Source organism: Saccharopolyspora dendranthemae (assembly GCF_007829955.1).
Taxonomy (GTDB): domain Bacteria; phylum Actinomycetota; class Actinomycetes; order Mycobacteriales; family Pseudonocardiaceae; genus Saccharopolyspora; species Saccharopolyspora dendranthemae.
Window position 1 is genome coordinate 515,209 of record NZ_VIWX01000002.1, and the last position, 57,671, is coordinate 572,879.

General features: G+C 72.3%; 17 protein-coding genes and 1 pseudogene (2 of these 18 only partly in view). 16 read left to right on the forward strand and 2 right to left on the reverse strand.

Going from position 1 to position 57,671, the window contains the following annotated elements:
* Together FHU35_RS11290 and FHU35_RS11295 are read right to left on the reverse strand one after the other, a co-directional pair.
* Positions 1–27, reverse strand: partial view of a sulfotransferase domain-containing protein gene (locus FHU35_RS11290; RefSeq protein WP_145738452.1) — the 5' portion only. 885 nt of this gene lie to the left of the window's left edge; the window shows 27 of its 912 coding nt (coding positions 1–27); its start codon is at positions 25–27; its stop codon lies beyond the left edge, outside the window.
* 108 nt (positions 28–135) lie between these two features.
* A complete protein-coding gene (locus tag FHU35_RS11295) occupies positions 136–1,167 on the reverse strand; it encodes a methyltransferase (RefSeq protein ID WP_145738454.1) in 1,032 nt (343 codons plus the stop codon).
* Positions 1,168–1,372: 205 nt separating this feature from the next.
* Between FHU35_RS11295 and FHU35_RS11300 the strand changes: the two genes are divergently transcribed.
* The 16 genes and pseudogenes from FHU35_RS11300 to FHU35_RS11475 all read left to right on the forward strand — a co-directional run.
* Complete coding sequence (locus FHU35_RS11300; RefSeq protein WP_246110244.1) at positions 1,373–2,506, forward strand: glycine amidinotransferase; 1,134 nt, start codon at positions 1,373–1,375, stop codon at positions 2,504–2,506.
* A gap of 29 nt (positions 2,507–2,535) precedes the next feature.
* On the forward strand, positions 2,536–3,354 hold the full coding sequence (locus FHU35_RS11305; protein WP_145738459.1) for a thioesterase II family protein: 819 nt from the start codon (positions 2,536–2,538) through the stop codon (positions 3,352–3,354).
* Positions 3,326–4,915 carry a condensation domain-containing protein gene (locus FHU35_RS11310; protein WP_186459381.1) on the forward strand — a complete coding sequence of 530 codons (1,590 nt, stop codon included), beginning with the start codon at positions 3,326–3,328 and terminating at the stop codon, positions 4,913–4,915. Before FHU35_RS11305 ends, FHU35_RS11310 begins: the two co-directional genes overlap by 29 nt.
* Positions 4,912–6,369, forward strand: coding sequence for a lyase family protein (locus FHU35_RS11315; protein WP_145738464.1), 1,458 nt, complete (start codon positions 4,912–4,914; stop codon positions 6,367–6,369). The genes FHU35_RS11310 and FHU35_RS11315 overlap by 4 nt, the downstream gene beginning before the upstream one ends.
* Entirely contained in the window at positions 6,366–7,286 is a 921-nt protein-coding gene (locus tag FHU35_RS11320; protein WP_145738466.1) for a GHMP family kinase ATP-binding protein, read from the forward strand. The genes FHU35_RS11315 and FHU35_RS11320 overlap by 4 nt, the downstream gene beginning before the upstream one ends.
* Positions 7,276–9,507 (forward strand): pyridoxal-phosphate dependent enzyme, encoded by a 2,232-nt coding sequence (locus tag FHU35_RS11325; protein WP_145738468.1) that lies wholly within the window; start codon positions 7,276–7,278, stop codon positions 9,505–9,507. The genes FHU35_RS11320 and FHU35_RS11325 overlap by 11 nt, the downstream gene beginning before the upstream one ends.
* An 18-nt stretch (positions 9,508–9,525) precedes the next feature.
* On the forward strand, positions 9,526–10,734 hold the full coding sequence (locus tag FHU35_RS11330) for a cytochrome P450 (protein WP_145738471.1): 1,209 nt from the start codon (positions 9,526–9,528) through the stop codon (positions 10,732–10,734).
* 152 nt (positions 10,735–10,886) lie between these two features.
* A pseudogene (locus tag FHU35_RS30420) lies at positions 10,887–12,329 on the forward strand (beta-ketoacyl synthase N-terminal-like domain-containing protein); the annotation flags it as partial.
* A 738-nt stretch (positions 12,330–13,067) separates the two neighbouring features.
* Positions 13,068–29,282 carry a type I polyketide synthase gene (locus FHU35_RS29880; RefSeq protein WP_425474137.1) on the forward strand — a complete coding sequence of 5,405 codons (16,215 nt, stop codon included), beginning with the start codon at positions 13,068–13,070 and terminating at the stop codon, positions 29,280–29,282.
* A 39-nt stretch (positions 29,283–29,321) separates the two neighbouring features.
* The gene (locus FHU35_RS29885) at positions 29,322–40,046 is read left to right on the forward strand and encodes a type I polyketide synthase (RefSeq protein WP_246110246.1); all 10,725 of its coding nucleotides are present in this window, start codon (positions 29,322–29,324) and stop codon (positions 40,044–40,046) included.
* 93 nt (positions 40,047–40,139) lie between these two features.
* A complete protein-coding gene (dpgA, locus tag FHU35_RS11450; protein WP_246110247.1) occupies positions 40,140–41,219 on the forward strand; it encodes a 3,5-dihydroxyphenylacetyl-CoA synthase DpgA in 1,080 nt (359 codons plus the stop codon).
* Positions 41,216–41,962 carry an enoyl-CoA-hydratase DpgB gene (gene dpgB / locus FHU35_RS11455; protein WP_222429344.1) on the forward strand — a complete coding sequence of 249 codons (747 nt, stop codon included), beginning with the start codon at positions 41,216–41,218 and terminating at the stop codon, positions 41,960–41,962. Before dpgA ends, dpgB begins: the two co-directional genes overlap by 4 nt.
* Complete coding sequence (gene dpgC / locus FHU35_RS11460) at positions 41,959–43,281, forward strand: (3,5-dihydroxyphenyl)acetyl-CoA 1,2-dioxygenase DpgC (RefSeq protein ID WP_145738475.1); 1,323 nt, start codon at positions 41,959–41,961, stop codon at positions 43,279–43,281. The genes dpgB and dpgC overlap by 4 nt, the downstream gene beginning before the upstream one ends.
* Complete coding sequence (locus FHU35_RS11465; protein ID WP_145738476.1) at positions 43,278–44,585, forward strand: aminotransferase-like domain-containing protein; 1,308 nt, start codon at positions 43,278–43,280, stop codon at positions 44,583–44,585. The genes dpgC and FHU35_RS11465 overlap by 4 nt, the downstream gene beginning before the upstream one ends.
* Positions 44,586–44,628: 43 nt before the next feature.
* Positions 44,629–45,777, forward strand: a complete 1,149-nt coding sequence (locus tag FHU35_RS11470; protein ID WP_145738478.1) for a glycine amidinotransferase — start codon at positions 44,629–44,631, stop codon at positions 45,775–45,777.
* A 43-nt stretch (positions 45,778–45,820) separates the two neighbouring features.
* Positions 45,821–57,671 carry the 5' portion of a non-ribosomal peptide synthase/polyketide synthase gene (locus FHU35_RS11475; RefSeq protein WP_186459382.1) on the forward strand. The gene runs 6,737 nt beyond the window's last position, so only the first 11,851 of its 18,588 coding nucleotides appear in the window; its start codon is at positions 45,821–45,823; the stop codon falls past the right edge of the window.

Here is a 57,671-nt window from a genome sequence, read left to right on the forward strand (position 1 = left end):
GTTCACGGGCGAGCCTGGAAGAGTCATGGTGGGCATCCTCAGCGGACGAAGGGCGGCAGACGGCCTCCAGCCTTCCGCCGCCGTCGTGCGCGCACATCCGAGATGGCCACCGTTACGGTCGCGCGAGCTCGGGCGTCACGGTTTCACGCCGGTGGTCAGCCCGTGTTCGTAGGAGAGGCCGCCGGTCGTGCCGACCTGCTCGAAACCGGCCAGGCCGAGCCAGCGTTCGTAGTCCCGTGCCGGGTAGGCCATGCCCCGGCCGCTGACGAGAACGTTGAAGTACAGGCCCAGCCGGGCGCCGAAGATCCCGTCCGTCTCGTCGTCGGACACGTTGTAGCCGTAGAGCAGAACCTTCCCGCCGGAGGGCAACGACTCGTACGCCTTGCGGAGCAGCCGCAGGATGTCGTCGCCGTCGAAGATCTCCAGGACGTGGCTGAACAGAACCGCGTCGTGCCCCTCGGGGAACGGATCGGTGAAGATGTCGCCCGCGAGCAGGTCGACCCGATCCGCCTGCACGTCCTCCGCGAGCCGCGAGACGCTCGGCATGTCGAACACCGTCGACTGCAAGCCCGGGTAGCGCGCGACCAGCCGCGCCGACGTGCTGCCGTCGCCGCCGCCCACGTCGAGGACGTGCCGGATGCCGGCGAACACGGGTTGGTCGACCAGCGCGTCCACCGAACGAAGCGTGAACGCGGTCATCGCGCGGTGGAAGACCTCCTCCAGCTGCGGATCGTGCGCCAGCCGCTGGTAGAGGGTCGGTTCGTCGCCGGGGTGCGTGTCGAGCGCGGTGTTGGTCCCGGCCCGCAGCGCTCCCGTCATGTGGACGAACGCCGGGTAGTACACCTCCTTCCACCCGGTCAGGATGTGCCGCCAGCTGTCCGGTCCGTCCGAGGCCAGCAACTCCTCGGCGACGGTGGAGTTGTGGTAGCCGCCGTCCCTGCGTTCCAGCAGTCCGGTGGAGCACACCGCCTGCAGCAGGACGCGCAGCTGGTGCGCGGGCAGGTCGCTGAAGGCGCGGAGCTCGTCGGCTTCGGCACCCGGTTTCTCGGACAGGAAGGCGAAGATCCCGATTTCGGCGGCGGTGGTGACGGCGTTGAACAACGCCGGTGCGTTGACGAGGAAATGGAACCGGTCGAGAACCGGGTCGTCCTGCTCGAACTTCTGCATGAGTCTCCGCACTCCCCGCGCGATCGTGACGTTGAAAGAAGACCTCCGATTTCATATCAGGAAAAATCGGTGCGGTGGCGCTTCGCGGACCGTAACGGCGGTGAACGCGGGTGCGGTGGCCAGGGGGTTCCCGGAGTATCGGGGTACCCCCGATGTGTAGGCGGTGTCCTGCGTGCATTTGAACAGCTTTGACGAGTGGTCACCCTTGCGGGAAGTCGTCGTCGGATCCGCGGAGAACTACGTTTCTCATGAGAGAGAACTCTCCTTCGATCTCTTCTTCCACGACAACCTCGTGCACGACAACGCCGAACAGGGGGGAGCCGGCCGTTCCGAGTGGTACTACCCCCGGTTGACCGCTCGTGGTGACGAAGCGAGCAGGCAGCGCACACCGGTGGCCCGGCGCTACGTCGACGAGCTGAACGAAGACCTGGAGGGGCTCGCCGAGACCCTGCGCTCCCTCGGTGTCACCGTGCACCGGCCGCTCCCGCTGTCCGCCGAGACCGGGGAGGTCGCGACACCGGCCTGGTCGGCTTCCGTCGTCCCGCCGCTGAACCTCCGCGACAACACCCTGATCCTCGGCGACGAGATCATCGAGACCTCCCCGATGATCCGCTCCCGCTACTTCGAAACGCAGTTCCTCAAACCGCTTTTCCAGGACTACTTCCGCGACGGGGCGCGCTGGAGCGTCATGCCGCGTCCGATGATGACCGACGCGTCGTTCGACCTGTCCTACGCGCGCACCGCGACCGTCGGCGGGCCCACCGAACCCATCGAGGATCCGCGGTCGTCACCGTGGGACGTGGGGCTGGAGATGATGTTCGACGCCGCGCAGTGCCTGCGGCTCGGCAACGACATCGTCGCCAACATCTCCACCGAGAACCACGCGCTCGGCGTCACCTGGCTCGAACGCCATCTCGAAGGGCGTTTCCGCGTCCACCGGGTGCACGAGCTCAGCGACAGCCACATCGACAGCATGGTGCTGGCGCTGCGCCCCGGCCTGCTGCTGGTCCGCTCGGACGCGGTGGCCGACAAGCTGCCCGACCCGCTGCGCCGCTGGGACCGGATCGTCGCGCCCACACCGCAGGAGAACAACTTCCCCCGCTACGACTCCGACGCGCTCATCCTGACGAGCCCCTTCATCGACCTCAACGTGCTGTCCGTCGACGAGGAGACCGTGCTGGTCAACGAGGCCAGCCCGGAACTGGTCCGGGTCCTGGAGGACGCGAAGTTCACCGTCGTCCCGGTGCGCCACCGGCACCGGCGGTTGTTCGGCGGTGGTTTCCACTGCTTCACCCTCGACACCGTCCGCGACGGCGGACCCGAGGACTACCTCAGCTGACCCGAGGACGAAGGGACACCGACCCCGACATGGCATCACCCAGCACCCCCGCCGGTTCGTGGTTCCGACGCTTCCACCCGCGTCCGGACGCCGAGGTCGCGCTGGTCTGCCTGCCGCACGCGGGAGGGGCCGCGGGGACGTACTTCTCCTTGTCGCAGCGGCTTTCCGAGGACGCCGACGTCATCTCCGCGCAGTACCCGGGCAGACAGGACCGGCTGCGCGAGCCGTGCCTGGAGAGCGTGCGGGAGCTCGCGAGCGGGGCTGCGCCGGAGCTGGACCAGCTGATCGCGGGACGCCCCTTCGTCCTGTTCGGACACAGCATGGGCGCCGCCATCGCCTTCGAACTGGCCCTGTCGCGCCGGCGCGACAGGGCCCGCGCGCCGCACGCCCTGTTCCTCTCCGGACGCGGTGCCCCCGGGCGGGGCATCGACCGCGGGATCCGCCTGCTCGACGACGACGGCCTGATCGCCGAGGTGCGGCGGCTGGCGGGCACCGACAGCCTCGTGCTCGACGAACCCGAACTGGTCCGGCTGGCACTGCCCTCGCTGCGCGCGGACTACGCGGCCGCCGAGACCTACGACCCCGGCCCCGGCGCGGTCGTGGACTCCGACGTCGTGGCGCTCACCGGTGATGCCGACGACAACGTCGGGATCGACGATGCCGAGCACTGGCGCGAGCACACCACGGGCGCCTTCGACCTCCAGGTCTTCGAGGGCGGCCACTTCTTCCTCAACGACCACGAGCCGCGAATCGCGGAGCTCCTCGGCACCGCGCTTCGCGGCGCGCGGGGAGTCGGCGCACCGGGAGGAGAGGAGGATCGTGCGGGACCGATCCGCCCTGGGCGGTGACTGGCCGCCACGGGCCTCCTTCGCGCAGGAGCGAGCCTGGTTCGCCGCTCGGCTCACCCACGATCCGCCGACCTACTGCGTGGTGGACGAGTTCCCCGTGCACGCCGATCTCGCCGCAGACGATCTCGTCGCGGCACTGGCGCTGCTGGCCGCGCGTCATGAGTCGTTGCGGACCGGGCTTCGCGTCGTCGACGGGCGGTTGACCCGTGACGTGCGCGCACAGGTGGAACCGCCGGTCGAACACCTCGACCTGAGCGGATTCGGTCACGGCGACCAGGGCGAGCGGATCCGCGCGTTGCGGGAGGCGATGGCGCGCAGGCCGTTCGACCTGGAGCGTCCGCCGCTGTGGCGTGCGGCGGTCCTGGAACTGGGGGAGGGGGCCTGGTCGGTGCTCTTCGCCGCTCACCACGCCGTCTACGACACCGCGTCCAGCTTCAACGTGCGCGCCGAGCTCACCGAGATCTGCGCTGCCGAGGAGGAGGGGCGCGACCCCAGGCTTCCGGACCTGCCGTGCACCTACGGCGAACACGCCCGGCGCGAGCGCGCCCGCCTCACGCCCGCGCGGCGCGCGGAACTCGCGGCCCATTGGCGCGAGCGCCTCGCGGGCCTCCCACCGGTCCACGCCGTTCCCCTGGACCGGCCCCGGCCATCGACGCGCACGTTTCGCGGTGCCGAGGTGCGCGCCGCGCTGCCCGACGACGTGCGTGCTGCCCTGGTCGACTCCGCCCGGCACCACGGCACCCGCCCGGTGGTGCTGCTGCTCGCCGGGTACGTCGCTCTGCTGCACCACGTCTCCGGTTCCGATGACATCGTGCTCGGCCTACCGGTGGCGGGGCGCGCCGAGGCCGCGACGCTGCCGATGGTCGGCGCCCTGGTCAACATGCGGGTGCTGCGCGTCGACGTCGGGGGCGATCCCGGCGTGACCGCGCTCGTGGGCCGCGTGGCCGCCGCGGTCGAGGCGGACGAGTCCTACGACATCCCGTTCCAGACCCTGGTCGAGCTGGTGGCCGCACCGCGACCGCCCGGCGTGCCACCGCTGTACCAGCTCGCCTTCAACCACGATCCCGGCGGCGTTCTCGGCGCTCCCGCGTCCTCGTGCGAGGAGGACCTGCTGCTGGACGTCACCGACGAGAAGGTCCGGGTCGTCTACGACGTCGCCCTGTTCGACCGCGCCACAGCAGAGGCACTGCTGTCGGACTACCTCCGCCTGCTCGCCACGGCGCTCGACGCCCCGGACACCCGCCTGTCGCAGCTCGGCCCGCGCCGTGCCGTCACCGGCGTCGGTCCCAGCCGTCCCGATCCCGCCGCCGGGGGCGCCCCGTCGACCGCGTGCGAACGGGACGTGGCCGGGGTCTGGCAGGACCTCCTCGGCACCGAAGTCACCGATGTGCACCAGGATTTCTTCAGCCTCGGGGGACATTCGTTGCAGGCCTTGAAGATGCTCGCGACGCTCACGGCCGCCTACCGCGCCGAGGTGTCGCTGCGGACCTTCTTCGCCGACCCGACGGTGGCCGGACTCGCCGTCGCACTACGCCGCGAACACCGAGGGGGAACGGCATGAAGGTGACCGGCCGGATCGACGGCGTCCCCAGCGAGGTCTGGCACGAGGAGGTGCTCGCTCCGCAGTTCGCCTACGAAGCGGAGCACCTGCTCGGCCACTACATCGCGATCGAGAAGGTCCTGCTGCTGGAGTACGTCCGGATGGACCTCGTCGACGCCGACGGGGCCGCCGCTCTCGCCGCCCGGCTCGACGAGCTGAACCCCGACGCGGTGCGAGCCGACCCCGAGCAGAACATGTCCGACATCTCCTTCGCCGTGGAACGCCACGTGCAAGACGGCCCCGTGACGCCCTTCCCGGCCTGGCACGTCGACCGCAGCCGCAACGATCTCCAAGCGTGCGCCCAGCTGATGGCCGCTCGCGAGACCCTCGCCGCCGTCGCCGACGACCTGCTCGCGTTCGCACGGACCGTGATCGCGCTCGCCGGTCGCTACACCGACGCGCCCATGCCGGGATGCACCCACGGCCAGGCCGCGCAGATCGTCAGCCCCGGCTTCCACCTGGCGGCGCTCTCCGCTGAGACGATCGCCGCGCTGCGCCGCATGCTGCGCACCTACGACGAGTGCGACGCCTGCCCGCTCGGTTCCGGCACGATGGCCGGGCAGGAACTGCCGTGGGACCGCGACCGCATGGCGGGCCTGCTGGGGTTCGCGCGCGCTCAGCCGCACGCGCTGGTGGCCGTCGCCTCCCGTTCCTGGACCACGTCGATCGCGGCGGATCTCGCGCAGCACGCGGTCGCGCTCAGCCGATTCACCACCGACCTCATGGACTGGTGCGGCGGCCACCGCGGTTTCCTCGACCTGCCCGACGAGTTGGCCGGCATCTCCGCGGCGATGCCGCAGAAGCGCAACTTCCCCGTCCTGGAACGAATCCGGGGCCGCTGTGCTCAGATCGCGGGTCGTGCGGCCGACATCGTCGCCGGGCAGCGCAACACGCCCTACAGCAACACCGTTGAGGTCTCGAAGGAAGTTGGCGGCCAGCTGCGGGTCCAGGCCGACGCCATGCGCTCGGCGCTGCGCCTCGCCCACGCGGTCATCGCCGGGGCGAGCTTCCGGACCGATCGCATGCGCGCCGCGTGCGCTGACGATCACCTCGGCGGGTTCACGCTCGCCAACCGGCTCACCCTCACCTGCGGCGTGCCGTGGCGCACCGCCCAGATCATCGCCGGCCGCTACGTGAAGACCTCAGTGGAGCGGGGACTGCGCCCCGGAGAGCCGGACGCCGCCCTGCTGTGCGCTGCCGCCGCCGAGTCCGGACACGTGCTCGACGACGGCGAGAACATCACAGCCCTGCTGGCGGAAGCGTTCGACGTCGACCTCGGGCTGCGCGCGAAGCAGTCGGCGGGCTCCGCGCATCCCCAACGGGTTCGGGAGCTGCTCGACGAGCAGAGCGAGGAGCTCGACGCCCTCGACGCGGCGTGGGCGGACAACGCGGCGCGCCGGAGGAGGGCCGCATGACCGAACCGGCACTCGCCGCCCGCCGCGCCGGCGTCGACCTGAACGAGGGCGGCGCCTCCGCCTGCGGCACGTTCGGAGAGCTCCTGCAAGGCGTCCTGCCCGACGGCACCGATTTCCTGGCCACGTTCCCGATTACCCACGGCACCCGCGCGTGGTTCCGCTACGACCGGAGCGGCCCGCTGCGCGTGTACCCCGCGAACCGGACGAAGTCGCTGCGGTTGGCCCGCGCCATGCTCGCCACCGGCGGAGCGGACGGTGGCGGCTCCTTGATCCTCGACACCGACCTGCTCGTCGGCAAGGGCCTCGCCAGCTCCTCCGCCGATCTTGTCGCCACGGCGCGGGCCGTCGGCGGCGTCCTCGGACTGGACGTCTCGCCCTCGGGCGTCGAGGACTGGCTGCGTCCCATCGAGCCCACCGACGGTGTCATGCACACCGGTGTCGTCCTGTTCGAGCATCGGAAGGTCCGGCTCCGCACCCGGCTCGGCACCGTGCCACCCGCCACCGTCGTCGCCGTGGACGAGGGCGGACTGGTGGACACCGTCACCCACAACCGGCGTGCTCGGCGGGTCCCACCGGCGCTGGCCGCCGAATACGCGCGCCTCGCCGACGATCTCACCGCCGCCGTCGGTGGTCAGGACCTGGCCGCCGTCGGCGCCGTCGCCACCCGCAGCGCCGTGCTCAACCAGCGGTGGCTGCCCAAGCGCAACCTCGACGCCCTGATCCGGATCGCGGGCGATCTCGGCGCCGCCGGTGTCGTGTGCACCCACAGCGGCACCATGACCGGGCTCCTGCTGGACGCCGGCGACCCCGGCCACGCCGAGGTGCTCAGCGCGGCGCGCGCCGCCTGCGCACGCCTGCCCGGAACCACGTCCGTCTACCGGTCCGCCGCCGTCCCCGGGAGCACGCATGCGTTATGACACCCTCGTCGACGCCATCGGCGACACACCGGTGGTCCGGCTGCGCGCGGGCGCACCGGAGGGCGTCGAGGTCTACGCCAAGCTGGAGCTGCAGAACCCGTACGCCATGAAGGACCGAGTCGCCCGCCGCATGATCCTGGAGGCGCGCCGAACGGGAGCGCTGGCCGAAGGCGCTCCCGTGGTGGAGAGCTCGTCCGGAACCATGGCGCTGGGCCTCGCGCTGGTCGGGGCCCAGCTCGGGCATCCCGTGCACATCGTCACCGATCCGCGCATCGACCCCGTCACCCGCGCCAAGCTGGCGGCGATGGGCTGCGCGGTCCACGTCGTCGAGGCGATGACGTCCGAGGGGTGGCAGGGCGCCCGGCTGGAACGCCTCGCGGACCTCCTGCGCGAGCTGCCAGGTGCGTACTGGCCGCGCCAGTACGGGAATCCGGAGAACCCCGCCGCCTACCGGGACCTGGCCGACGAGCTGGTCGCCGACCTGGGGACGCTGGACGTCCTGGTCGGCTCGGTCGGCAGCGGCGGCTCGCTGTGCGGCACGTCCGCGGCGCTGCTGGAGCGCTTCCCGGAGCTCAAGGTCGTCGGGGTGGACTGCGTCGGCAGCGTCCTGTTCGGCCAGCCCGATCTGGCGACGCGCAAGCAGAGCGGCCTCGGCAACAGCCTGTTCCCCGACAACATCGACTACCGGCTCTTCGACGAGGTGCACTGGCTCTCCGACGACGAGGCGTTCGACGCCACCCGGAGCTTGGCGCGGGAGCAGCAGATCTTCGCGGGCAACACGTCCGGCTCGGTCTACCGCGTGCTGACCCACCTGGCCGCCCACGCCGAGCCCGGCACGCGACTGGTCGGCATCATGCCGGACCGCGGTGACCGCTACGCCGACACCGTCTACCGGCACGAGCCCGCCGGACCGATCGCGGCGGAGCCCGCGCGGGTTCCGTTCGGCACGACCGTGACCGGCTGGTCGTACGCGTCGATCCCGCGCGGCGGGCGCCGAACGATGGTGTTCGTGGAGTCCAACACCACCGGCACGGGCATGCTCGCGCTGCGCACCGCGACCCGGCTCGGCTTCGCGCCCCTCCTGGTGACCCGCGACCCCGGCCGCTACAGCGGGCTGGAGGCGACCGGCTGCGAGGTCATCACCTGCGACACCGAGGACGACGCGGCCGTGCTGGCCGCGATCGGCTCGCGCGCGGTCGGCGGGGTCACCACGACCAGCGACTTCTACCTGGAACACGCGGCGCGCCTCGCGGAGGCGCTGGGCGTGCCCGGCCAGGCGGCTGAGACGGCCGCCGCGTGCCGGAACAAGGAGCTCACCAGGACGGCCCTGCGGGACGCGGGCGTGCCTCAGCCCGCGTTCGTCGTCGCCGAGGACTCCTCGGGCGTCGGTGAGGCGGTGGCTGCGGTCGGCGTTCCCTGCGTAGTCAAACCGGTGGACGGATCCGGCTCGCAGAACGTGCTGTGGTGCGCCGACGAGGCGACCGCCGTCGCGCACGCGGCGCGCGTGCTGGCCGTCACCGAGAACGCGCGAGGACAGCGGAGTCCCGGGCGGGTCCTCGTCGAGGAGTTCGTGGAAGGCCCGGAGTTCAGCGTGGAGATGTTCTGCACCGGCGGCGAAGCCGTGTGCGTGGGCGTCACCCAGCGGACCGCGACCCCGCTGCCCCACTTCGTCGAGACGGGGCACCTGTTCCCGGCGAACCTCGCGCGGGCGCAGCGGGAAGAGCTGGCGGAGGCCGCCCGCCAGGCGCTCAAAGCCGTCGGGTTCGAGCACGGCCCGGCCCACGTCGAGACGCGGCTGTCGGCGGCGGGACCGGTCGTCATCGAGATCAACGGGCGGCTCGCGGGCGGCATGATCCCCGAGCTCATCCGCACCGCGACCGGAATCGACCTCCTGGAGCAGCAGATCCGCGCGACCGCGGGCCTTCCCGTGAACCTCGAGGCGCAGCGCCACCGGCACGCGGGCCTGCGCTTCCTCACGGCGGGCGAGCGAGGCCGGTTGACGGCGGTGAACGGAACCGCCGGTGCCGCACGGGTTCCCGGTGTGGTCACCGTGCACGTCACGGCCGCGTCCGGCCGCGCCGTCCGGCCGCCGAGGGAGTCCTACGACCGGCTCGGCCACGTCATCGCGGTCGGTGACACGGCGCAGGAGGTCGCGACGTCGCTGGCGGGAGCCGCGGAGCTGCTGCGAGTGGAAACCGAACCGGACACCGACGACCGCTGAGAACTGTTGAGGACTTTCATGGATGACTTCACCTACACCGCAGGTACACCCGCGCCGCCTCGCGCAGCCGGCTGCCCGTTCGACCCGGCGGCGGAACTGCTGGAGGCTCGCGAGCAGGGCGGCCCGATCATCCCCTACGAGTTCCCCGGCGGACGGCCCGGCTGGCTGATCACCGGCTACGACCTGGTCAAATCGGTGCTGGCCGACGCGCGGTTCAGCGCCCGCAAGGACCTCATGCGCCATCCGACCCTCGACTACGGGGACGTCGAGATCCCACCGGCGTCGCCGGGCGAGTTCCTCTTCATGGACGGCGCCCAGCACCGTCGTTACCGCAAGGCGCTCATGGGCAAGTTCACGGTGCGCCGGATGCGGCTGCTCACCGAACGGGTGGAGCAGATCACCGCCGACCACCTGGACGCCGTGGAAAAGATCGGGCCCGGAGTGGATCTGGTGCCCGCGTTCGCGAAACCGATTCCTGCCACGGTCATCTCCGAGCTCCTCGGCGTACCGGAAGGGGAGCGGAACACTTTCCAGGAGCAGGTCGACTCGTTCCTCAACGGCGAGGGCGACGAGGAGAGCCTGATCCTGGGCTACGCCGCGACGATGGAGCACATCGGCGAACTGGTGGCCGCCAAGCGCGCGAACCCCACCGACGACGTGCTCGGCGATCTGACCTCCACCGATCTGGACGACGAGGAGCTGAAGGGGATGGCCTTGCTGCTGCTGGCAGCCGGGCTCGACACCACGACGAACATGCTGGGACTCGGTGCTTTCGCGCTCCTGCAGCACCCGGAGCAGCTGGCCGAGCTGCGCGACGATCCCTCGCTCACCGATCGGGCCGTGGAGGAGCTGCTGCGCTACCTCACGGTCGCCATGACGTTCATGCGGACGGCGCTGGAGGACGTCGAGCTGGGCGGGCAGACGATCAAGGCCGGTTCGCCGGTGATCCTGTCGTACAACACCGCCAACCGGGACCCGGAGCGCTTCGCCGACCCGCACGTGCTCGACTTCCACCGCCAGGCCTCGGGGCACGTGGCCTTCGGCTACGGCATCCACCAGTGCCTGGGTTCGCAGCTGGCTCGCGTGGAGATGCGGGTCGCGTTCCGCGCGCTGCTCGACCGCTTCCCCACGCTGCGGCTGGCGGTACCGGCCGAGGAGGTCTCGCTGCGCCCGGAGACCGCGGACATCTACGGCGTGAAGAGCCTGCCCGTGACCTGGGACGCGTGACCGTAACGGCGGAATCGCCGGATGTTCTCCGACGGGTGCACGACCAACGATGAGAGGTGGTGATCACTGGACGCGAGAAATGGGTCGCGATGGATATGGCTGCCGAAGATGCCGGGTTCGTCACGGGGCAGCCTGTCGACCCGGACACGACCATGGCCGTCGTCGGCGTCTCGTGCCGATTCCCCGGCGCCGAGGACCCGCAGCGGTTGTGGCGGTTGCTCGCCGAGGGCGGGAGCAGCGTCTCCGAGGTGTCAGCCGGGCGCTGGTCCGGAGCCGCCGCCGAGGAAGCGCCCCGCTGGGGGGCGTTCCTGGAGCACCCCGAGGAGTTCGACGCCGCGTTCTTCGGCATCTCCCCGAGGGAAGCGCCGTACGTCGATCCGCAGCAGCGTCTCGCGCTGGAACTCGGCTGGGAGGCGTTGGAGAACGCGCGCATCGCACCGGATCGGGTGCGCGGTACGCGACTCGGCACGTTCGTCGGCGTCTCCCACGACGACTACGCCCAGCTGATCTCCTCGCACGCCCACGCGCTCGCCACCGAACACGCCTTCACCGGCGTGCAGCGCGGCGTCATCGCCAACCGGATGGCCGCCTTCCTCGGGGCACGCGGCCCCAGCATCACCGTCGACTCCTCCCAGGCCTCGTCGCTGGTGGCGCTGCACCTGGCCTGCGGGAGCCTGCGCGGCGAGGAGTCCGACATCGCGCTCGTGTGCGGGGTCAACCTGCACCTGCTGCCGCAGAGCGTGCTGCTCGCCTCCCGGCTGGGAGCGCTGTCCCCGCAGGGGCGCTGCTTCACCTTCGACGAGCGGGCCGACGGTTACGCGCCGGGCGAGGGCGGCGGCGCCGTCGTGCTCAAGCGCCTGCGCACCGCGCTGGCCGACGGGGACCGAGTCCTGTGCCTCGTCCGCGGCAGCGCCACCACCAACGACCCGGACGGCGACACCCTCACGGCGCCGACCGTCGCCGCTCAGGCCGAGACCCTCAGCCGCGCCTACCGGCAGGCGGGCATCGCCCCGGACACCGTCGACTACGTCGAACTGCACGGCACCGGCACCCCCACCGGGGACCCGGTCGAGGCCGCCGCCCTCGGCGAGGTCCTCGGCAGCCGCCGTCCGGCCGACCAGCCCTTGGCGGTGGGTTCGGTGAAGACCAACATCGGTCACCTCAGCGGTGCGGCCGGTATCGCGGGGTTCATCAAGACCGTGCTCGCCCTCGCGCATCGGCAACTGCCCGCCAGCCTGAACTTCGACACCCCGCACCCGCGGATTCCCTTGGAGGAGCTCAACCTCCGCGTCCAGCGTCAGCTCGGCCCGTGGCCCGACGGGCCGCTCGTGGCGGGTGTGAGCTCGTTCGGCATGGGCGGCACCAACTGCCACGTCGTGCTGAGCGACTGGCGGCCCGAGCCGGAACCCGACCAGCCTCGATCGGACCTGCCCGTCGTGCCTTGGCTGCTGTCCGCGCGGAGCGAGGAGGCGCTGCGGGACGCGGCGTCGCGGCTCGCGGACACCGGCGCCGCGGACCCTGCGGAGGTCGCGTCGTCGCTGGTGTCCACCCGCACCGCCTTCGACCACCGTGCCGCGATCGTGGCGGGGTCCCGGGACGACCTCGTCGCCGGGGCGCGTGCGCTGGCTGGCGGCGGCACCGCGCCCGAGGTGCTGACCTCCGCCGATGACGTGACCGTGGTGTTCTCGGGTGACCGGCCGGAAGGCGGGGAGGGCCTGGCTCGCTTCCCGGTGTTCGCCGAGGCGCTGGCCGAGGTGTGCGAGCTCTTCGACGACGTGGCGGCGGAGATCGCCGACGACGTGCGTTCCCAGGCGGACATCGGCGCGGAGATCCGGCGAGGGATCGCGGGAGGAACCCCGAGCACCGATCCCGTTCTGGCCGACGCGGAGGCGTTCGCGTTCGGCGTCGCGGCGTGGCGGTTGGCCTCGTCGTGGGGCGTGGTCCCGTCGAGCGTCAGCGGGTACGCGACCGGGGAACTGCTGGCCGCCCACGTGTCCGGTGCGCGGTCGTTGCGGGACTCGGCGCGGTCGCTGCTGGCGGGCGAGCGGGTGATTGCCCCTGCCGAGCTGCCCGTGACGACGCCGGACACCGCTCCGTTCCTGGAGATCGGCGCGTCGACGTCGCTCACCACGCTGATCCGGGCGCTCGCGGCGTTGTGGATCCGGGGAGACGACGTCGACTGGGAGCCCCTGCTGGGCAGCGGGCGGCAGGTGGACCTGCCGACGTACCCGTTCCAGCGCCGGCGCTTCTGGCTCGACGTCGACGCCCCAGCCGACGACGCCCCGTCCTCGCCCGCGCCTTCTGGCGCAGAGATGTCCGACATGCTCGCACTCGTGCGGGAGCAGGTCGGTCTCGTCACGCGCGAGACCGATTCCGTCGACACGGCCTTGACGTTCCGGGAGCTCGGTTTCAGCTCGCTGATGATCGAAGAACTGGCGGCGAAGCTCAGCGCCCGAACCGGGCTCTCACTCGCCGCGGGGACGGTCTTCGGCCACCCGACGCCCTCGGCGCTGGCCGAGTACCTGCGCGCCCTGCTCACCGGCGAGGAGGCAACTCCGGAGACCCGGGACCGGCAGGTGACCGGCGAACCGCTGGCGATCGTCGGCATGGCCTGCCGCTACCCGGGCGGCATCGACTCGCCGGACGCGTTGTGGGACTTCGTGGCCTCCGGCTCGGACGCGATCGGTGAGCCGCCCGCGAACCGCGGCTGGGACCTCACGTCCGGCGCCGCAACGGTCGGCGGGTTCCTCCACGAGGCGGGCGATTTCGACGCGGAGTTCTTCGGCATCGCGCCGCGCGAGGCGGTCGCGATGGATCCGCAGCAGCGGTTGCTGCTGGAGACGTCGTGGGAGGCCCTGGAGCACGCCGGTCTCGATCCCTCGGGCCTGCGCGGTTCGGCCACCGGCGTGTACGTCGGTGCCACCACGCACGACTACGGTCCGCGCGCGCACTGCGCGCCCGACCACCTCACCGGATACCTCCTCACCGGTGGCACCCCGAGCGTGCTGTCGGGCCGGATCGCGTACGCGTTGGGTCTCGAAGGACCGGCGGTCACGGTGGACACGGCGTGCTCGTCCTCGCTGGTGGCGCTGCACCTGGCGGGGCAGGCGCTGCGCTCGGGCGAGTGCGACGTGGCGCTGGCGGGTGGCGTGACCGTCATGGCCACGCCCGGCATGTTCGTCGAGTTCGGTCGGCAAGGTGGTTTGGCGGCCGACGGTCGGTGCAAACCGTTCTCGGCCGACGCCGACGGCACCTCGTGGGCCGAAGGCGTCGGCGTGCTGGCATTGGAACGCTTGTCGGATGCGCAGCGCAACGGACACCGAATCCTCGCCGTCGTGCGGGGAAGCGCGGTCAATCAGGACGGGGCGTCGAACGGCTTGACGGCGCCGAGCGGTCCCTCGCAGCGGCGGGTGATCCGCGCGGCGCTGGCGAGCGCGGGCCTGTCGGCGGAGGACGTGGACGCGGTCGAGGCCCACGGAACCGGCACGCGGCTGGGCGATCCCATCGAGGCCCAGGCGCTGGCGGAGGCCTACGGGCGGGACCGGCGACCGCAGCGGCCGTTGTGGTTGGGGTCGCTGAAGTCCAACATCGGGCACAGCCAGGCCGCCGCCGGTGTCGCCGGGGTCATCAAGATGGTGCAGGCGATGCGCCACGAGACGCTGCCCGCGACGTTGCACTCGCACGAGCCGACGCCGCGCGTGGAGTGGGCGTCGAGCGGCCTGCAGCTGCTCGCGGAATCCCGGGACTGGCTGGATGAGGGTCGTCCACGGCGCGCGGGTGTGTCGTCGTTCGGGATCAGCGGGACGAACGCGCACGTGATCGTGGAGGAACCTCCGATCGTCGTGGAGCAGGCGCGGGGCGAGTCCTCGGCGGTGCCGTGGGTGCTGTCGGGGCGCGACGGCTCGGCGTTGCGCGACCAGGCACGGCGACTCGTGGACTTCGTCGGCGCGCGGCCCGATGAATCCATTGTGGACGTCGGAGCGGCTCTGGCCGGTCGTGCGGCGCACGAGCACCGCGCGGTGGCGGTGGGTGCTGATCAGGGCGAGTTGCTCGAATCCGTGCGAGCGGTCGCTCGCGGCGTTGCGGTGGCGGAGGCCGGAACCGCCGAATCCCGGGCGGTGTTCGTCTTCCCGGGGCAGGGTTCGCAGTGGGCCGGGATGGCGGTGGACTTGCTGGCCGAGTCGCCGGTGTTCGCTGCGCGGATGGAGGAGTGCGCGGTCGCCCTTGAGTCCATTATGGATTTCGGGTTGCTGGATGTGTTGGCGGATGCCGACGCGCTTGAGCGGGTGGATGTTGTTCAGCCCGTGTTGTGGGCTGTGATGGTGTCGTTGGCAGCGGTCTGGCGCTCGTACGGCGTGGAGCCTGCGGCGGTGGTGGGGCACTCGCAGGGTGAGATCGCGGCGGCGGTGGTGGCGGGTTCTCTCTCGCTGGAGGACGGTGCCCGCGTGGTGGTGTTGCGCAGCCGCGCCGTCGCCGCGGAGTTGGCGGGTCGCGGCGGTATGGCTGCCGTTCGCGCTTCTTCCGAGGAGACGGGTCGGCTGCTCGGGGATCTCGCGGACGTGTCGGTCGCGGCGATGAACGGGCCAGCGACGACGGTCGTGTCGGGTGCCCCGGAGGCGCTGACCGCGCTGGAGGAGCGCTGCGGTGCGGAGGGCGTGCGGTTCCGGTGGATCCCGGTTGACTACGCGTCGCACTCGGCGCAGGTGGAGGCGCTGGAAGAACGGCTCCTCGCGGACCTCGCCCCGGTCGAGGCACGGCCTGCGGTGGTGCCGTTCTTCTCGACGGTCACGGGTTCCTGGCTGGGCGAACAGCCTCTGGATGCCGAGTACTGGTACCGGAACCTGCGCCACCCGGTGCGGTTCGAGGAAGCCGTGCGAGCCGTTTCCGCTGAAGGTTTCGGCGTGTTCGTCGAGTGCAGTCCCCACACCGTCCTGACCCAGGACATCGAGCACACCGCGGACTCGGCCGGCCGGGACGCGGTCGTCGTGGGTTCGCTGCAGCGTGACGCCGGTGATCAGCGGCAGTTGCTGACGGCGCTGGGCGAGGCCTTCACCCGCGGCGTTCCCGTGGACTGGAGCGCGGCGTTCGCGGACCTCGGAGCCCGCACCGTCGATCTGCCCACCTACGCCTTCCAGCGACAGCACTACTGGCTCGACGCGGACGCCGGAACCCTCGACGTGTCGGCAGCCGGCCTCACACCCGCTCGGCACCCGCTGCTCGGCGCCGCCGTGCACACCGCCGACGGCGGTTCGCTGCTGCTGACCGGGCGGATCGACGCGCAGACCCACGCATGGCTCCACGACCACACCGTCGGCGACGTCGCTCTGCTGCCCGCGACGGCGCTGCTCGAACTGGCCGTGCAGGCGGGAGACCGCTACGGGACCCCGCACGTCGACGAACTGGTCCTGCACGCACCCCTGGTGCTGGGTGATGCCACGGACCTCCAGATCACCGTTGCCGCAGCCGACGAGCCGGGCCGTGCCACGGCCACGATCCACGCACGTCCCGCGATTGAAGACGAGCCGTGGACATTGCACGCCACCGCGACGCTCGGCGCGGCTCTGGCCACCCCGCCCGCCTCGGACTGGGCCGCCAACTGGCCATTTCCCGGAGCGACTCCGGTCGACACCGGCGCCCACTACGCCGACCTGGCCGACACCGGTTACGCCTACGGGCCTGCGTTCCGCGGACTCGGTCGCCTGTGGACGGACCCCGACGGGACCGTCTACGCCGAAGCGGAACTGCCCCTGCCGGAGCTCGACGGCACCGGCTACGCGATCCACCCGGCCCTCCTCGATGCCGCCCTGCACGCCGTGCTGGGCGACGAGCTGCGCCTGCCCTACGCGTTCGGGGACGTCGCCGTGCACACCACGGGCGCGCGTGCCCTGCGGGCCCGCCTCGCCCGCGCCGGGCGGGGAGACGTCTCCATTGACCTCGCCGACGTGAACGGGCGCCCGGTGGCCGCGATCGGCGCGCTCACCACGCGGCCGGCGGACGCCACCCGGCTCGGCGACGCGACCGGCACGGCCGCCCGGTCGCTGTTCTCCGTGGAGTGGGACGAGCTGCCGGTGAGCGACTCGCCGCCCACCGGCACCTGGGCACTGCTCAGCGGTGACGAGAACCCGCTCGAACTGGGGCTTCCCAGCGGTACCGCCACTCACCGGGACCTCGGCGAGCTGCGCGCCGTCCTCGACGCCGGGACCGCTCCCGACGTGCTCGTGTGGCTCGTGCCGCGCACGGACGGCGACCCCGTGACGTCCGCGCACGCGCACGCGACGACGGCACTGGACACCGCCCGCGCGCTGCTCCTCGACGACCGGATGACCGCTGCGCGCCTCCTCGTCGTCACCGAGGGCGCCACCGGACCGGAGGCCGCGACCGACATCGCCGCGGCAACCGTCTGGGGTCTGCTGCGCACGGCGCAGACCGAAACCCCCGGTCGCTTCGTGCTCGTCGACACCGACCGGCACCCGGAATCGGTGCGGCTGCTGCCTTCCACCACCGCGGGAGCCGAACCTCAGCTCGCGCTCCGCGCCGGTCGCGCGCACGCGCCCCGCCTCGCCCGCGCCACCGCAGGCGAGGCCGCCAGCCCCTTCGGCCCAGAGGGCACGGTCCTGCTCACCGGTGCTTCCGGGCGGATCGGCGGCCTGCTCGCCAGGCGCCTGGTCCACGAACACGGCGTGCGCAGGTTGCTGTGCCTCACCCGGGGCGGCGCCGACGCGACCCGCGAACTCACCGGGGAACTCACCGAAGCGGGCTGCGCGGTGACGACGCTGGCCTGCGACCCGGCCGACCGCGACGCGCTCGCCGCCGCTCTCCAGACCGCCGGGGAACCCATCAGCGCCGTGGTGCACGCGGCGGGCGCGCTCGCCGACGGCGCCGTCACGTCCCTGACGGCCGAACAGCTCGCCACGGTGCTGCGGCCGAAGGTGGACGCCGCCTGGAACCTGCACGAGCTCACCCGCGAGGAGCCGCTGTCCGCGTTCGTCCTGCTGTCCTCGGTCTCCGGGGTGCTCGGCACCTCCGGGCAGGCGAACTACGCCGCGGGCAACGCCTTCCTGGACGCGCTCGCCGCCCACCGCGCCCACCTCGGCCTCCCGGGGCAGGCGCTGGCCTGGGGCGTGTGGGAGCAGGACGACCGGGGTGGTGGCATGGCCTCGGGACTCGACGACACCGACAGGGCGCGGTTGGCGCGGCTCGGCGTGGTGGGGCTGCCGGAGGACGAGGCCCTCGCCCTGTTCGACAGCGCGGTCGCCGACCCGAGGCCGCTGCTGGTCCCCGCGAAGCTGGACGTGCGCTCGGTCCGCGAGCGGGCGGCGCGGGACGGCGTGCCGCCGTTGCTGCGCAGGATGGTTCCGCCGCCCGTGGCGGAAGACTCCTCATTCCCCGACCGACTGGAAGCCCTCGCGCCCGGTGAGCGGCACGGCCTCGCGCTCGCTCTCGTGCGCACGCAGGCCGCCGCCGTGCTCCGGTTCGATTCACCGGAGCGAATCCACCCCACCCGGCCCTTCCAGGACATCGGTCTCGATTCGCTCGGTTCCGTCGAATTGCGCAACCGGCTCAACACCGAGACCGGCGAGCGGCTGCCCGCAGGGCTGCTCTTCGACCACCCCACACCCACCGCGCTCGCCGCGTACCTGGTGGACCGGCTCGTCGAGTCGACGGACGAGCCGGTTCCCGTGGTGGAAGAGACCGTCCAGGCGGCAGCCACCGCCGACGAGCCCGAACCGGACGACGATCCCGTGGCGATCGTCGGCATGGCCTGTCGCTTCCCGGGCGGCGTGACGGACCCGGAATCGTTGTGGGAGCTGGTGTTCACCGGCGGCGTCGGCATCGGCCCGTTCCCCACCGACCGCGGCTGGGATCTCGACGCGCTCTACCACCCGGACCCCGACCACCCCCGCACTTCCTACACCCGCGAGGGTGGGTTCCTCCACGGCGCAGGCGATTTCGACGCCGGGTTCTTCGGGATCTCGCCGCGGGAGGCGCTGGCGATGGATCCGCAGCAGCGGTTGCTGCTGGAGACGTCGTGGGAGGCCTTGGAGCACGCCGGTCTCGATCCGTCGGGGCTGCGCGGTTCGGCCACCGGCGTGTTCGCCGGTCAGGTCTACCACGATTACGCCCTGCCGCTGGACCAGACGCCCGAGAACGTGGAAAGCCTCATGCTGACGGGCAACACCGGCAGCGTGCTGTCCGGCCGGGTGGCGTACGCCTTCGGCTTCGAGGGGCCTGCGGTCACCGTCGACACGGCGTGCTCGTCGTCGTTGGTGGCGCTGCACTTGGCGGGGCAGGCGTTGCGGTCCGGTGAGTGCGATGTGGCGCTGGCGGGTGGCGTGACCGTGATGGCGACCCCGAGCGCCTTCGTCCACTTCGGACGTCAGCGCGGTTTGGCGCCGGACGGCCGGTGCAAACCGTTCTCGGCGGCCGCCGACGGCACGGGCTTCTCCGAAGGCGCGGGCGTCCTGGCGCTGGAGCGGTTGTCGGACGCCCGGCGCAAGGGGCATCGGGTCCTGGCCGTGGTGCGCGGTAGTGCGGTGAACCAGGACGGAGCGTCGAACGGCCTCACCGCGCCGAACGGGCCCTCGCAGCAGCGGGTGATCCGGGCTGCGCTGGCGAACGCGGGATTGGCTCCCGACGAGGTGGACGCGGTTGAGGCGCACGGCACCGGCACCACTCTCGGCGACCCGATCGAGGCGGACGCCCTGCTGTCCACCTACGGCGTGGACCGGAGCTCGCAGCGGCCCTTGTGGTTGGGGTCGGTGAAGTCCAACCTCGGGCACACCCAAGCCGCCGCCGGTGTCGCCGGCGTCATCAAGATGGTGCAGGCGATGCGGCGCGGTGTGCTGCCCGCATCGCTGCACGCCGATGAGCCCACGCCGCACGTCGACTGGTCCTCCGGCGGCGTGCGGCTCCTGGCGGAATCGCGGGAGTGGCTCGGAGATCGCCCGCGCCGGGCGGGTGTGTCGTCGTTCGGCATCAGCGGGACGAACGCGCACGTGATCATCGAGCAGCCTCCCGTCGTCGACGAACCGGCCGGGCGTGGTGCGACCTCGGCGGTGCCGTGGGTGATCTCGGGCCGCAGTGCGGCGGCGTTGCGCGGGCAGGCCGAACGCCTCGCGGAGCGCCTGCGAGCGCGCCCAGACGAGTCCATTGTGGACGTGGGTGCGTCCTTGCTCGGTCGCGCGGTGCACGAGCATCGTGCCGTGGTGGTGGGCTCCGGCCAGGACGAACTCCTCGACGGGGTGCGGGCGCTGGCCGACGGTGCCGGTGTCAGCGGCCAGGTGCGCGGCGAAGACGGCGCGCCGCGGGTGGCGCTGGTGTTCCCGGGACAAGGATCGCAGTGGCCCGGCATGGCGGTGGAACTGCTGACCGAGTCGCCGGTCTTCGCCTCGCGGATGCGGGAGTGCGCTGCGGCGCTGAAGCCCCACGTGGACGTCCCGCTGCTGCGGATCTTGAGCAACGCCGACGCGTTGGAGCGGGCGGAGCTGGTCCAGCCCGCGCTGTGGGCGGTGATGGTGTCGCTGGCCGCGGTGTGGGAGTCCTACGGCGTCCGGCCCGCGGCAGTGGTGGGACATTCCCAGGGTGAGATCGCGGCGGCCGTCGTGGCGGGCTCCCTCTCGCTGGAGGACGGAGCGCGCGCGGTCGCGTTGCGCAGCCGCGCCATCGCCGCCGAACTGGCGGGACGCGGAGGCATGGCCGTCGTGCGCGTGTCGGCGGCACGATCGCATCGGCTCGTCGAGGATCTGGCGGAGGTGTCGCTCGCGGCGATGAACGGGCCCGCGACGACGGTCGTGTCGGGCACGCCGGCGGGACTCGACGCGCTGGAAGCGCGATGCGGTGCGCAGGACGTGCGGTTCCGCCGGGTCGCGGTGGACTACGCGTCGCACTCGGCGCAAGTGGACGCGCTGCGGGACCGGATCCTCGCCGACCTCGGCCCGATCGAGGCGCGTCCCGCCGACGTTCCGTTCTTCTCCACGGTGACCGGCGGCTGGCTGGGGCAGGAGGTGCCGGACGCGGCCTACTGGGCGCGCAACCTCCGTCACCCCGTCCGCTTCGAGGAAGCCGTGCGCGCTCTCGCCGCCGAAGGATTCGATGCGTTCATCGAGTGCAGCCCGCACGCGGTGCTGACCGGCGACATCGAGCACACCCTGGAGGTCGCGGGCCACGAGGCGGCCGTCGTGGGCTCGCTGCTGCGCGACGCCGGTGATCAGCGGCAACTCCTGACATCGCTGGGCGAGGCCTTCGTCCACGGCGTTCCCGTGGACTGGACCCCGGCGTTCGCGGGAACCGAGAACCGCCTCGTCGACCTCCCGACCTACGCCTTCCAGCACGAGCGCTATTGGTGGGACGCTCCCGCAGTTTCCCGGAAGAGCACCGAGGACTCGGGTTTCTGGGCGGCCGTGAACCACGAGGACGCCTCGGTCCTGGCGGAGACCCTGGACGTCGACGCCGCGTCCCTCCTCCCGGTCCTGCCCGCGCTGCGCGCCTGGAACCGCGACCGGGCGTCGACGGACGAGGTGGCGTCCTGGCGCTACCGCACGCGCTGGGTCCCCGCGAGCATGCCCGCAGCCCCGATCCTGACCGGGTCCTGGCTGCTGGTCGTGCCCACCGGGTCCGCCGATCACGCTGTCGCGGACGCGATCCGAGACCACGGCGGAGACGTCATCACGTTCGACGTCGATGTGAACGAGACGCGGGAGGACATCGCCCGTCGCCTGGACCGCCGGTCGTACGCGGGAGTGCTGTCCCTGCTCTCCGCCGCCGACCACCCGGCGACCGAGGGCGGCGTCTCGCGCGTCGGCCTCACCGCGACCGTCGCGTTGGTCCAAGCCCTCGCCGACGCCGGGATCGACGCGCCGCTGTGGTGCCTGACCCGCGAAGCGGTCACGGCCACCGACGAGGACGCCAGGACTCCTCGCGACGACGCGGCGGCGCAGCACATGGTCTGGGGACTCGGCCGGATCATCGCGCTGGAACACCCCGAGCGCTTCGGCGGCCTCGTCGACCTGCCCGCCCGGCCGGACGCCCGCACCGGTGGCTCCCTCGCGGGAGTCCTCTCCGGCACGACCGGTGAGGACCAGGTCGCGCTCCGCCCGACCGGCGCCCACGTGCGGCGCCTGGCCCGCACCTCCGGTTCGTGCCCGGCGTGGCGGCCGCGCGGCACCGTGCTCATCACCGGTGGAACCGGGGGCCTCGGTGCCGCCGTGGCGCGCCACCTGGCCCGCACCGGTGCCGAACACCTCGTGCTGGCCAGCCGCCGCGGCCCCGACGCGCCGGGGTCCGCCGAGTTGCGCGCCGAGCTGGAGGCCGCCGACGTGCAAGTGACCATCGCGTCCTGCGACGTCGGAGACCGCGCCGACCTCGCCCGGCTGCTCGAAGCCTGCTCGCCGACGGCCGTGGTGCACACCGCCGCCGTTCTCGACGACGGCCTCGTCCACGACCTCACCCCGGACCAGCTCGATCGCGTCCTGCGCGTCAAGGCCGACGGCGCGTGGCACCTGCATGAGCTGACCCGCGACCTGGACGCCTTCGTGCTGTTCTCCTCCGTCGCCGGCACTTTCGGCGCGAGCGGGCAGGGCAACTACGCCCCCGGCAACGCGTACCTGGACGCCCTCGCCGAACAGCGGCACGCGCTCGGACTGCCTGCGACCTCGATCGCGTGGGGCATCTGGGACGAGCGCGGCATGGCCACCGAGGACGGCATCGGGGCGATGGCCCGCCGCCACGGCCTGCCCGTCATGGCACCCGAGCTCGCGGCCACCGCGCTGAGAGCGGTGACCGGCGACGGGGACCCGGCCGTCGTCGTCGCGGACGTCGAGTGGGACCGGTTCCACGCCGCCTACACCGCCACGCGGCCCAGCCCGTTCCTCGCGGACCTGCCCGACCTGCGGCGGCTCGCCGAGGTTGACGCACCGGCTGCCCATGCCACCACACCGGCCGGACGGCTGGCCGCGATGGGCGGCCGAGCCGAACAGCAGGCCGCCCTCCTGAGGATCGTCCGCGAGCAGGTGGCCGGGGTGCTCGGTCACGCGGGTCCCGACGCGATCGACCCCGCGACGTCCTACCGGGATCTGGGGTTCGACTCGGTCACCGCCGTCGAACTCCGCAACCAGCTCAACAGGGTCACCGGGCTGCGCCTGCCGTCCACCATCGTCTTCGACCACCCCAGCGCCCGCGCTCTGGCCACGTACCTGCACGGCGAACTCCTCGGCGACGCCCCGGAATCAGCGTCCACGCCGGCCACCGTCGTCGACGACGACCCCATCGTCATCGTCGGCATGAGCTGCCGTTTCCCCGGAGACGTGGATTCTCCGGAGGCCCTGTGGCGTCTGCTGGAAGCGGGAGGTGACGCCATCAGCCCGTTCCCGGAGGATCGCGGCTGGGACATCGAGCGCCTCGGGAACGGCGACGGCCCCGGATCCTCGTGCGCGCGGGAGGGCGGCTTCCTGCACGACGCGGGTGACTTCGACGCCGACTTCTTCGGCATCTCCCCGCGCGAGGCGCTCGCGATGGACCCGCAACAACGGCTCATGCTGGAAACGTCGTGGGAAGCGCTGGAGGACACGGGAATCGACCCGACGACGTTGCGCGGCACCCGCGCGGCGGTCTTCACCGGCAGCAACGGCGGCGACTACCTCGCCATGGGGCCCGGCGCTCCCGATGAGGCCGTCGGCTACGCGGGCACGGGCAACATCGGCAGCGTGCTGTCCGGCCGGGTCGCCTACGTGCTCGGCACCGAAGGACCGGCCATCACCGTCGACACCGCCTGCTCCTCGTCGCTGGTCGCCCTGCACCTCGCCGCACGATCGCTGCGGCACGGCGAATGCGATCTGGCCCTCACCGGCGGCGTCACCGTCATGTCCACACCGGGGATCTTCACCGAGTTCACCCACCAAGGTGGACTCGCTCCTGACGGCCGCAGCAAGGCGTTCGCCGCGAACGCGGACGGGGCCGGCTTCGCCGAGGGCGTAGGCGTGCTCGTCGTCGAACGGCAGTCGGACGCCCGGCGCAACGGGCACCGGGTGCTCGCGGTCGTGCGCGGGAGCGCCGTCAACCAGGACGGGGCGTCGAACGGTCTGACGGCGCCGAACGGTGTCGCTCAGCAGCGGGTCATTCGCGCCGCGCTGTCGGACGCGGGCGTGGATGCCGGGGACGTGGACGTGGTGGAGGCGCACGGCACGGGAACGAAGCTGGGCGATCCGATCGAAGCGGGCGCGTTGCTGGCGACCTACGGTCAGGGGCGGGACGCGGATCGGCCGCTGTGGCTGGGATCGGTGAAGTCCAACATCGGGCACACCCAGGCCGCCGCCGGCGTGGCCGGGATCATCAAGTCCGTGCTCGCCTTGCGGTACGCGCGACTCCCGCGGACGTTGCACGCCGATGAACCCACGACGCACGTCGACTGGTCTTCCGGTGCTCTGCGGCTCCTGGCGCGGTCGCGCGACTGGCCGGACGCGGAGAGCCCCCGGCGCGCGGGTGTTTCCTCGTTCGGCGTCAGCGGCACGAACGCCCACGTCGTCCTTGAGCAGGGCCCGGACGAGGAGGTCGCGCTCAGCGGTGCCGTCCCGGACGGGGAGATCGTGCCGTGGCCGGTGACCGCGAAATCCGACGCGGCGTTGCGGGAACAGGCCCTGCGCCTGCTGCCGCTGCTCGACGACGCGTCACCCGCCGAGATCGGGCACGCGCTGGCGACCACTCGTGCCCGCTTCGACCACCGGGCGGTGGTCCTCGGCGCGAGCACCGCCGAGCGGCGCGCAGCCCTCGACGGTTTGGACGGCCCGGACGTGGTGCGCGGAACCAGTGCCTCCTCGGACGAGCGCGTGGTGTTCGTCTTCCCCGGGCAGGGTTCGCAGTGGGCCGGGATGGCGAGGGAGTTGTGGGAGTCCTCGCCGGTGTTCGCCGCGCGGATGGGGGAGTGCGCGGCAGCTCTTGAGTCCTGTGTGGATTTCGCGTTGCTGGACGTGCTGGCGGACGCGGAAGCGCTTGAGCGGGTGGACGTCGTTCAACCTGCGTTGTGGGCCGTGATGGTGTCGCTGGCTGAGGTGTGGCGTTCGCACGGCGTCGAACCTGCGGCGGTGGTGGGGCACTCGCAGGGAGAGATCGCGGCTGCCGTGGTGGCCGGTGGCTTGTCGCTGGAGGACGGTGCCCGCGTCGTGGCGTTGCGCAGCCGCGCTGTCGCCGCCGGGTTGTCGGGCTACGGCGGTATGGCCGCCGTGCGCGCTTCGTCCGAGGAGGTCCGTCGGCTTCTCGGGGATCTCGCGGAGGTGTCGGTCGCGGCGATGAACGGGCCCACGACGACCGTCGTGTCAGGCACCCCGGAGGCTCTGGCAGCGCTGGAGGAGCGGTGTGGTGCCGACGGCGTGCGGTTCCAGTGGGTAGCGGTGGATTACGCGTCGCACTCGGCGCAGGTGGAGGCGTTGGAGGAACGCGTCCTTACCGATCTCGCTTCGGTCGAGGCGCGGCGTGCGGAGGTGCCGTTCTTCTCGACGGTCACGAATTCTTGGCTCGGTGAACAGGTTCCGGACGCGGCGTACTGGTACCGGAACCTGCGCAACCCGGTGCGGTTCGAAGAATCCGTGCGGAGTTTGGTGGGGTTGGGCTTCCGGCATTTCGTGGAGGTGAGCCCGCATCCGGTGTTGACACCGGGTATCGAGGAGACCGCCGGGGATGTCGAGATTTCCGCGGTGGGCACACTCCGTCGTGATGAGGGTGGCCACGAGCGCGTGCTGCGGTCGTTGGCGGAGGCCTTCGTCGCCGGGGCACCGGTCGAATGGGTCTACGAGGGTGTGGGCGCTCGCCGCGTGAACCTGCCGACCTACCCCTTCCAGCGACGCCGCTTCTGGCTCCGGCACCACGGTGCCGGCGACGCCGCCGCGCACGGGATGGCGGCCACCGGACATGCCCTGCTCGGCAGCGGCGTCATGCTGCCGGGCACGGACGGACACCTGTTCACCGGACGCCTGTCGCTCCACGACCAGCCGTGGACGGCCGATCACGAGGTGCTCGGCCGCGTCGTCCTGCCCGGCACGGCGTTCCTGGACATGGTGCTGCACGCCGCCGACGCGGTCGGCTGCGGCCACGTTGCCGAGCTGACCCTCGAAACCCCGCTGGTCCTGACCGGGACGACGCAGGTCCAGGTCCTGGTGGCCGCGCCCGGCGACGACGGCGACCGCGAGGTCACCGTCCACGCCCAGGACGACCCGGACCACGCCTGGACGCTGCACGCGCGAGCCACCGTGACCACCGTCGCGCCGGAGGAGTCCGCTGACTTGGCCGGCTGGCCTCCGGCGGGTGCGCGGCCGGTGGAGCTCGCCGGTGTGTACGAGCGGCTGGGCGAGGACGGTCTCGCCTACGGGCCGGTTTTCCGCGGCCTCGAAGCGGTCTGGCGGAATGGTGAGGAGATCTACGCCGAGGTGGCGTTGCCGGAGGAGGTGGAGGCCGCCGGTTTCGGCGTGCATCCCGCACTGCTCGACGCGGCGTTGCACGCGTGGCTGTCCTGCGCGGAAACGAGCGCTGTGCGGCTGCCGTTCCTGTGGAGCGGGGTGTCCCTGCACGCCACCGGGGCGACGAGGTTGCGAGTCCGGCTCACCCCGAGTGAGGACGCGATCTCCGTGCTGGTCGCGGACACCGACGGGCGACCCGTTCTCACCGCTCGATCGCTGGTCACCCGGCCCGTCACCGAGACCGCGTTCCCCGCGCCCCCGAGCAACGGTCCGGCCCTGTACCGGGTGGAGTGGACATCGACGACCGGTCCCGAGCTGGCGGCGGGACCCCGCCTCGCCGTGCTGGGCGAGACCGAGGACTTCCCGGCGTCCCACCCTGACGTGGCCGGCTGCCGTGACCTCGCGGAGCTGGAGAAGCGCCTGACCGTCGGTGCGCTGCCGGTGCCCGAGCAGGTTCTGGTCGAGATGCCCACGCCGAGCGGCGAGCAGATGCCCTCGGCCGCCGAACAGGCCGCCCGCAACGCGCTGGAGCTCGTCCAGCGCTGGCTCGCCTCGGAACCGTTCCTCGCGTCCCGGCTGGTGCTGGTCACGCGCGGAGCGGTCGGCGTGGAAAGCGACGGCGTGGCCGACCTGGCCGCGTCCCCGCTCTGGGGGCTGGTGCGGTCCGCGCAGACCGAACACCCCGGACGATTCGCCCTGCTCGACGTGGATCCGGGCGGCACGACGCCCGACGCCGTGCTGCGGGCCTTGGCCGCCGACGAGCCCCAACTCGCCATCCGGGGCGGCGAGGTCCTGATCCCACGACTGGTCCCCGACGAAACCCGGGCCACCGCCGGGGAGGCCGGGCCGACGTGGCACCTCGACACCGGCGGCAGCGGAACGCTGGAAGGACTTGCCTGGGTGCCGGACCCGACGGCGGACGATCGGGAATTGGGCGAGTTCGAGGTGCGGGTCGAGGTTCGCGCCGCCGGGGTGAACTTCCGGGACGTGCTGGTGGTGCTCGGCATGTACCCCGACGCCGAGAACGCCGTGCTGGGCAGCGAAGCAGCGGGCGTCGTGACCGAGATCGGTTCCGGGGTGACGAGCGTCTGTATCGGTGACCGCGTGATGGGTGTGTGGCAAGGCACGTACCGCTCGTCGATCGTGGTGGACGAGCGCACGGTCGTCAGCGTTCCTACCGGGTGGAGCTTCGAGACTGCTGCATCGGTGCCGGTGGCGTTCGTGACGGCGTACTACGCCCTGGTGGATCTGGCGGACCTGAAGGCCGGGGAATCGGTTCTCATTCATGCCGCCGCCGGTGGTGTCGGCATGGCTGCGGTGCAGCTGGCGCGTCACCTCGGGGCTGAGGTGTGCGCGACGGCGAGTGAGCCGAAGTGGCCGGTGGTGCGCGATCTGGGTGTTCCTGAGGAACGGATCGCGTCCTCGCGCAACGGGGATTTCGAGAAGCTCTTCGGTGGTGTGGACGTGGTCCTGGATTCGCTGGCGGGGGAGTTGGTGGATGCGTCGCTGCGGTTGACCCGGCCGCGCGGTCGTTTCGTGGAAATGGGCAAGGCGGATGTGCGCGATCCCGATGAGATCGCGGCGACCTACGGCGGGGTGAAGTACCGCGCGTTCGACCTGGCCGAGGCCGGTGGCGCGCGTCTCGGCGAGATCCTGCGCGAGGTGGCGCGACTCTTCGACGCGGGCGCACTGCAACTGCTGCCGACCAAGGTGTGGGACGCGCGGGAGGCGGAAGAAGCGTTCTGGTTCATGAGCCGCGCCCGGCACGTGGGCAAGCTCGTGCTGACCATGCCCCGCGAGGAGCCCGAGGGCTGGGTCGTGGTCACGGGAGCATCGGGCGTGCTGGGCGGCGTGGTCGCTCGACATGTCGCCGCGGAGTGGGGTGTGCGCCGGCTGTTGCTGCTCAGCCGCCGGGGCCACCAAGCGCCGGGAGCGGATGAGCTGGTCCGGGAGCTGACTGCGGCCGGTGTTGAGGTGCGGGTCGCGGCGTGCGATGTCGCGGACCGAGACTCACTCGCCGACGCTCTGTCCGTTGCGGACGGTGGTATCTCGGGCGTCGTCCATGCGGCGGGCACGTTGGATGACGTGACGGTGGAGTCGTTGACCCCGCAGCGGTTGGCGGACGTGTTGGCCGCGAAGGTCGCAGGCGCGTGGAACCTCCACGAGTTGACTGCGGACGATGTCCGCTGGTTCGTGTTGTTCTCCTCCGCCGCGGGTGTTCTGGGCGGAGCGGGCCAGGCGAATTACGCGGCGGGCAACGCGTTCCTCGACGGGCTGGCGGCGTTCCGCCGGGCGCGGGGCTTGCCGGGTGTGTCGGTGGCGTGGGGCTTGTGGGAACAGCGCTCGGCGATGACCGAAGGGCTCGACGACACGGATCTCACCCGCATGGCCCGCACGGGCGTGCTGCCGATGAGCAACGAAGACGCGCTCCGGCTCCTCGACGCGGCCACGACGTCCGCGCGGGGGCTGGTGCTGGCGGCCGACCTGGACACCAGTGCCACCGATGCGGGCCTCTTCCGCGACTCGGCGCGTCGTCCGGCGCGCCGCCGGGCTGCGTCCGGAAGCGAACCGCGGCCGGACGGTGCGCCGCTGGCTCGTTCGCTCGCCGGGCTCGGCGAAGACGAACGCCGCCGTGCGGTGCTGCGAGCAGTGTGCGAGCAAGCCGCGACGGTGCTCGGACATCCTTCGGCCGCGTCGATCCCCGTCGAACAAGGATTCCTCCACATGGGTTTCGACTCGTTGACCGCCGTGGAACTGCGCAATCGGCTCAACACCGCGACCGGACTGCGCTTGCCCGCGACTCTCGTCTTCGACCACCCCGATCCGGCTCGGCTCGCCGACCACCTCGCGGCGGAACTGACCCCGACCGACACGGCCGAGTCCGCCCTGAGCGCCGAGCTCGACCTGCTGGACACGGCGTTGGGCGACCCGGGAGCCGCCCCGGACGACGCCACTCGCGGCCTGGTGGCCGCTCGGCTGCAGAGCCTCCTGTCCCGATGGACGGTCGCTCCCGGCGACGGGTCGCACGACGTGGCCGAGAACCTCGAATCGGCCGGGGCGGACGAGCTCTTCGACTTCATCGACCAGCAATTCGGCTCAGACTGACGCCCCTTCTCCTCGGCCGTACGATCTCGCGAGGCACAGATGTCCGAACAAGAAAAGATGCTGGGGTACCTCCGGCGCGTGACGGCCGAGCTCCACCAGACGCGCGGGCGGTTGCAGGACCTGGAAGCCGAGGTCCACGAGCCGATCGCCATCGTCGGCATGGCCTGCCGCTACCCGGGAGGCGTCACCACGCCCGAGGAGCTGTGGGACCTGGTGAGCGAAGGCACCGACGCCATCACCTCGTTCCCCGAAGATCGCGGCTGGGACACCGAAGCGATCTACGACCCCGACTCCGGCACACCCGGGCGTACCTACTCCCGGGAAGGTGGTTTCGTCGCCGACGCCGGGTACTTCGACGCGGGGTTCTTCGGGATCTCCCCGCGCGAGGCCCTCGCGATGGACCCCCAGCAACGGCTGTTGCTCGAAACATCCTGGGAGGCGGTCGAACGAGCCGGTATCGACCCCGCCTCCCTGAAGGGACGCGACGCCGGCGTGTTCGTCGGGGCGGTCTCGCCCGATTACGGGCCGCGGCTGCACACCGCGGCTGACGGCGTGGAAGGACATCTCGGGACCGGCACCTCGCTGAGCATCGCCTCCGGGCGCATCGCCTACACCCTCGGCCTCGAAGGACCGGCGGTCACGATCGACACCGCCTGCTCCTCCTCCCTGGTCGCCCTCCACCTCGCGGTGCAGTCGTTGCGGCGGGGCGAATGCTCCTTCGCCCTCACCGGCGGTGTGACCGTCATGTCCACCCCCGGCACCTTCATCAGCTTCAGCAGGCAGCGCGGCATCGCCCCCGACGGTCGGTGCAAGTCGTTCGCCGCCGCGGCCGATGGCTTCGGACCGGCGGAAGGCGCCGGAATGCTGTGCCTGGAGAAGCTGTCCGACGCCCGCCGCGCCGGACACCCGGTCCTCGCCGTCGTGCGCGGTACCGCGACCAACCAGGACGGTGCCAGCAGCGGGCTTTCCGCGCCGAGCGGCCCGTCTCAACAGCGGGTGATCCGTGCCGCGCTGGCGGACGCGGAGTTGAGCGCGTCGGACGTGGACGTGGTCGAAGCGCACGGCACGGGGACGAAGCTGGGCGATCCGATCGAAGCCGGCGCGTTGCTGGCCACCTACGGCCAGGGCCGGGGCCCGGAGGCGCCGCTCTGGCTGGGCTCGATGAAATCCAACATCGGGCACGCGCAGGCCGCGGCCGGCGTCGCCGGTGTGATCAAGATGGTGCTGGCGTTGCGGCACGGCATCGTGCCGAGGACGTTGCACGCGGCCGAACCGTCCTCGCACGTGGACTGGAGCACCGGCGCCCTGCGGCTGCTGGTCGATCCGCTCGACTGGCCGCAGACCGACCGGCCGCGTCGTGCCGGAGTCTCCTCGTTCGGGATCAGCGGCACCAACGCGCACGCCATCGTCGAGGAGCCCCCGGCTGCCGAACCGGACCCCGCACCCGCGCGCGCACTGCCGCTCGCACCGTGGGTCCTGTCGGCCGCGTCCGCCGCCGCGCTGCGCGACCAGGCGGGCAGGCTCGCCGCGCACGTCGCGCGGCACCCCGAGCACACGATCACCGACGTCGGCCACTCGCTGGCCACGAGTCGCGCCGTTCTCGAACACCGCGCGGTGCTGGTCGCGTCCGATCTCACTGCAGGTGCCCGGTTGGCCGAGTACGCGACGGGCGGCGACCCCGCCGAACTCGTCACCGGTCATGCCCTCGGTGGGGCTGGGCCCGTGTTCGTCTTCCCCGGTCAGGGTTCGCAGTGGGTCGGGATGGCGGTCGACTTGATGGAGTCGTCGCCGATGTTCGCAGCGCGGATGGGGGAGTGCGCGGCGGCTTTGGAGTCCGTTGTGGATTTCCAGCTGCTGGATGTGCTGGGTGATTCGGCCGCGCTGGAGCGGGTCGACGTCCTTCAGCCCGCGTTGTGGGCCGTGATGGTGTCGTTGGCCGAGGTGTGGCGGTCGTACGGCGTCGATCCCGCAGCGGTGGTGGGGCATTCCCAGGGTGAGATCGCGGCTGCTGTTGTGGCTGGCGGGCTGTCGCTGGAGGACGGCGCGAGGGTCGTCGCGTTGCGCAGCCGTGCCGTCGCGTCCGGGTTGTCGGGTGGCGGGGGAATGGTGTCCGTCGCCGCGTCGGTGGAGGAGATCGAGAAACGAATCGCCTCGAACGGCGGCGACCTGTCGATCGCGGCGATGAACGGCCCCTCGGCGGTCGTCGTGTCGGGTGCCGATGCCGCGCTGGACGGGTTCCTGGCCGGGTGTGAGGCCGATGAGATCCGGGCCCGCCGAATCCCGGTCGATTACGCGTCCCACTGCGCGCAGGTGGAAACCATCCGGGACGCCGTCGAGCACGCGGCCTCCGGCGTGACTCCGAAGCCGGGCGCGGTGCCGTTCCACTCGACCGTGACCGGTGGGGCCCTCGGTTCATCGGAGTTGGACGCGGCGTATTGGTACCGGAATCTCCGCAACCCGGTGCGGTTCGAGGAGACGGTGCGGGGCTTGGTGGATCTGGGCTTCCGGCACTTCGTGGAAGTCAGTCCGCACCCGGTCCTGACGCCGGGGATCGAGGAGACCGCCGGGGACGTCGAGGTATCGGTGGTGGGCACGCTTCGTCGTGATGAGGGCGGTCAGGAGCGGGTGCTGCGGTCGGTGGCGGAGGCCTTCGTCACCGGGGCACCGGTGGAGTGGGCGCGCGTCTACGACGGGACCGGTGCCCGGCCGGTGGAGCTGCCGACCTACGCCTTCCAGCGACAGCACTTCTGGCTCGACCAGAACGCTCCCGCCGCTGCGCACGGCATGGACGACGTCGCCCACCCGCTGCTCGACGCCGGGATGGCCCTGCCCGACTCCGACGGCTACCTCCTCACCGGCCGCTGGTCGCTGCGCACGCATCCCTGGCTGGCCGACCACGTCGTGCGCGGACGCAACGTGGTCCCGGGAACCGCGCTGGTGGAGGTCGTGCTGCGCGCGGCGGACAGCGTCGGCTGCGACCGGATCGACGAACTCAGCCTCGAAGCACCCGTGGTGCTCCCCTCGGACGGCGGGGCCCTGGACGTCCAGGTGACCGTGACCGGCGAAGAGGACGGCAGCCGGAGCGTCGGTGTGCACGTGCGCGGCGCCGACGGCAGCTGGACCCGCCACGCCCGATCGACCCTGAGCAGCGGCACGTCCGAGGAACCTGCCGACTTGAGCAGCTGGCCTCCGGCTGGGGCGCGGCCGGTGGACATCGGCGGTGTGTACGAGCGGTTGGGGGAGGACGGGCTCGACTACGGACCGGTTTTCCGTGGTCTGGAGCAGGTGTGGCGGAATGAGGAGGAGATCTACGCCGAGGTGGCGCTGCCGGAGGGGGCGGAGGCCCTCGGGTTCGGCGTGCATCCTGCTCTGCTCGACGCCGCGTTGCACGCGTGGGCGTGCTGCTCGGACACGTCGGGGCGTTTGCCGTTCCTCTGGAGCGGCGTGTCCCTGCACGCCACCGGGGCGACGAGGTTGCGGGTCCGGCTCGTCCCTGCGGACGACGGCAGCGTGTCGCTGCTCGCGGCGGACGAGGCGGGTCAGCCGGTGGCCTCGATCGAGGCAGTGGTCACCCGCCCGCTCGGCGAGAACCGCGGTGACACCGCCGAGGCCTTGCACCGCGTCGAGTGGACGCCCCTGTCGATGACGGACGGGGATGCGCACCTCGCCGTCGTGGGCGCGAACGGACTCGGTCTGGACTCGATCGCCGACGAGTACGACGACCTGTCCGCTCTCGCCGCGCAGGTGGTTGCGGGCGAGTGCGCGCTGCCCGAGTACGTGCTCGCCGGTGTCGCCCCGTCCGGTGCGGACGTCGCGGCGGAGGCCATGTCGACGGCGGAGCGCGCGCTGGCGTTGGTCCAGCAGTGGCTCGCTGACGAGACGTTCGCCGAAGCCCGGCTGGTGCTCCTCACGCAGGGCGCCGTTGCCGCCGATGGCGGTGAGGACGTGTCCGCGCTGGCCGCGTCCCCGGTCTGGGGGCTGGTGCGGTCCGCGCAGACCGAGCACCCCGGACGTTTCGTCCTCGTCGACCTGGACGGGGACCCGGCCTCGCTCACCGCACTGCCCGGCGCGCTGAGCACGGGCGAACCGCAACTGGCGCTGCGGCGCGGCGAACCGCGCCTCCCCCGGGTGGTGGCGGCGCCCGCACCGCTCCAGCTGCCCGACGGCCCCTGGCAGCTGGAAGTCGACCCGGCGACCGGACTCGACGGCATGGCGGTCGTTCCTTCCAGCGCGGCAGATCGGGCGCTGGGTGAGTTCGACGTGCGGGTCGAGGTTCGCGCGGCCGGGGTGAACTTCCGCGACGTCCTGGTGTCGCTGGGCATGTATCCCGACGCCGAGAACGCCGTCCTGGGCGGCGAAGGCGCCGGAGTCGTGACCGAGATCGGTTCCGGTGTCACGAGCGTCGAGCCCGGTGACCGTGTGATGGGCTTGTGGAGCGGCGGTTTCGGCTCGTCCGTCGTGGTGGATGCGGACTCGGTCGTCGGAGTGCCTGCGGGGTGGAGTTTCGAGCGCGCTGCGTCGGTACCGGCGGTGTTCGTGACGGCGTATTACGCGTTGGTGGACTTGGCGGAGGTGAAGGCCGGGGAGTCCGTGCTCATTCATTCGGCCGCCGGCGGTGTGGGCATGGCCGCCGTGCAGCTGGCGCACCACCTCGGGGCCGAGGTGTGCGCGACGGCGAGTGAGCCGAAGTGGCCGGTGGTGCGGGGCTTGGGCGTTGCCGAGGACCGGATCGCGTCGTCGCGGACCGGCGAGTTCGAGCGGGCTTTCGGGTCCGTGGACGTGGTGCTGGATTCGTTGGCGGGGGAGTTGGTCGACGCGTCCTTGCGGCTGACCCGGCCGGGTGGTCGCTTCGTGGAGATGGGTAAAGCGGATGTCCGCGATGCCGACGAGGTCGCAGCGACGCATGGCGGCGTGCAGTATCGCGCGTTCGACCTGGCCGAGGCCGGCGGCGCGCGACTCGGCGAGATCCTGCGCGAAGTCGTGCGCCTCTTCGAGACGGGCGCCCTGGAACCGCTGCCGGTCTCGGTGTGGGACGCCCGGCGGGCCGGTGAGGCTTTCGCGGTGATGAGCCGGGCCCACCACGTCGGGAAGCTGGTCTTGACCGTGCCTCCTGTACCGACGAAACCCGAGGGCTGGGTCGTCGTAACGGGCGCTTCGGGTGTGCTGGGCGGTGTGGTGGCTCGGCACGTGGCCGCGGAGTGGGGTGCGCGCCGATTGTTGCTGCTGAGCCGTCGGGGCGGCGAGGCACCCGGAACGGAGGATTTGGTTCGCGAGCTCACCTCCGCCGGTGTCGAGGTGCGGGTCGCCGCGTGTGACGTGGCGGATCGGGACGCACTCGCCCATGCTTTGTCCTCCGTGGATGTCTCGGGTGTCGTCCACGCCGCAGGAGCTTTGGACGACGTGACGGTGGAATCGTTGACCCCGCAGCGGTTGGCCGACGTGGTGGCCGCGAAGGTGGCGGGCGCGTGGAACCTCCACGAGCTGACGGTGGAGCAGGATGTGCGCTGGTTCGTGCTGTTCTCCTCGGCCGCTGGGGTTCTGGGCGGAGCGGGGCAGGCGAACTACGCGGCGGGCAACGCGTTCGTCGACGCCTTGGCGGCGTTCCGCCGTTCCCGGGGATTGCCTGCCGTGTCGGTCGCGTGGGGGCTGTGGGAACAGCGCTCCGCCATGACCGAAGGGCTCGACGACGCCGACCTCGCCCGCATCGCCCGCACCGGAACGAAGGCGCTGTCTACTCAGGACGGTCTGGCGCTGCTCGACCGCGCGGTCGAGTCACCGGACGACGTTCTCGTGGCGGCCCGCCTCGACCCGCGGGCCGATCCGAACGCTCCGGTGCACCCGCTGCTGCGCGGGCTCGTCCGGCAACCGGCCGCCCCTCGTCGGCGTGCGCTCGCGGCACCCGGGACGGACGGGTCCGCGGCGTTGCGGCAGCGGCTGCTCGCCCAGCGATCCGACGACCGCCGGAGGACGGTCCTGGACCTCGTGCGCACCCAGGCCGCCGCCGTCCTCGGGCACGCCGATCCGGGTGCCGTCGCGCCGGAGTCAGCGTTCAAGGACCTCGGGCTGGACTCCCTGACGGCCGTCGACCTCCGCAACCGGCTCGCCACCGCGACCGGACTGCGGCTGCCCGCCACCCTCGCCTTCGACCACCCCAGCACCGGAGCCCTCGCGGCACACCTGCTCACCAAGATCCTCGGCACGGTGGCAACGGAGACCACGGCCGAGCCGCAGCGTCCGGACGTCGACGACGACCCGATCGCCATCGTCGGCATGGCCTGCCGCTACCCGGGGGGCGTCACCACTCCCGAGGAGCTGTGGCGGCTCGTCGCTTCTGGCGGGGACGCCATCGGCGGACTGCCCGCCGATCGGGGCTGGGACCTCGACGCGCTGTACGACCCGGACCCGGACGTGCCGGGACGGATCTACGTGCGGGAGGGCGGTTTCCTCCACGACGCGGGCCGTTTCGACGCGGAGTTCTTCGGCATCTCGCCCGTCGAGGCGCTGAGCATGGACCCCCAGCAGCGACTCCTCCTGGAGACGAGCTGGGAAGCCGTCGAGCGGGCCGGAATCGTTCCCGCAGTGCTGCGCGGCAGCAGGACCGGCGTGTTCGTCGGGGCGCACTACCAGGAATACGGGCCGCGGTTGCACGAGGCTGGTGAAGGGGCCGAGGGGCATCTGCTCACCGGCACCGCGGGCAGCGTCGTGTCCGGGCGGGTCGCCTACGTCCTCGGACTCGAAGGCCCTGCGGTGACCGTTGATACCGCGTGCTCGTCGTCGCTGGTGTCCCTGCACATGGCCGTTCGATCGCTGCGCAGCGGTGAGAGCGACCTGGCGCTGGCCGGCGGCGTCGCCGTGATGCCGGGACCTGGTGCGCTCATGGGCTTCAGCAGGCAACGCGGCCTCGCCACCGATGCCCGCTGCAAGTCGTTCTCCGACGACGCCGACGGCACGTCGCTGGCCGAAGGCGCCGGCGTCCTGCTCGTCGAGCGCCTGTCGGATGCCCGCCGCAACGGGCACCGCGTCCTCGGTGTCGTCCGCGGCACGGCGACGAACCAGGACGGCGCCTCCAACGGACTGTCGGCCCCGAACGGACCTTCGCAGCAGCGCGTCATCCGCGCCGCACTCGCCGACGCCCGGCTCGGCGCGGCGGACGTGGACGTCGTGGAGGCGCACGGCACCGGGACCAGCCTCGGCGACCCGATCGAGGCCCAGGCGGTGCTGGCGACCTACGGGCAGGACCGCGGCGAGGGGGTGGGCCCGCTGCGCCTCGGGTCGATCAAGTCCAACATCGGACACACCCAGGCCGCCGCAGGCGTGGCCGGGGTGATCAAGATCGTGAAGGCGCTGGAACACGGCGCACTGCCCGCCTCGCTGCACCTCGGGCGGCCTTCGACGCACGTCGACTGGTCCGAGGGAGACGTGGAGCTGCTGCGGGAGTCGGTCGCCTGGCCGGTGGCGGACCGGCCGCGTCGGGCCGGTGTCTCCTCGTTCGGGATCAGCGGCACCAACGCGCACGTCATCGTCGAAGAGGCACCACCGGCGGACGAGCCGGTCGCGGTGCCCGAGAGCGGTAAAACCTTGCCGTGGCTCGTCTCCGCGCGCTCCGCGGCCGCGTTGCGGGAACAAGCCGCCCGGCTGCGCGACTCGGTCGGCTCGGAGGATCCGGCCGACGTCGCCTCGGCGCTGGCGACCCGGCGGACCGCGTTCGAGCACCGAGCCGTCGTGGTCGGCGAGCGGCGGGAGGACCTCGACGCCGGGCTCGCGGCGCTGGCCGAGGGCAGGACCGCGCCGCGCCTCGTCACCGGCAGCGTCACCACCGGCCGGACGGCCGTGCTGTTCACCGGCCAGGGCAGCCAGCGCGTCGGCATGGGACGCGCGCTGCATGCGGCACACCCCGTGTTCGCCGCGGCCTTCGATTCCGCGTGCGAGCACTTCGACGCGCTGCTGCCGGGAGTTCCGGCTGTGCGGGACGTCGTGCTGGGCGATCATGCGGACGCCGAACGCGAGCTGTCCCGCACGCTCTACGCCCAGTGCGGGCTGTTCGCCGTGGAGACCGCGCTCTACCGGCTCGTCGAGTCCTGGGGCGTGCGGCCCGATGCCGTGGCGGGGCATTCGATCGGTGAGGTCGTCGCCGCGCACGTCGCCGGGGTGCTCTCGCTCGGCGATGCCTGCTCGCTCGTTGCGACGCGCGGCAGGCTCATGCAGGAGCTTCCGGACGGCGGCGTCATGGTGGCCGTCCGGGCGGCGGAGGCCGATGTCCTGCCGTTGCTGGAGGGTCGCCGGGACGAGGTGGGCGTGGCCGCTGTGAACGGTCCGGAGGCCGTCGTGCTCTCGGGCACGCGCACCGGCGTCGACGAGATCGTAGCCGTGCTGCGCGAACGCGGCGTCGAGACGAAGCGGCTCGACGTGTCGCACGCGTTCCACTCGCCGCTGGTGGAGCCCGTGCTCGCCGCGTTCCGCGAGGAGGTGGGCGAGCTGGACTTCGCCGTGCCGGAGCTTCTCGTCCTGTCCCACCTGACCGGCGAGCCGCTTCCCGCCGACCGGCCGTGCGGGGTCGAGCACTGGGTGCGCCACGTGCGCGAACCGGTCCGCTTCGCCGACGGCGTCGCCGCGCTCGCCGCCCGAGGCGTCACCACGTTCCTCGAACTCGGCCCCGACGGCGTGCTCTCGGCCCTCGGCCAGGACTCCGCGCCCGAGGCGGAGTTCGTGCCCACGATGCGCGCGGGAGCCGACGAGGTCGCGTCCCTGACCGAGGCGCTGGCCCACCTGTTCGTCCGCGGCGCGGACGTGGACTGGTCGGCCCTCCTGCCGGGGCAGGGAACCGTGAGCTTGCCGACATACCCCTTCCAACGCGGCGACTACTGGTTGCGCGCCGAGGACGCCGCTGAGGACCGGATCCCCGACGATGCTGCGTTCGCCGCCGAGCTGGCACTCGGCGACGAGGCGAGAGCGGCCGAGCTGCTGCCGCTGCTGGCCGCCTACCGGGAGCGCCGCCGCGACGAAGCCCTCGTCGACGGTTGGCGCTACCGCACGGCGTGGACACCGGTCACCGTCCCCGCCGCCGAACCCGCGGGCACCTGGCTCGTCGTCCTGCCCGAGGGGTTCTCCGACAACCCGTGGGTCCTCGGCGTCGTCGAGGCGCTGACCGCAGGAGCGGCGGAGGCCGTGCTCCGGCCCGTCGCGAACCCCGGCGACCTCGCCGCCGGAGTGACCGGGGACGGACCCCTCTCCGGGGTGCTGTCCTTGCTGGCGCTCGCCGACGGCGACGATCCCGAGCACGACGCGGTGCCGCTGGGCGCGACCTTCGCGCTGGCGTTGTCGCGGGCGCTCGACGAGTCCGGCGTGCGCGCGCCGGTGTGGCACGTGACCAGGGCGGCCGCGGCCGTCAGCGCCGCCGAACGGGTGCGCGGGCCAGGGCAGTCCGGTGTGCGAGCACTCGGCCGCGTCGCCGTTCTGGAGGAGCCGGCCCGGTGGGCGGGCACCGTCGATCTGCCTGCGGAGTTCGACGGCTGGGTGGGCTACCGGCTCGGCGCCGTGCTGGCGCGCGGTGTCGGGGAGAGCGAACTCGCCGTCCGCGGCTCCGGAGTCTTCGCGCGCCGCGTCGTCCCGGCCGCCGGTGGCCGACCGCGGTCCGGATCCGATCCGTGGCCGTCCAGCGGCACCGTTCTGATCACCGGTGGCACCGGTGCTCTCGGCGGGCAGGTGGCCCGGCGGCTGGCCCGCGCCGGCGTCGAACACCTCCTGCTCGTCTCCCGGCGCGGTCCCGACGCCGACGGGGCGGCGCTGCACGAGGAGCTCACCGCCCTCGGCACCGAGGTCTCCCTCGCCGCGTGCGACGTCGGCGATCACGACTCGCTCGCGGCCTTGCTCGACGGCATTCCGGCCGAGCGACCGCTGAGCGCCGTCGTGCACGCGGCCGGCGTCGTCGGCGACGGCGCGTTCTCCGAGATGACCCCGGCACGGCTGCAGGCGGTGGCGCGGGCCAAGTCGCGAGCCGCCCGGCTGCTGCACGACCTCACGCGGGACTCCGACCTCGCGGCGTTCGTGCTGTTCTCGTCGTTCTCCGGTGCCCTCGGCGCGCCCGGCCGATCCGGCGACGCCGTCGCGAGCGCCCAGCTGGAGGCCCTCGCCGAGGAACGGGACGCCGAGGGGCTGCCGGTGACCTGCGTCGCTTGGGGCCCCTGGGCGGGGTCCGAACCGAGGGACGGGGGAGCGCACGGCGGCCTCAACCCGCTCGAACCGGGTCTTGCCCTGCTGGCGTTGGAGCGCGCCATCACCGGCGGGGACAGCCGGATCGCCGTCGTCGACGCCGACTGGTCGCGCTTCGCCGGACACCTCGCCGACGACCCCCAGGCCCGTCCGCTGGCCCGCGTCCTCGCCGGCATCCCCGGTGTCCGGCAAGCGGCCGCGGAAGACGAGAACCCCCACGACGCGGAGGAGTTCGGGACGCGGCTCCGGTCCTTGCCTCCGGCCGAACGCGAGGCGGAACTGCTGCGCGTCGTGCGCACCCACGCCGCGGTCGTCCTCGGGCACGACACCGCGGACGCCATCAGCCCCGAGCGGGGCTTCGTCGACATGGGCTTCGACTCCCTCACCGCCACCCGGCTGCGCAATCGACTCGCCACCGCGACCGGCCTGCACGTCAGCGCAGGCACCGTTTTCGAGCACCCCACGCCGCACGCGCTGACCGCGCGGCTGCTCGAGATGTACGCAGGCCCGCAAGCCCGGCCGCGCCCGCAGCTGCGTCCGCGCAGCAGGAGCTGAGGGCCCGTAACGGCGGTGAGTACTGGTGTCACGCACGACGCGCTCGGAAAGAATTTCCCGGACACCGAGATGTGGTGGAGGACGGAGGACGCAGTGCCAGCAGCCACCAGATCGGAACCGCAGGCCCCGAACCTCGTCGGTGTCGGCACCGCGGTGCCGCCGGATTCCTACACGCAGCACGAAGTCCTCAGCACCTTCGGCATCACCGAGGCCAAGGTCCGCTCCGCGTTCCTCAGCGGTTCGATCGAGCGGCGCAACCTCACCCTGCCACCGCTCGGTCCCGACGGGACGCCGACCGTCGAGACCCAGGGCGAGCTGCTGCGCAAGCACACCGAGACCGGCCTGAGCATGGGGCGCGAGGCCGTCCAGCGCTGCCTGGCCGACGTCGGTGCCGACGTCGGCGACATCCGGTACCTGTGCTGCGTCACCTCCACCGGATTCGTCACCCCGGGCTTCTCGGCGCTGCTCATCAAGGATCTCGGAATCGAGCCGTCGTGCCAGCGGCTCGACGTGGTCGGCATGGGCTGCAACGCCGGTCTCAACGGGCTCAACGCCGTGTCCGGCTGGGCGGCCGGTCATCCCGGCGAGCTGGCGCTCATGGTGTGCGTCGAGGCGTGTTCCGCCGCTTACGTCTTCGACTCCACGATGCGCACCGCGATCGTCAACAGCCTCTTCGGTGATGGGGCGGCGGCCGTCGCCGTGCGCGCCGCCGGATCGGAGGCCGAGGATCGGGGCCCGGCCCTGCTGCGCTTCACCAGTCACATCATCCCCGAAGCGGTCGGCGCGATGCGGTACGACTGGGACGACGACCAGGGCAAGTTCAGCTTCTACCTCGACCCCGAGGTCCCGTACGTCGTCGGTGCGAACGCCGAAACCGCCGTGGCGCGGCTCCTCGAAGGAACAGGGGTGCGCGCGGGCGAGATCGCGCACTGGGTGGTGCATTCCGGCGGCAAGAAGGTCATCGACGCGGTGCGGGTGAACCTCGGTCTGTCCCGGCACGACGTGCGGCACACCACCGGCGTGCTGCGGGACCACGGCAACCTCTCCAGCGGTTCGTTCCTGTTCTCCTACGAGCGGTTGAGAGCCGAGAAGGTCGCCGCGCCAGGCGATCTCGGTGTGCTGATGACGATGGGGCCCGGCTCGACCCTCGAAACGGCCCTGGTGCGCTGGTGACGGAAGGGATGGCTGCGGACATGCAAGCGGACGCGGGGATCGGGCTGCCCGATGCGTTGGGGGTCTCGGCCCGGCTGGACGGCGGAATGCCGCTTCCCGAGTTGACGGCCGCGGTCAACGAGGTGTGCGAGCAGGTGGAGGACCGGCGGGAGCGGATGGTCGCCGTCCTGCGGTTCCCGCCCGTCCCCGCCCAGCCGCGCGAGTGGCCCGGTGACGTCTCGATCCAGGACGTCAACCGCTGGGAGCGCGCCGTGCGGCGGCTGGAACGCCTCGACGCCGTCAACATCGCCGTCGCCGAAGGCACGTGCGGCGGGCCGGTGCTCGACCTGATGCTCACCGCGGACTTCCGCATCGGTACTCCTGACCTGACGCTCATGCTGCCGGTCAACGACGGCCACTACTGGCCGGGCATGTCCCTCTACCGCCTCGTGCACCACATCGGCTTGGCGCGGGCGCGCCGACTCGTCATGTGGGGCACCGACATACCGGCGTCCGAAGCCCTGGAGCTCGGCATCATCGACCAGGTCAGCGACGACCTCGCGGAGGCGGTGCAAGCCGCCGTCGTGCTGCGCGGGCGGCTGTCCGACCACGAAACCCGCATCCGGCGGCGCCTTCTGGAGGAAGCCGCGTCCGCCGAGTACGACGACGCGCTCGGCGCGCACCTCGCCGCCTGCGACCGCGAGTTGCGACGGCTGCGCGCGGTCGCCGAAGCGGACGGTGCGGAGAGCGAGGCCGGCGGATGACCGACTCGCTCGACCACGACGCCGCCGAACTCGCCACGCTCACCGAGGCGGGGGAACGGGGGCTCGCCGCGCTGCCCTCACGAACCGACCGCACCCCGGCCGAGCAGGAGCAGGCCGACCGCATCCACGCGGACGCGCGCCAGGCCCGCCGGGCCTTCCTCGCCCGCCACACCGAGACGATCTACGGCCTGCTCACCGAAGGGATGACCCGTCCGGTCCGGCTGCCGGAACTCGTCCACGCGGCGGCCGACCGCTTCCCCGGTCTGGTGCCGACCCGCGAGCAGATGGCCGCCGAACGCGCGGAAGTCCAGGCGCACAAGGAAGGCCGCGAGATCGACCAGGGCCTGTTCTGCGGCGCCGTGCTGCGCTCGCCCACGGCGGGCCGCCACCTCGTCGAGACGATGCTGCGGCCGACACCGCGCGCCCTCGACCTCATCGACGCCTTCCGCGCCGACGGCCGGGCCGAGCTGGACACGGTGCTCGTGACCCGCCGGGGCACGACGGCCCACGTCGAGTTCCGCAACGTCGCGCGGCTCAACGCCGAGGACGAGCGGTTGATCGCCGACCTCGACACGGCCGTCGACCTGGTCCTGCTCGACGACGCGGTCGCGGTCGGCGTCCTGCGCGGCGGCACCGTCGACCACCCGAAGTACCGGGGACGGCGCGTGTTCAGCGCAGGCATCGACCTCACCGATCTGCGCGACGGGCGGATCCCGTTCGTGGAGTTCCTCCTCGGCCGCGAGCTCGGGTACCTGAACAAGATCCTGCGCGGCTTGCTGACCGACCCGGCGCCCGGCGCGGGGGCGCAGCGGTTCACCAGCAAGCCGTGGATCGGCGCCGTCGACACCTTCGCCATCGGCGGCGGCATGCAACTCCTGCTCGTCCTCGACCACGTGATCGCGGCGGAGGACTCGTTCGTCAGCCTGCCTGCCGCCGAGGAGGGCATCGTGCCCGGTCTCGGCAACCTGCGGCTCACCCGGCACACCGGCGCGCGCCTGGCCCGCCAGGTGCTGCTCGGCGGGCGGAGGATCGCGGCGGCGGACCCCGAGGCGCGGTTCGTCTGCGACGAGATCGTCGCGCCCGAAGGCGTGGATGAGGCCGTCGACCGCGCCGCGGAAGCCCTCTCCGCACCGGCCGTCGCGGCCAACCGGCACATGCTCGCCGTCGCGGAGGAACCCCTCGACCTGTTCCGCGACTACCTCGCGGAATTCGCCGTGGCGCAGGCCGAACGCGCCTACGCCCCGGACGTGCTGGAGAAGGTCGAACGCAGGTGGCGGGAACGGGAGCGGCGTCGCGCCGCGGAACGGAGCGCATCATGACCGGCACACCCGACCTGCACGCCGACGACCTGCACCGTTCCGCGCAGGATCCGGCGCTCGCCGCGATCGGCTTCCTCAACGAGGTGATGAGCCGGTATCCCGAGGCCATCTCCTTCGCTCCCGGTGCCCCGCACCCGGAATTCATGCGCGACATCGACACCCGCGCGCTGACCGACCGGTTCGTCGCCCACCTCGTCGACGAGCGCGGTTTCGCCCCGGACAGCGCGCAGCGCGCGCTCTACGAGTACGGGCCGGCGCAGGGCCTGATCAACGGTCTCGTCGCCGAGGCGCTCGGCGCCGACCAGGGCATCCGCGCCGACCCCCGCGAGATCGTCATCACCGTCGGCGCCCAGGAGGCGTTGCTGCTGACGCTGCGCGCGCTGTTCCGGCACTCCGGCGGGGACGACCTGATCGCGATCGCCGATCCCTGCTACGCGGGCATCATCGGCACCGCCCGGCTGCTCGACATCCCCGTCGTCCCCCTCCGCGAAGGGGAGGCCGGACTCGACGTCGATCACCTCGCCGCCCAGTGCCGCGAGGCCCGTGAGCAGGGACGACGGATCCGGGCCTGCTACGTCGCCCCCGACTTCTCCAACCCCGGCGGCGCCCGCATGCCGCTCGCTTCCCGGCACGAGTTGCTCGACCTGGCGGAGCGGGAGGACCTGCTGCTCATCGAGGACAACGCGTACGGGTTCACCGCGACGGAGGACGACGGCCTGCCCGGTCTCAAGGCGTTGGACTCCCGTCGTCGCGTCGTGCACGTCGGCACGTTCGCGAAGGTGGGCTTCCCCGGCGCCCGCGTCGGTTACGCCGTCGCCGACCAGCGCGTCCAGCACGGTGACGGCGAACGGACGCTGGCCGAGGAGTTGGCCGTCCTCAAGACCATGACCACCGTCAACACCCCGCCGCTGGCCCAGGCGGTCGTCGGCGGACTGCTGCTGGACCACGGGCGTTCGCTGGCCGAGCTCGGACGCAGCAAGGCGCAGCGCTACCGGCGCAACCTCCAGTGCCTGCTGGACGCGCTGGACCGGCACCTCGGCGACGACCTGCCACCCGGCATCACCTGGCAGCGGCCCGCCGGTGGCTTTTTCGTCCGCATCGACATCCCGGTCGCCGCGGACCTCGCGCTGCTGGAGCTCTCGGCCGCCGAGTACGGCGTGCTGTGGACGCCGATGGGCCAGTTCTCCCTCACCGACCGCTGCGATCGGCAACTCCGGCTCTCGTGCAGCTACCTCGACCCCGACCAGATCGAGCAGGGCGTCAAGCGGCTCGCGACCTTCCTCCGCGAGGAGGCCGCGGCATGACCCGGCTCGACATCCCCAGGACCGTCGCGAAAGGACACCGCCGATGCGCCTGAACTGCTACGACGACTTCACACCGCTGAAAGAGATCGTCGTCGGCTCCGCGGAGGGCTACCTCGACCGCGTGCGGGACATGTCCTTCGACATGTTCATCAGCGACAACATCTCCGGCGCCCGCGGCTACTACCCCTCGCTGTCCACCTGGAGGGACAGCGAGGAACGTCGTGAGCGCAACACCCCGCACCGGCTGGCGATGAAGGAGCGGTTCCTCGCCGAACTCGTCGAAGACGTCGAGGGCGTCGCCGACCAGCTGGCCGCGCTCGGCGTCACCGTGCACCGCCCGCTGCGGCTGGACCCCGGCCGCACCCAGGTCGCCACCCCCGCCTTCGAGGCCACGGTCACGCCGCCGCTCAACATCCGCGACAACACGCTGATCCTCGGCGACGAGATCGTCGAGTGCCCGCCGATGCTGCGCGACCGGTACTTCGAGACGCAGTTCCTCAAACCGGTCTTCCAGGAGTACTTCCGGCAGGGCGCCCGCTGGACGACCATGCCGCGGCCCATGATGACCGACCACTCCTTCGACCCGGAGAACGTGGCCCACGCCGCCCCGAACATCGAAGTCCCGCTCGATCCGCAGGACTCGGCCTACGACGTCGGCGCGGAGCTGATGATCGACGGCGCCAACTGCCTCCGCCTCGGCCGCGACCTGATCGTCAACGTGTCCAACGCCAACCACGCGCTCGCCTACGAGTGGCTGGAACGGCACCTGCGCGGGCGATTCCGGGTGCACCGCATGGACAAGCTCACCCAGAGCCACATCGACAGCGTCGTCGTCCCGCTGCGTCCCGGCACCCTGCTGCTGCGCGACCCCGGCGTCGCCGACTACCTGCCGGAAGCCCTGCGGAGCTGGGACATCATCGTGCCGCCGGCGCCCGGCATCGACGACTACCCGCAGTACGAGAACGGCGACCCGATCCCGGCCAGCCCGTACATCGACCTCAACGTGCTGTCCGTCGACGAGAACACGGTTCTGGTCAACGACGCGTGCAAGACGCTCATCACCACCTTGGAAGAGCACGGCTTCGACGCGGTGCCGATCCGGCACCGGCACCGGCGGCTCTTCGGCGGGGGTTTCCACTGCTTCACCTTGGACACCGTGCGCACCGGCGGTGCCGAGGACTACCTCGGCTGATCCAGCGCGAATCGGGCCGACCAGCACAAACCAAGGAGTGTCCGTGATTCCTGCGTCGTACGCGCAGCGTCGGCTGTGGTTCCTGGACCAGTTGGACGGGGCAGGAGCCCTCTACAACGTTCCGCTGGTCCTGCGGCTGAAGGGCCGGCTCGACATCGGCGCGCTGCGCGCGGCGCTGACCGACGTGCTCCTCCGGCACGAGAGCCTGCGCACCCGCTTCCCGCAGCACGACGGCGAACCCGTCCAGGACATCGTGCTCCCGGACGACATCGGCGACCCCTTGCTCGTCACCGAGGTGTCGGCGGACGGGCTGGAGGCGGAGATCGCGGGCACCGCCCGGCACGTCTTCGACCTGGCCCACGACCTCCCGTGCCACGCCCGGTTGCTGACCTCGGGGCCCGAGGAAGCCGTGCTCGTGCTGGTGCTGCACCACATCGCCGCGGACGGGTGGTCGGCAGACCCGCTGTGGCGGGACCTGTCGGTCGCCTACGCCGCACGCAGGGCCGGAAGCGCACCGAAGCAGGAACCGCTGCCCGTGCAGTACGCCGACTACGCGCTCTGGCAGCGCGAACTGCTCGGCGAGGCCGACGACCCCGAAAGCGTGCTGGCCACCCAACTGTCCCACTGGCGCGCGGCGCTCGCGGGCGCGCCGGGGGAGTTGTCGTTGCCCACCGACCGGCCGCGCCCCGCGATCTCGGCACGCGCGGGAGACACCGTTCGCTTCGAGGTTCCCGCCGGTCTCCGCGAGCGGCTGGCGGAGCTGGCGCGCGCCGAGAACGCGACGCCGTTCATGGTGTGGCAGGCCGCGATCGCCGTCCTGCTGTCGAAACTCGGTGCAGGCCAGGACATCCCGGTCGGCACTCCCGTCGCCGGTCGCGATGAGGCCGGGCTGGAAGGACTCGTCGGGTTCTTCGTCAACACCCTCGTGCTGCGCACCGACCTGAGCGGCGACCCGGCCTTCGCCGACGTCGTGGGCCGGGTCAGGGAGACGACCGTCGACGCGCTGCGGAACCAGGACGTCCCCTTCGAACGGCTCGTGGCGGAGCTCGGCCCGCACCGGTCGCTGAGCAGGCACCCCCTGTTCCAGGTCAACCTGACCCTCCACAACGCCCCCGAGACCGCCGTCGAGCTGGACGGCTTGACGGCCACCGCCCACGTCGCGGACCTGCCGCTGGCCAAGTTCGACCTCGACTTCCAGGTCTGGCACCGACCCGCGGGGGTGGACGTCGAGATCACCTACTCCGCCGACCTCTTCGACCGCGCGACCGTCGAGTCGTTCGCGGCCCGCCTGCTGCGGGTGCTGGAGGCCGTCGCCGCCGATCCCGGAACCCGGCTGCACGCCATCGACGTGCTCGAACCTGCCGAACACCGCGCGCTGAGCGCGAGCGCCGGCCCCACCCGCGCCCTGCCCCCTGCGACCCTCCCGGACCTCTTCGCGGAGCAGGCGGTGGCCCGCCCGGAAGCGAGTGCCCTCACCGCGAGCCTCACCTACGCCGAACTGGACGTCGCGGCCAACCGGCTCGCCCGCCACTTGATCGGGCGAGGCGTCGGCCCGGAGACGCGGGTCGCCGTCGCGATGGACCGCACCCCCGACCTCGTCGTCGCGCTGCTCGCGGTGATGAAGGCGGGCGGTGCTTACGTGCCGATCGATCCCGCCTACCCGGACGCGCGGATCGGCAGCCTGCTCGCCGACGTCGAGCCCGCCGTCCTGCTCACCACCACCGGACTCGCCGATCGGCTGCCGGCCGACGTCGACCGCGTCGTGCTCGACGACCCGGCCGTCCAGGCGGCCGTCGCAGCGTGCGGCACGGACCCGATCAGCCAGGACGAGCGGTCGTGCCCGCTGCTGGCCGACCACCCGGCGTACGTCATCCACACCTCCGGCTCCACCGGCGTCCCGAAGGGCGTCGTCGTCACCCACTCCCAGGTCACGGCACTGCTGCGGAGCGCGGCCGCGCGGTACTCGTTCGACGACGGCGAGGACGTGTGGACCTGGTTCCACTCGCACGCCTTCGACTTCTCGGTGTGGGAGCTGTGGGGTTGCCTGCTGACCGGTGGTCGGCTCGTCGTCGTCGACCACGACACGTCCCGCTCGCCGCGCGATTTCCGGCGCCTGCTCGCCGACGAGGGCGTGACCGTCCTCAGCCAGACCCCATCGGCGTTCCACCAGCTCGAGCACGCCGACGAGCAGGAACCCGGCACCGCTCTCGCTGCGCCGCTGCGGCTCGTCGTCCTCGGCGGCGAGGCGCTGGACACCGCCCGGCTCACCCGCCGGGATGGACCGGCGCTGGTGAACATGTACGGCATCACCGAAACCACCGTGCACGTCACCCATCTCGACATCGGTACCGGCACGCGGCCCGGCCCGCACGGCGGTAGCCCGATCGGCCTGCCGCTGGACAACACCCGCGTCCACGTCCTCGACGCCCACCTGCGACCCGTACCGCCCGGCGTCACCGGCGAGATGTACGTCGCGGGCTCCGGTGTCGCCCGCGGCTACCTCGGCCTGCCCGCGCTCACCGCGAACCGGTTCGTCGCTTGTCCTTTCGAGCCCGGCGGTGCCCGCATGTACCGCACCGGCGACCTCGCGAGGTGGGGGAGCGACGGCACCTTGGAGTACCTGGGCCGCGCCGACGACCAGGTGTCGTTGCGGGGTTTCCGCATCGAACCCGGTGAGGTCGAGGCCGCCCTGCTCACCGACGAGCGCGTCGCGCACGCCGCGGTCCTCCTGCGCGAGGACGCCCCCGGCGACCAGCGGCTGATCGCCTACGTCGTCGCCCGCGATCCTGCAGAGGACGGCGACGCACTGGCGCGGTCGGTCCGCGACGCCGTCACCGAGCTGCTGCCCGCCCACATGGTGCCCGCGGCGGTCGTCCCGCTGGAGCGGTTGCCGCTCACCGTCAACGGCAAGCTGGACCGGGGTGCCCTGCCCGCGCCCGAGTTCGCCTCGTCCGCAGGACGCGGCCCCTCGACGGTCCGCGAGGAGGTGCTCTGCTCGGTCTTCGGCGAGGTCCTCGGCGTGGACCGGGTGGGCGTCGACGACGACTTCTTCGCTCTGGGCGGGCATTCCCTGCTCGCGGTGCGGCTCGTCGAGCGACTGCGCGACCGGGGTGTGCCCGTCGACGTGCGGACCCTGTTCACCGCGGCGACACCGGCCGGGCTCGCCGCCGTCGCCGGTCGCGCACCCGTCGACATCCCGGAGGGCACCCCGCCGCCCGGCGCCACCCGGATCACCCCGGAGATGGTGCCGCTTGCCGGGCTCACCGCCGCCGAGCTGGACACCGTCACCGGTGGCGTTCCCGGCGGCGCCACCAACGTCGCCGACATCTACCGGCTCGGCCCGCTGCAGGAAGGCCTGTTCTTCCACCACCGGTTGCACGCCGAGAACGGCACCGACGACCCGTACCTCGTGCGCTACGTCCTGCGATTCGACACCCGGGCGCTGCTGGAGGAGTTCCTCGCGGCCTGGCCGCGCGTCATCGAGCGCCACGAGGTCCTGCGCACGGGCCTAGCCTGGGAGGGGCTCCCGCATCCCGTGCAGGTCGTGCACCGGAACGTCGACCTGCCGGTGACCGAGGTCGAACTCGACCCCACCGACGACGTGGAGCGGTTCCTGGCCCTCGCCGACGGGCCGATGGACCTGCGCCGCGCGCCCTTGATGGACGTCGCCGTCGCGGCCGAGCCCGGTACGGATCGGTGGCTGCTGGCGATCCGCATGCACCACATCACCCAGGACCACACCACCCTCGAACTGGTCCTCCGGGAGGTCACGGCCTTCCTGAGCGGCCAAGGCGGCGCGCTGCCAAAACCCCTGCCGTACCGCACTTTCGTCGGCGAAGCCCTGCTCGGCACGCCCGCCGAGGAGCACGAGGCGCACTTCGCGCGGCTGCTCGGCGACGTCACCGAACCCACCGCCCCCTTCGGGGTGCTGGAGGTGCGCGGCGACGGCCGCGACGTCACCGAACGCCGCGCCGTCCTGGACCCGCTGGTCACCACCCGGCTCGGCGAGCAGGCCCGGCGCGCCGGGGCGAGCCCCGCCACCGTCCTGCACGTCGTGTGGTCCCGGGTGCTCGCCGCGCTCTGCGGCGGCGACGACGTCGTGTTCGGAACCCTCCTGCTCGGCCGCGTGCAGGCGGGCGCCGAGCACGTCCCCGGCATGTTCATCAACACGCTGCCGGTGCGGGCCTCGATCGGCGACGCCGACGTGACCGACGCGGTGCGGGTCATGCACGCCCAGCTGGCCGAACTCCTGGCGCACGAGCACGCCTCGCTCGCCGACGCCCAGCGCGCCAGCGGCGTCCCGGTGCCCGCTCCGCTGTTCACCGCAGTCCTCAACTACCGGCACAACATCTCCGGTGAGGAGCGCGAGACCGTCCTCTCGTCGGGAGCCGACGTCCTCGCCGCGCGGGAACGCACCAACTACCCGCTCTTGGTGTCCGTCGACGACGACGGCCGCGAGATCGCTTTCGACGTGCAGGCCGCGGCCGGGATCGACCCCGACGTCGTCATCGGGTTGCTGCTGGCCACCACCGAGCGCGTCGTGGCCGCCCTCGAACAGGACCCGCTCACCCCGCTCGCCGAGATCGACGTGCTGCCGCGCGAGGAACGCCACCGCATCCTCGTCGAGTTCAACGACACCGGCGTTCCCGAGAGGACCCGGACCCTCACCGACGTGTTCGCCGACCGGGCCGCCGCCACCCCCGGTGCCGACGCCGTCGCCTCCGGCGCCGAGCGCATCAGCTACGCCGAGCTCGACGAGCGGGCGAACCGGTTGGCGCGCCACCTGATCGGCCACGGCGTCGGACCCGAAGGCCGGGTCGTGCTCCTCATGGACCGCTCACCGGAGACGATCGTCGCGCTGCTGGCCGTGCTGAAGTCCGGCGCCGTCTACGTGCCGATCGACCCGGACCAGCCCGCCGAGCGCATCGCCCACCTGTGCGCCGACGCCGGCCCGGTGGCCGTCCTGACCACCGCCTCGATCGCCGAGGACGTCGCGTTGCCCGGACCGGCCCCGATCGTCGTCGACGATCCCTCGGTCCGCGCTGCTGTCGCCGCCCGTCCCGGCCATCCGGTCGCGCAGGCCGACCGCGCGGTCCCGCTGCGGCCCGAGCACCCGGCGTACGTCATCTACACCTCGGGCTCCACCGGCACCCCCAAGGGAGTCGTGGTCCCGCACGCGGGTGCGGTGAACCTGCTCGCCTACCGCTGGCCCGGGTTGGAACCCGACAGCAGGCTCCTCCAGTTCGCCTCGCTCGGCTTCGACGTCGCGACCTGGGAGATCATGACGGCGTTCGCCGCGGGCGCGTGCCTCGTCGTCGCCCCCGCCGCCGAACTCCTGCCGGGCGCGGGCCTGGAGGACGTGGTCGCCGAGCAGGGCGTGACCCACCTGCAGCTGCCGCCCACGGTCCTCGGCATGGTCGAGGACCCGCAGAGACTGTCCACTGTGGAGACACTGCTCGTGGCGGGCGAGGCCCTGGGTGCGGCGCTCGTCGACCGCTGGGGTGCCGAGCGCTTTTTCGGCAACGCCTACGGACCGACGGAGATCACCGTCATCGGGGCGGCCGACGGCCCGCTGCGCCCCGGTGACGCCCCGACGATCGGCCGCCCGCTGCCCGGTGTGCGCCTCTACGTCCTCGACGCGCACCTGCGGCCCGTGCCGGACGGCGTCGACGGCGATCTGTACGTGGCGGGCGGTGGCGTCGCTCGCGGCTACCTGGACCGGCACGGGCTCACCGCCCAGCGGTTCGTCGCGGATCCGTTCGGGCCGGCGGGCACCCGTATGTACCGCACCGGCGACACCGCGCGCCGGACGGCCGACGGCCGCTTGCTCTACGTCGGCCGATCCGACGATCAGGTCAAGATCCGCGGCTTCCGCATCGAACCGGGGGAGATCGAGGCCCAGCTCGCCGACGACGCGCGAGTGGCTCAGGCCGCGGTCGTCGTCCGCGAGGACGCGCCCGGAGACAAGCGGCTCACGGCCTACGTCGTTCCCGCCGGGCCCCGGGGAGACGAGCTGCCCGCACCGTTGCGCGGCGAACTGGAGTCCCGGCTCCCCGCGCACCTGGTGCCGTCCGCCTTCGTCGTGCTCGACCGGTTGCCGCTGTCGGTCAACGGCAAGCTCGACCGCGCGGCCCTGCCCGCGCCCGAGCGCGCCACCGGCGCCGCAGTCCGGCCGGTGGGCGTGCGCGAGGAGCTGCTGTGCTCGGTGTTCGCCCAGGTTCTCGGCGTGGACCGGGTGGGCGTCGACGACGATTTCTTCGCGCTCGGCGGGCATTCCCTGCTCGCAGTGCGCCTCGTCAGCCGGGTTCGCGCCGTGCTCGGCGTCGAGATCCCGGTGCGGGCCGTCTTCGAGGCCTCGACGGTGGCGGCGCTGGCCGCTCGGCTGGCCGAGACCGACGGTGTCCCCGCGCGCACCGGGCTTTCGGCGGCAGCGCGACCGGAGCAGTTGCCGTTGTCGTTCGCGCAGCGCCGACTGTGGTTCGTGGACCGGATGGACGGGTCGAGCGCGCTCTACAACATCCCGCTGGTGCTGCGGCTGACCGGCAAGATCGACGTCAGCGCGCTGCGAGCGGCGCTGGACGATCTGGTCGCGCGGCACGAGACGCTGAGGACCCGGTTCCCGGAAGTCGACGGCGAGCCGCACCAGGAGATCGTCCCGGTCGCCGCCGCGACGGTGGAGCTGCCGGTGCTGGAGGCCGCGGACGAGCAGGACCCGCGGATCGCCGCGGCGACCGGCCACGTCTTCGACCTCGCCACCGACCTGCCTTTCCGGGCCGCGCTGTTCACGACCGGCCCGGAGACGTCGGTGCTGGTGCTCGTGATGCACCACATCGCGGGTGACGACTGGTCGATGAGCCCGCTGTGGCGGGATCTCTCGGAGGCGTACGCGGCGCGGTGCGCGGGTGAGGCACCGCAGTGGCAGCCGCTGCCCGTGCAGTACGCGGATTACGCGCTGTGGCAACGAGATCTGCTCGGTGAGGCCGATGATCCCGGCAGTCTGCTCTCCGCCGAGCTCGCCCATTGGCGCGCGGAATTGGCCGGTGCCCCCGAGGAACTCGCGCTGCCGCTCGACCGGCCGCGCACCGCCGACACCGGGCGAAGCGGTGGCTGGGTCGACGTCGAGGTTCCCGCCGAGTTGCACGGGCGGCTGGCGGAGCTGGCGCGCGCTGAGGGCGTCACGATGTTCATGGTGTGGCAGGCGGCGCTGGCCGTGCTGCTGTCGAGGATGGGTGCGGGGGAGGACATCCCGCTGGGCAGCCCGGTGGCGGGCCGCACGGACGAGGCGGTCGAAGATCTCGTCGGGTTCTTCGTCAACACCGTCGTGCTGCGCGTCGATCTGTCCGGGGACCCGGATTTCACGGAGGTGCTGGGTCGGGTGCGGCAGGCCGCGCTCGGCGCGCTGGAGCACCAGGACGTTCCCTTCGAACGACTCGTGGAAGAGCTGGCCCCCACCCGTCACACCGGTCGCCACCCGCTCTTCCAGGTGATCGCGGAAGTGCAGTCCACTCCGCGCACCGAGCCCGAACTGGCGGGCGCCGACGTCGAACCGCTCCGGTCGGCCACCGGCGACGCCAAGTTCGACCTGGACCTGCAGATCGCGGAGCGCTTCGACGCGGGCCTGCCGGGCGGCATGACGGGCGCGCTCGGCTACGCCACCGACCTGTTCGACCACGAGACCGTCGACGCGCTGGTGGCGCGCCTGCTGCGCGTCCTCGACGACCTGGCGCGCGACCCCGGTCGCGCGGTGCACCGGGTCGACGTTCTCGACCCGGCCGAACGACGGCACGTCGTGACCGAGTGGCCCCACCGGCAGCCGGCGGGCGCCGCCTACGTGCTGGACGCGGGCTTGTCTCCCGTGGCCCCGGGCGTCCTCGGCGACCTGCACGTCGTCGACGACGCGGCCCGGGACGACGACGCCTCCGCTCCTTGCCCCTTCACCGACGACGGGAGCCCCATGCGCCCGACCGGACGCCGCGCCCGCTGGGACCGCGAGGGGCGGTTGCACCTCGAGGACCCGGAACCCGGCGACGTTCCCGCAACCGCGCCCGAACGCCGTCCGGCGGGCCTGCGCGAAGAGCTGCTGTGCTCGGTGTTCGCCCAGGTCCTCGGCGTGCCGCGGGTGGGCGTCGACGACGACTTCTTCGCCCTCGGCGGGCATTCGCTGCAAGCGGTGCGCCTCGCCAGCCGGATCCGCACCGTCCTCGGCGCCGAACTCCCCATCCGCACCCTGTTCGAGGCACCGACCGCCCGGCAGCTCGCGGAACGTCTCGCCGAGTCGGGAAGCGTGGTGCGGCCACCGGTTTCGGCCGGTGACCGCCCGGAGCGGTTGCCGCTGTCGTTCGCGCAGCGCCGCCTGTGGTTCATGGACCAGCTGGAAGGCGCGGGCGCTCTCTACAACATCCCGCTGGTGTTGCGGCTGACCGGGAAGCTCGACGTCGACGCGATGCGGGCCGCCCTGTCCGACGTGCTGGCCCGGCACGAGACGCTGCGAACCCGGTTCCCGGAGGTCGACGGCGAACCGTTCCAGGACATCACCCCCGCCGGCGAAGCAGCGGTGGAGCTGCCCGTCGTCGAGGTCGACGCGGCGGAGCTCAGCGCGCGGATCGCCGAGACCTCGGCGCACGTCTTCGACCTGGCCGCCGAACTCCCGCTGCGCGCGGTGCTGTTCACGACCGGACCGGACACCTCTGCGCTGGTCCTGGTGGTGCACCACATCGCCGGTGACGGCTGGTCGATGGCCCCGCTGTGGCGGGACCTGTCGGAGGCGTACGCGGCGCGCTGCGACGGCCGGACGCCCGAGTGGGAGCCGCTGCCCGTGCAGTACGCGGATTACGCGCTGTGGCAACGAGAGCTGCTCGGCGACACGGACGACCCCGGCAGCCTCCTGCACGGCCAGGTCTCCTACTGGCGCGAGGCATTGGAAGGCGCACCCGAGGAACTCGCGCTGCCCAACGACCGGCCCCGGCCCGACGTCGACAGCCGGGTCGCGGGATGGGCCGACATCGAGGTGCCCACCGAGCTGCACGAACGCCTGGCGGAGCTCACCCGCACCGAGGGCGTCACGATGTTCATGGTGTGGCAGGCCGCGCTGGCGGTCCTGCTGTCGCGGCTCGGCGCGGGGGAGGACATCCCGCTGGGCAGCCCGGTCGCCGGCCGCACTGACGAGGCGGTCGAGGACATCGTCGGGTTCTTCGTCAACACCATCGTGCTGCGCACCGACCTGTCCGGAGACCCGGACTTCACCGAGGTGCTGGCCAGGGTGCGACAGAACGCGCTCGGCGCGCTGGAACACCAGGACATCCCGTTCGAACGGCTCGTGGAGGAACTGGCGCCGTCCCGCTCGAAGGGCCGTCATCCGCTCTTCCAGGTGCTCCTGGCCGTCCAGAACATCCCGCAGCAGGACGTGACGCTGCCCGGTCTCGAAGTCGACTCCCGGCCCGATGCGCCGGCGATGGCCAAGTTCGACCTCGACTTCCAGGTCGTCGAGCTCGTCGACGACGCGGGCGAACCCGACGGCATGCTGGGCGGCCTCACCTACGCCGCGGACCTCTTCGACCACTCCACGGCCGAAACCCTGGTGGCGCGCCTGCTGCGCGTCCTCGACGCCGTCACCGCGGACCCGCACCGCCCCGTCGCCCGCGTCGACCTGCTCGACCACACCGAGCGGCGACGCCTGCTCACCGAGTGGAACAACACGCACAGCGACACGCTGGCGCTCACCGTCCCCGAGTTGTTCGCGATCCGCGCTTCCCGCGCGCCGAAGGCCATCGCGCTGACCACAGTGCTCACCGAGGACACCCAGCAGCTCACCTACGCCGAGCTGGACCAGCGCTCCAACCAGCTCGCCCACCACCTCATCGAACTCGGCGTGGTTCCCGAGACGCCGGTCGGCGTCGTCATGGACCGCTCGATCGAGGTCGTCGTCGTGCTGCTCGCGATCCTCAAGGCGGGCGGTGCCTACGTCACCGTCTCCCCGGACCAGCCCGCCACCCGCATCGCCGAAGTGCTGCACCGCGCCGGAACCTCGCTGTGCGTGGCCGACGAGAAGTACGCCGACGACCTGAGCCGGGAAGTCGCCACCGTGGTCCGCGCCGGGGACTCCGCCGCGTGGGCGGACCAACCGGCCACCGCCGTGACCGGGCGCAGCCTGCCCGACCAGCTCGCCTACGTCATGTTCACCTCCGGCTCCACCGGAGAGCCGAAGGGCATCGCGACCACCCACCGGGACATCGTCGACCTGGCCGGCGACGGCTGCTGGCGGTTCCGAGGGCAGGCCCGCGGCATGTTCGCCGCGCCGCACACCTTCGACGGGTCCACTGTGGAACTGTGGGTGCGGCTGCTCACCGGCGGCGAGATCCTCGTCGTCCCGCCGGGCCGCATGGACGCCGCGCGGCTGCGGGCGCTGATCGTCGACCACGGGCTGACCCACGTGCACCTGACGGCCGGTCTGTTCCGCGTCATCGCCGACGAGGACCCCGAGGCCTTCGCCGGTGCCAGCGACGTGCTCACCGGTGCCGACGTCGTCCCGAAGAACGCCGTGCGGCGGGTTCTCGACGCCGCACCGGGCATCGTCGTGCGCAGCAGTTACGGCCCGACCGAGATCACCGTCATCGGCACCCAGATCCCGCTGACCGACCCCGGGGACATCGGCGAGGTGGTCTCCATCGGCAGGCCGATGGACAACACCCGCTGCTACGTCCTGGACAGCGCGCTCGACCCGGTCCCGGTGGGAATCTCCGGAGAGCTGTACCTGGCCGGCGCGGGATTGGCCCGCGGCTACGCCGGACGCAGCGGGCTCACGGCGGAACGCTTCGTGGCCTGCCCGTTCGAGGACGAGGGCGCCCGCATGTACCGCACCGGTGACGTGGTGCGGTGGCGGGCCGACGGGGTGCTGGAGTTCGTCGGCCGCGCCGACGACCAGGTCAAGATCCGCGGGTTCCGGGTGGAGCCCGCCGAAGCCGAGTCGCTGCTGGCCGCGCACCCGGCCGTGGCGCAGGCCGTCGTCACCGTCCGCGAGGACGTCCCGGGCGACAAGCGCCTCGTGGCGTACGTGGTCTGGACGGGTGGCGACGACACCGAGCCGCTGCGCGAGCACGTCGCCGCCCGGTTGCCGGAGTACCTGGTGCCGAGCGCCGTGGTGAGCCTCGACCGATTGCCCCTGACGGGCAACGGCAAGGTCGATCGTGCAGCCCTGCCCGCGCCGGAGGCACTCGCCGCGGGTGAACTGCGCCGGCCGCCGTCACTGCGCGAAGAGCTGCTCTGCGCCGTCTTCGCGCACGTGCTGGGCGTGCCGCGGGTGGGCGTCGACGACGACTTCTTCGCGCTGGGCGGGCATTCCCTGCTCGCCGTCCGCCTCGTCAGCAGGGTCCGCACCGTCCTCGGCGCGGAAATCCCCGTGGAGGCGGTCTTCGAGACGCCGAGCGTCGCCGGACTGGCCGCGACGATCGGTGAGGCAGGCGACGCACCGGTCCGGCCCGCCCTCACGGCCCGGCCGAGGCCGGAGCTGATCCCGCTGTCCTACGCCCAGCGCCGCCTGTGGTTCGTGGACAGCTTCGAAGGCGCGAGCGCGCTCTACAACATCCCGCTCGCGGTGCGGATGACCGGTGATCTCGACATCGCCGCGCTAGATGCCGCGCTGGCCGACGTGGTGGCCCGGCACGAAAGCCTGCGCACCCGCTTCCCGCAGCACGAGGGGCAGCCCTTCCAGCACATCGTTCCTGCCGACGAAGCCCGGGTGCGTGTGCACGTCGAGTCCGTCGCTCGCGCCGACCTCGACGCGCGGATCGCCGACGCCGCCCAGCACGTCTTCGACCTCGCCGGGGAACTCCCGGTGCGGGCAAGCCTTTTCGACCTCGGCGGTGAAGAGGCCGAGGCGGTGCTGGTCCTCGTCACGC

Bases quoted from the DNA above. Each gene is read 5' to 3' on its own strand.
- FHU35_RS11295 (WP_145738454.1), bottom strand. From the start codon at position 1,167: ATGCAGAAGTTCGAGCAGGACGACCCGGTTCTCGACCGGTTCCATTTC.
- FHU35_RS11470 (WP_145738478.1), top strand. From the start codon at position 44,629: ATGCGCCTGAACTGCTACGACGACTTCACACCGCTGAAAGAGATCGTC.
- dpgC (WP_145738475.1), top strand. From the start codon at position 41,959: ATGACCGACTCGCTCGACCACGACGCCGCCGAACTCGCCACGCTCACC.
- FHU35_RS11305 (WP_145738459.1), top strand. From the start codon at position 2,536: ATGGCATCACCCAGCACCCCCGCCGGTTCGTGGTTCCGACGCTTCCAC.
- FHU35_RS11465 (WP_145738476.1), top strand. From the start codon at position 43,278: ATGACCGGCACACCCGACCTGCACGCCGACGACCTGCACCGTTCCGCG.
- FHU35_RS29885 (WP_246110246.1), top strand. From the start codon at position 29,322: ATGTCCGAACAAGAAAAGATGCTGGGGTACCTCCGGCGCGTGACGGCC.
- FHU35_RS11330 (WP_145738471.1), top strand. From the start codon at position 9,526: ATGGATGACTTCACCTACACCGCAGGTACACCCGCGCCGCCTCGCGCA.
- FHU35_RS11320 (WP_145738466.1), top strand. From the start codon at position 6,366: ATGACCGAACCGGCACTCGCCGCCCGCCGCGCCGGCGTCGACCTGAAC.
- FHU35_RS11325 (WP_145738468.1), top strand. From the start codon at position 7,276: ATGCGTTATGACACCCTCGTCGACGCCATCGGCGACACACCGGTGGTC.
- FHU35_RS11315 (WP_145738464.1), top strand. From the start codon at position 4,912: ATGAAGGTGACCGGCCGGATCGACGGCGTCCCCAGCGAGGTCTGGCAC.